General features: G+C 69.9%; 56 protein-coding genes and 8 pseudogenes (1 of these 64 running past the window's edge). 26 read left to right on the forward strand and 38 right to left on the reverse strand.

The genetic code is table 11. From position 1 onward, the window contains the following. The 6 genes from ACFY1L_RS49320 to ACFY1L_RS49345 form a co-directional block, all read left to right on the forward strand. Positions 1-1,378, forward strand: partial view of a CoA-acylating methylmalonate-semialdehyde dehydrogenase gene (locus tag ACFY1L_RS49320; RefSeq protein ID WP_388841238.1) — the 3' portion only. Its footprint begins 119 nt before the window's first position; only the last 1,378 of its 1,497 coding nucleotides appear in the window; the start codon falls outside the window, past its left edge; the stop codon is at positions 1,376-1,378. Positions 1,379-1,408: 30 nt separating this feature from the next. Then, positions 1,409-2,392, forward strand: coding sequence for a TIM barrel protein (locus ACFY1L_RS49325; RefSeq protein ID WP_388841241.1), 984 nt, complete (start codon positions 1,409-1,411; stop codon positions 2,390-2,392). A gap of 225 nt (positions 2,393-2,617) precedes the next feature. Next, positions 2,618-3,400, forward strand: a complete 783-nt coding sequence (locus ACFY1L_RS49330; protein WP_388841243.1) for a TIM barrel protein — start codon at positions 2,618-2,620, stop codon at positions 3,398-3,400. 96 nt (positions 3,401-3,496) lie between these two features. Beyond that, a complete protein-coding gene (locus ACFY1L_RS49335; RefSeq protein ID WP_388841246.1) occupies positions 3,497-4,540 on the forward strand; it encodes a Gfo/Idh/MocA family oxidoreductase in 1,044 nt (347 codons plus the stop codon). Positions 4,541-4,713: 173 nt separating this feature from the next. Next, complete coding sequence (locus ACFY1L_RS49340) at positions 4,714-5,754, forward strand: LacI family DNA-binding transcriptional regulator (protein WP_388841249.1); 1,041 nt, start codon at positions 4,714-4,716, stop codon at positions 5,752-5,754. Positions 5,755-5,813: 59 nt separating this feature from the next. After that, positions 5,814-6,185: a helix-turn-helix domain-containing protein gene (locus ACFY1L_RS49345; RefSeq protein WP_388841252.1), complete on the forward strand. Its 372-nt coding sequence runs from the start codon at positions 5,814-5,816 to the stop codon at positions 6,183-6,185. A gap of 183 nt (positions 6,186-6,368) precedes the next feature. On the opposite strand, the pseudogene ACFY1L_RS49350 reads toward ACFY1L_RS49345, so the two are convergent. Next, positions 6,369-6,989 (reverse strand): annotated as a pseudogene (locus ACFY1L_RS49350) (transposase). 144 nt (positions 6,990-7,133) lie between these two features. Here ACFY1L_RS49350 and ACFY1L_RS49355 point away from each other — a divergent pair. Continuing rightward, complete coding sequence (locus ACFY1L_RS49355; RefSeq protein WP_388841432.1) at positions 7,134-7,673, forward strand: DUF1707 domain-containing protein; 540 nt, start codon at positions 7,134-7,136, stop codon at positions 7,671-7,673. A gap of 646 nt (positions 7,674-8,319) precedes the next feature. On the opposite strand, the gene ACFY1L_RS49360 is transcribed toward ACFY1L_RS49355, so the two are convergent. From ACFY1L_RS49360 to ACFY1L_RS49375, 4 genes are read right to left on the reverse strand one after another with little or no spacing between them, the layout of a single operon-like run. Continuing rightward, on the reverse strand, positions 8,320-9,219 hold the full coding sequence (locus ACFY1L_RS49360) for a PfkB family carbohydrate kinase (RefSeq protein WP_388841255.1): 900 nt from the start codon (positions 9,217-9,219) through the stop codon (positions 8,320-8,322). Positions 9,220-9,279: 60 nt separating this feature from the next. Next, complete coding sequence (locus ACFY1L_RS49365) at positions 9,280-9,723, reverse strand: SRPBCC domain-containing protein (RefSeq protein WP_388841258.1); 444 nt, start codon at positions 9,721-9,723, stop codon at positions 9,280-9,282. Positions 9,724-9,725: 2 nt separating this feature from the next. After that, entirely contained in the window at positions 9,726-10,130 is a 405-nt protein-coding gene (locus ACFY1L_RS49370) for an ArsR/SmtB family transcription factor (protein ID WP_388841261.1), read from the reverse strand. Continuing rightward, positions 10,127-10,585, reverse strand: a complete 459-nt coding sequence (locus tag ACFY1L_RS49375) for an SRPBCC domain-containing protein (protein ID WP_388841264.1) — start codon at positions 10,583-10,585, stop codon at positions 10,127-10,129. The genes ACFY1L_RS49370 and ACFY1L_RS49375 overlap by 4 nt, the downstream gene beginning before the upstream one ends. Positions 10,586-10,842: 257 nt before the next feature. Here ACFY1L_RS49375 and pepN point away from each other — a divergent pair, with 257 nt between their 5' ends. Together pepN and ACFY1L_RS49385 are read left to right on the forward strand one after the other, a co-directional pair. Beyond that, positions 10,843-13,278, forward strand: coding sequence for an aminopeptidase N (gene pepN, locus ACFY1L_RS49380; RefSeq protein ID WP_388841267.1), 2,436 nt, complete (start codon positions 10,843-10,845; stop codon positions 13,276-13,278). Positions 13,279-13,446: 168 nt separating this feature from the next. Beyond that, positions 13,447-13,722, forward strand: a complete 276-nt coding sequence (locus ACFY1L_RS49385; RefSeq protein WP_388841270.1) for a hypothetical protein — start codon at positions 13,447-13,449, stop codon at positions 13,720-13,722. Between the two features lie 151 nt (positions 13,723-13,873). Here the strand turns inward: ACFY1L_RS49385 and ACFY1L_RS49390 are convergent, their stop codons facing one another. After that, on the reverse strand, positions 13,874-14,518 hold the full coding sequence (locus ACFY1L_RS49390) for a DUF6629 family protein (protein ID WP_388841273.1): 645 nt from the start codon (positions 14,516-14,518) through the stop codon (positions 13,874-13,876). Positions 14,519-14,718: 200 nt separating this feature from the next. Here ACFY1L_RS49390 and ACFY1L_RS49395 point away from each other — a divergent pair, with 200 nt between their 5' ends. Continuing rightward, a complete protein-coding gene (locus tag ACFY1L_RS49395) occupies positions 14,719-14,928 on the forward strand; it encodes a DUF4177 domain-containing protein (protein ID WP_361269270.1) in 210 nt (69 codons plus the stop codon). Positions 14,929-15,258: 330 nt separating this feature from the next. On the opposite strand, the gene ACFY1L_RS49400 is transcribed toward ACFY1L_RS49395, so the two are convergent. From ACFY1L_RS49400 to tnpA, 3 genes and pseudogenes are all read right to left on the reverse strand, one after another. Then, a complete protein-coding gene (locus ACFY1L_RS49400; protein WP_388841434.1) occupies positions 15,259-16,455 on the reverse strand; it encodes an amidohydrolase in 1,197 nt (398 codons plus the stop codon). Positions 16,456-16,735: 280 nt separating this feature from the next. Further along, positions 16,736-17,948 (reverse strand): annotated as a pseudogene (locus ACFY1L_RS49405) (RNA-guided endonuclease InsQ/TnpB family protein). Next, positions 17,932-18,345, reverse strand: coding sequence for an IS200/IS605 family transposase (gene tnpA, locus ACFY1L_RS49410; RefSeq protein WP_388841437.1), 414 nt, complete (start codon positions 18,343-18,345; stop codon positions 17,932-17,934). The pseudogene ACFY1L_RS49405 and the gene tnpA overlap by 17 nt, the downstream one beginning before the upstream one ends. 181 nt (positions 18,346-18,526) lie before the next feature. Between tnpA and ACFY1L_RS49415 the strand changes: the two are divergent. Beyond that, positions 18,527-18,634, forward strand: a pseudogene (locus ACFY1L_RS49415) (hemerythrin domain-containing protein); the annotation flags it as partial. A gap of 32 nt (positions 18,635-18,666) precedes the next feature. On the opposite strand, the gene ACFY1L_RS49420 reads toward ACFY1L_RS49415, so the two are convergent. Continuing rightward, positions 18,667-19,194, reverse strand: coding sequence for a hypothetical protein (locus ACFY1L_RS49420; RefSeq protein WP_388841278.1), 528 nt, complete (start codon positions 19,192-19,194; stop codon positions 18,667-18,669). Positions 19,195-19,364: 170 nt separating this feature from the next. On the opposite strand from ACFY1L_RS49420, the gene ACFY1L_RS49425 reads away from it, so the two are divergent. Continuing rightward, a complete protein-coding gene (locus tag ACFY1L_RS49425; RefSeq protein ID WP_388841282.1) occupies positions 19,365-19,898 on the forward strand; it encodes a DoxX family protein in 534 nt (177 codons plus the stop codon). Between the two features lie 5 nt (positions 19,899-19,903). Here ACFY1L_RS49425 and ACFY1L_RS49430 read toward each other — a convergent pair whose 3' ends face one another. From ACFY1L_RS49430 to ACFY1L_RS49445, 4 genes are all read right to left on the reverse strand, one after another. Beyond that, the gene (locus ACFY1L_RS49430; RefSeq protein WP_388841286.1) at positions 19,904-20,686 is read right to left on the reverse strand and encodes an alpha/beta fold hydrolase; all 783 of its coding nucleotides are present in this window, start codon (positions 20,684-20,686) and stop codon (positions 19,904-19,906) included. A gap of 153 nt (positions 20,687-20,839) precedes the next feature. Further along, positions 20,840-21,280, reverse strand: coding sequence for an Lrp/AsnC family transcriptional regulator (locus ACFY1L_RS49435; RefSeq protein WP_388841289.1), 441 nt, complete (start codon positions 21,278-21,280; stop codon positions 20,840-20,842). A 50-nt stretch (positions 21,281-21,330) separates the two neighbouring features. Next, positions 21,331-22,680: a transaminase gene (locus tag ACFY1L_RS49440; protein WP_388841292.1), complete on the reverse strand. Its 1,350-nt coding sequence runs from the start codon at positions 22,678-22,680 to the stop codon at positions 21,331-21,333. 102 nt (positions 22,681-22,782) lie between these two features. After that, complete coding sequence (locus ACFY1L_RS49445; RefSeq protein ID WP_388841295.1) at positions 22,783-22,983, reverse strand: hypothetical protein; 201 nt, start codon at positions 22,981-22,983, stop codon at positions 22,783-22,785. A 174-nt stretch (positions 22,984-23,157) separates the two neighbouring features. Here ACFY1L_RS49445 and ACFY1L_RS49450 point away from each other — a divergent pair, with 174 nt between their 5' ends. Next, positions 23,158-24,390, forward strand: coding sequence for a cytochrome P450 (locus ACFY1L_RS49450; RefSeq protein WP_388841299.1), 1,233 nt, complete (start codon positions 23,158-23,160; stop codon positions 24,388-24,390). Positions 24,391-24,510: 120 nt separating this feature from the next. Here ACFY1L_RS49450 and ACFY1L_RS49455 read toward each other — a convergent pair whose 3' ends face one another. The 5 genes and pseudogenes from ACFY1L_RS49455 to ACFY1L_RS49475 all read right to left on the reverse strand — a co-directional run. Next, complete coding sequence (locus ACFY1L_RS49455) at positions 24,511-26,043, reverse strand: helix-turn-helix domain-containing protein (RefSeq protein WP_388841302.1); 1,533 nt, start codon at positions 26,041-26,043, stop codon at positions 24,511-24,513. A 222-nt stretch (positions 26,044-26,265) separates the two neighbouring features. Then, positions 26,266-27,183: a hypothetical protein gene (locus ACFY1L_RS49460; RefSeq protein WP_388841305.1), complete on the reverse strand. Its 918-nt coding sequence runs from the start codon at positions 27,181-27,183 to the stop codon at positions 26,266-26,268. Beyond that, positions 27,180-27,818 carry a hypothetical protein gene (locus ACFY1L_RS49465; protein WP_388841308.1) on the reverse strand — a complete coding sequence of 213 codons (639 nt, stop codon included), beginning with the start codon at positions 27,816-27,818 and terminating at the stop codon, positions 27,180-27,182. Before ACFY1L_RS49465 ends, ACFY1L_RS49460 begins: the two co-directional genes overlap by 4 nt. Continuing rightward, positions 27,815-28,882 (reverse strand): tryptophan dimethylallyltransferase family protein, encoded by a 1,068-nt coding sequence (locus ACFY1L_RS49470; protein WP_388841311.1) that lies wholly within the window; start codon positions 28,880-28,882, stop codon positions 27,815-27,817. The genes ACFY1L_RS49465 and ACFY1L_RS49470 overlap by 4 nt, the downstream gene beginning before the upstream one ends. 418 nt (positions 28,883-29,300) lie before the next feature. Next, positions 29,301-29,525 (reverse strand): annotated as a pseudogene (locus tag ACFY1L_RS49475) (transposase); the annotation flags it as partial. On the opposite strand from ACFY1L_RS49475, the pseudogene ACFY1L_RS49480 reads away from it, so the two are divergent. The 4 genes and pseudogenes from ACFY1L_RS49480 to ACFY1L_RS49495 all read left to right on the forward strand — a co-directional run. Beyond that, a pseudogene (locus ACFY1L_RS49480) lies at positions 29,523-29,969 on the forward strand (MFS transporter); the annotation flags it as partial. The pseudogenes ACFY1L_RS49475 and ACFY1L_RS49480 sit on opposite strands and share 3 nt — an antisense overlap. A gap of 47 nt (positions 29,970-30,016) precedes the next feature. Continuing rightward, the gene (locus ACFY1L_RS49485; protein ID WP_388841440.1) at positions 30,017-30,127 is read left to right on the forward strand and encodes a hypothetical protein; all 111 of its coding nucleotides are present in this window, start codon (positions 30,017-30,019) and stop codon (positions 30,125-30,127) included. A gap of 93 nt (positions 30,128-30,220) precedes the next feature. After that, a complete protein-coding gene (locus ACFY1L_RS49490) occupies positions 30,221-31,012 on the forward strand; it encodes a class I SAM-dependent methyltransferase (protein WP_388841314.1) in 792 nt (263 codons plus the stop codon). A 150-nt stretch (positions 31,013-31,162) separates the two neighbouring features. Continuing rightward, positions 31,163-31,435: a hypothetical protein gene (locus ACFY1L_RS49495; protein WP_388841317.1), complete on the forward strand. Its 273-nt coding sequence runs from the start codon at positions 31,163-31,165 to the stop codon at positions 31,433-31,435. A 103-nt stretch (positions 31,436-31,538) separates the two neighbouring features. Here the strand turns inward: ACFY1L_RS49495 and ACFY1L_RS49500 are convergent, their stop codons facing one another. Further along, positions 31,539-32,321, reverse strand: coding sequence for a sulfite exporter TauE/SafE family protein (locus ACFY1L_RS49500; protein ID WP_388841320.1), 783 nt, complete (start codon positions 32,319-32,321; stop codon positions 31,539-31,541). Between the two features lie 250 nt (positions 32,322-32,571). Between ACFY1L_RS49500 and ACFY1L_RS49505 the strand changes: the two are divergent. Continuing rightward, positions 32,572-32,706: pseudogene (locus ACFY1L_RS49505) on the forward strand (MerR family DNA-binding protein); the annotation flags it as partial. Between the two features lie 130 nt (positions 32,707-32,836). Here the strand turns inward: ACFY1L_RS49505 and ACFY1L_RS49510 are convergent. Further along, entirely contained in the window at positions 32,837-33,256 is a 420-nt protein-coding gene (locus ACFY1L_RS49510) for a plastocyanin/azurin family copper-binding protein (protein ID WP_388841322.1), read from the reverse strand. Between the two features lie 86 nt (positions 33,257-33,342). On the opposite strand from ACFY1L_RS49510, the gene ACFY1L_RS49515 reads away from it, so the two are divergent. Next, positions 33,343-33,729: a metal-sensitive transcriptional regulator gene (locus ACFY1L_RS49515; RefSeq protein WP_388841325.1), complete on the forward strand. Its 387-nt coding sequence runs from the start codon at positions 33,343-33,345 to the stop codon at positions 33,727-33,729. Positions 33,730-33,835: 106 nt separating this feature from the next. Here the strand turns inward: ACFY1L_RS49515 and ACFY1L_RS49520 are convergent, their stop codons facing one another. The 4 genes from ACFY1L_RS49520 to ACFY1L_RS49535 all read right to left on the reverse strand — a co-directional run bounded on the left by ACFY1L_RS49520 (position 33,836) and on the right by ACFY1L_RS49535 (position 38,911). After that, positions 33,836-36,118: a heavy metal translocating P-type ATPase gene (locus ACFY1L_RS49520; protein WP_388841328.1), complete on the reverse strand. Its 2,283-nt coding sequence runs from the start codon at positions 36,116-36,118 to the stop codon at positions 33,836-33,838. Between the two features lie 110 nt (positions 36,119-36,228). Further along, positions 36,229-36,522 (reverse strand): heavy-metal-associated domain-containing protein, encoded by a 294-nt coding sequence (locus ACFY1L_RS49525; protein ID WP_388841331.1) that lies wholly within the window; start codon positions 36,520-36,522, stop codon positions 36,229-36,231. A gap of 218 nt (positions 36,523-36,740) precedes the next feature. Then, positions 36,741-37,610, reverse strand: a complete 870-nt coding sequence (locus tag ACFY1L_RS49530; RefSeq protein ID WP_388841334.1) for a DUF5134 domain-containing protein — start codon at positions 37,608-37,610, stop codon at positions 36,741-36,743. 89 nt (positions 37,611-37,699) lie between these two features. Further along, complete coding sequence (locus ACFY1L_RS49535) at positions 37,700-38,911, reverse strand: Ig-like domain-containing protein (RefSeq protein WP_388841337.1); 1,212 nt, start codon at positions 38,909-38,911, stop codon at positions 37,700-37,702. 211 nt (positions 38,912-39,122) lie between these two features. Here ACFY1L_RS49535 and ACFY1L_RS49540 point away from each other — a divergent pair, with 211 nt between their 5' ends. From ACFY1L_RS49540 to ACFY1L_RS49555, 4 genes are all read left to right on the forward strand, one after another. Further along, on the forward strand, positions 39,123-39,530 hold the full coding sequence (locus tag ACFY1L_RS49540; protein WP_388841340.1) for a DUF6153 family protein: 408 nt from the start codon (positions 39,123-39,125) through the stop codon (positions 39,528-39,530). Positions 39,531-39,604: 74 nt separating this feature from the next. After that, on the forward strand, positions 39,605-41,227 hold the full coding sequence (locus ACFY1L_RS49545; protein WP_388841343.1) for a multicopper oxidase family protein: 1,623 nt from the start codon (positions 39,605-39,607) through the stop codon (positions 41,225-41,227). Between the two features lie 219 nt (positions 41,228-41,446). Continuing rightward, positions 41,447-42,082: a class I SAM-dependent methyltransferase gene (locus ACFY1L_RS49550; RefSeq protein WP_388841346.1), complete on the forward strand. Its 636-nt coding sequence runs from the start codon at positions 41,447-41,449 to the stop codon at positions 42,080-42,082. 28 nt (positions 42,083-42,110) lie between these two features. Next, complete coding sequence (locus ACFY1L_RS49555) at positions 42,111-42,797, forward strand: DUF2218 domain-containing protein (protein WP_388841349.1); 687 nt, start codon at positions 42,111-42,113, stop codon at positions 42,795-42,797. Here the strand turns inward: ACFY1L_RS49555 and ACFY1L_RS49560 are convergent. After that, positions 42,755-43,041, reverse strand: a pseudogene (locus tag ACFY1L_RS49560) (two-component sensor histidine kinase); the annotation flags it as partial. The gene ACFY1L_RS49555 and the pseudogene ACFY1L_RS49560 sit on opposite strands and share 43 nt — an antisense overlap. A 1-nt stretch (position 43,042) precedes the next feature. On the opposite strand from ACFY1L_RS49560, the gene ACFY1L_RS49565 reads away from it, so the two are divergent. Continuing rightward, positions 43,043-43,249, forward strand: a complete 207-nt coding sequence (locus tag ACFY1L_RS49565; RefSeq protein ID WP_388841352.1) for a DUF418 domain-containing protein — start codon at positions 43,043-43,045, stop codon at positions 43,247-43,249. An 18-nt stretch (positions 43,250-43,267) separates the two neighbouring features. Here ACFY1L_RS49565 and ACFY1L_RS49570 read toward each other — a convergent pair whose 3' ends face one another. The 9 genes and pseudogenes from ACFY1L_RS49570 to ACFY1L_RS49610 all read right to left on the reverse strand — a co-directional run bounded on the left by ACFY1L_RS49570 (position 43,268) and on the right by ACFY1L_RS49610 (position 49,646). After that, positions 43,268-44,389: a HoxN/HupN/NixA family nickel/cobalt transporter gene (locus tag ACFY1L_RS49570; protein ID WP_388841355.1), complete on the reverse strand. Its 1,122-nt coding sequence runs from the start codon at positions 44,387-44,389 to the stop codon at positions 43,268-43,270. Between the two features lie 141 nt (positions 44,390-44,530). Then, a complete protein-coding gene (locus ACFY1L_RS49575; protein ID WP_388841358.1) occupies positions 44,531-45,190 on the reverse strand; it encodes a TetR/AcrR family transcriptional regulator in 660 nt (219 codons plus the stop codon). Positions 45,191-45,294: 104 nt separating this feature from the next. Beyond that, positions 45,295-45,513 (reverse strand): hypothetical protein, encoded by a 219-nt coding sequence (locus ACFY1L_RS49580; protein WP_388841360.1) that lies wholly within the window; start codon positions 45,511-45,513, stop codon positions 45,295-45,297. Further along, positions 45,514-45,573, reverse strand: a pseudogene (locus ACFY1L_RS49585) (hypothetical protein); the annotation flags it as partial. Positions 45,574-45,971: 398 nt separating this feature from the next. After that, positions 45,972-46,844 carry a F510_1955 family glycosylhydrolase gene (locus ACFY1L_RS49590; protein ID WP_388841363.1) on the reverse strand — a complete coding sequence of 291 codons (873 nt, stop codon included), beginning with the start codon at positions 46,842-46,844 and terminating at the stop codon, positions 45,972-45,974. Between the two features lie 32 nt (positions 46,845-46,876). Further along, the gene (locus ACFY1L_RS49595) at positions 46,877-47,902 is read right to left on the reverse strand and encodes an NlpC/P60 family protein (protein ID WP_388841366.1); all 1,026 of its coding nucleotides are present in this window, start codon (positions 47,900-47,902) and stop codon (positions 46,877-46,879) included. 156 nt (positions 47,903-48,058) lie between these two features. Beyond that, the gene (locus tag ACFY1L_RS49600; RefSeq protein ID WP_388841369.1) at positions 48,059-48,964 is read right to left on the reverse strand and encodes a M56 family metallopeptidase; all 906 of its coding nucleotides are present in this window, start codon (positions 48,962-48,964) and stop codon (positions 48,059-48,061) included. Next, positions 48,961-49,329: a BlaI/MecI/CopY family transcriptional regulator gene (locus ACFY1L_RS49605; protein ID WP_388841372.1), complete on the reverse strand. Its 369-nt coding sequence runs from the start codon at positions 49,327-49,329 to the stop codon at positions 48,961-48,963. Before ACFY1L_RS49605 ends, ACFY1L_RS49600 begins: the two co-directional genes overlap by 4 nt. Before the next feature lie 95 nt (positions 49,330-49,424). Continuing rightward, positions 49,425-49,646: a heavy-metal-associated domain-containing protein gene (locus ACFY1L_RS49610; RefSeq protein ID WP_388841375.1), complete on the reverse strand. Its 222-nt coding sequence runs from the start codon at positions 49,644-49,646 to the stop codon at positions 49,425-49,427. 109 nt (positions 49,647-49,755) lie between these two features. Here ACFY1L_RS49610 and ACFY1L_RS49615 point away from each other — a divergent pair, with 109 nt between their 5' ends. Further along, positions 49,756-50,169, forward strand: a complete 414-nt coding sequence (locus tag ACFY1L_RS49615) for a DUF6153 family protein (RefSeq protein WP_388841378.1) — start codon at positions 49,756-49,758, stop codon at positions 50,167-50,169. An 88-nt stretch (positions 50,170-50,257) separates the two neighbouring features. Then, positions 50,258-50,908: a DUF305 domain-containing protein gene (locus tag ACFY1L_RS49620; protein ID WP_388841381.1), complete on the forward strand. Its 651-nt coding sequence runs from the start codon at positions 50,258-50,260 to the stop codon at positions 50,906-50,908. A 63-nt stretch (positions 50,909-50,971) separates the two neighbouring features. Here the strand turns inward: ACFY1L_RS49620 and ACFY1L_RS49625 are convergent, their stop codons facing one another. From ACFY1L_RS49625 to ACFY1L_RS49635, 3 genes are all read right to left on the reverse strand, one after another. Then, entirely contained in the window at positions 50,972-52,225 is a 1,254-nt protein-coding gene (locus ACFY1L_RS49625) for an MFS transporter (protein ID WP_388841384.1), read from the reverse strand. Continuing rightward, positions 52,222-53,367: a PLP-dependent cysteine synthase family protein gene (locus ACFY1L_RS49630; protein WP_388841387.1), complete on the reverse strand. Its 1,146-nt coding sequence runs from the start codon at positions 53,365-53,367 to the stop codon at positions 52,222-52,224. Before ACFY1L_RS49630 ends, ACFY1L_RS49625 begins: the two co-directional genes overlap by 4 nt. 117 nt (positions 53,368-53,484) lie before the next feature. Beyond that, complete coding sequence (locus ACFY1L_RS49635; protein ID WP_388841390.1) at positions 53,485-53,889, reverse strand: hypothetical protein; 405 nt, start codon at positions 53,887-53,889, stop codon at positions 53,485-53,487. Positions 53,890-54,033 lie beyond the last annotated feature (144 nt).

The following is a 54,033-nucleotide window of genomic DNA, read 5'->3' on the forward strand; positions in this document are numbered from 1 at the left end:
GGCCGACGTGGACGCCGCCGTCCAGGCTGCCTCTGCCGCCTTCGAGACCTGGTCGGAATCGTCGCTCACCCAGCGCACGCAGGTGATGTTCGCCTTCCGCCAGCTGCTCCTCGAGCACGAGGAGGAGCTGGGCCGGATCATCTCCGCCGAGCACGGCAAGACCGTCGACGACGCCCGCGGCGAGATCACCCGCGGCCGCGAGGTCGTCGAGTTCGCCTGCGGCCTCGGCGACATCCTCAAGGGCTCCTTCTCCGACCAGGTCTCCCGTGGCGTGGATGTGCACAACTTCCGCCAGCCCCTCGGCGTCGTCGCCGGCATCACCCCGTTCAACTTCCCCGCGATGGTGCCGCTGTGGATGCACCCCATGGCCATCGCCACCGGCAACACCTTCATCCTGAAGCCGAGTGAGCGCGACCCGTCGGCCGCGAACTTCGTCGCCGAGCTGTACAAGAAGGCCGGACTGCCCGACGGTGTCTTCAACGTGGTGCACGGTGGCAAGGACGCGGTCGACGCGATCCTCACCCACCCCGGCATCGAGGCCGTCTCCTTCGTCGGGTCGACTCCGATCGCCAAGTACGTGCACGAACAGGCCACCACGCACGGCAAGCGCGTCCAGGCCCTCGGCGGCGCCAAGAACCACGCCGTCGTCCTGCCCGACGCCGACCTCGAATTCGCCGCCAACCACATCACCGCCGGCGCCTACGGCTCCGCCGGCGAACGCTGCATGGCCGTCTCCGTCGCCGTCGCCGTCGGCGACGCCGCCGACGGACTCGTCGAGGTCCTGGAGCGCAAGGCCCGCGAAATCACGGTCGGCCCCGGCGACGCCCCCGGCACCGACATGGGGCCCCTGGTCACCAAGGCCGCCCAGGAACGCATCGAGAACGCCGTCGGTACCGCCGCCATGCAGGGTGCCACCGTCGTCGTCGACGGCCGCGGGCTGAAGGTCGACGGGCATGAGGAGGGCTTCTTCACCGGACCGTCTCTGCTGGACCACGTGACGGCCGAGATGGACGCCTACAAGGAAGAACTCTTCGGCCCCGTCCTCGCCATCGTCCGCGCCGAATCCCTGGACGCCGCGATAGCGCTGATCAACGCCAACCCCTACGGCAACGGCACCGCCCTGTTCACCGCCTCCGGTGAAGCCGCCCGCCGCTTCCAGCGCCACATCAAGGTAGGCATGATCGGCATCAACGTGCCGGTGCCCGTGCCGATGTCCTACTACTCCTTCGGCGGCTGGAAGGACTCCCTCATCGGCGACTCCCCCATCCACGGCCCCGAAGGCATCCGCTTCTACACCCGCCCCAAGGTCGTCACCACTCGCTGGCCCCAGCCCAAGCAGCAGGTCAGCGCGGGCTTCAACTTCCCCACCTCCAACTGAGTTTCCGTGCCGCTCTCCGAAGGACACACCATGGCAACGGCGCCACCTCCCTTCCGCACCACTGCGGGCAACCTCTGCCTGGGCTCGGCCCCCGACTCGTGGGGCGTCTGGTTCCCCGAGGACGAGCAGCAGGTGTCCTACACCCGCTTCCTCGACGAACTCGCCCAGGCCGGCTACGAGTGGCTGGAGCTCGGCCCCTACGGCTACCTCCCCACCGACCCGCAGCGCCTCAAGGACGAACTGGACGCCCGCGGCCTGCAGGTCTCCGGCGGCACCGTCTTCGGCGCCCTGCACCGCCCCGAGGCCTGGGACGACATGCTCGCCCACGTCCGGCAGATCGCCGGCCTGACCGCCGCCGCCGACGCCCACCACCTCGTCTTCATCCCGCCCATGTACCGCGACGAGAAGACGGGCGCGTTCACCGAGTCGCCCGAGCTGACCGCCGAACAGTGGGCGGGCTTCGGCAGGGCCGCCGACCGGCTCGGCAAGCTGCTGCTCGACGAGTACGACGTACGCCTCGTCATCCATCCGCACGCCGACAGCCACATCCAGACCCAGCCCGAGATCGAACGCCTCCTCAACGAGTCCGACCCCCGCTACACCAACCTCTGCCTGGACACCGGCCACGTCGCCTACGGCGGCGGCGACAACCTCGACCTCATCCACCGCTTCGGCGAACGCGTCGGCTACGTCCACATCAAACAGATGGACCCCACCGTCCTGGCCCAGGTCGCCGCCGAAAACCTCTCCTTCGGCGAGACCGTCAAGCGCGGGGTGTGCGTCTCCCCGCCCGCCGGCGTGCCCAACCCCGCCGACATCGTCACCGCACTCGCCAAACTCGACGCCGAGTTGTTCGTCATCGTCGAACAAGACCTCTACCCCTGCGCACCCAAGGTACCGCTGCCCATCGCCGTCAGCACGCGCGAGCACCTGGCCACCTGCGGCCTGACCGGCACCCGACGCCCGAGGCTGACGCTCCCTGCCGACGAGCAGCCGAGCAGAGCCCCCAAGTAACCAAGCCACCGGCTCGCGCGGTGGCCGGCGCATGGAGACCCCCGGCGCAGTTGACGCGCCGTGGCGGGCTCCTATGCGGTGCTGACGGCTTCCGCGCGAGACTTCTAGAACGTTACAGGCTTCATGGCCGCCGGACACTTGACAGCGGCTCATGGTGACTGGCGTACTGGTCAGAGAATATAGAACGTTCTAGTTCCCGGTCGTCCGGAGATGAGGAGAACCACGATGTACGCACTGGCGGTCTGTGCGGAGATGGTCTTCCGCGACCTTCCGATCGAGGAGCGGGCGCGGCGTATCCACGAGGCCGGCTTCCAGGTCGAGATCTGGGACTGGACGAGGCACGATCTCGATGCCCTTGCCCGCTCGTCCGCCAAGATCGTCTCGATGACGGGGTACGTGAGCGGATGCCTCACCGATGACGACGGCGCCGCCGAACTGTTGCGCACGGCCGAGGAGTCACTCAAGGCGGCCGAGCACCTGGGCTGCACTCGCCTGAACCTCCACGGAACCGGTCTGGACGGCCAGGGGCTGCCCGTGGTGCCGGTACCCGGGGAGCCCACCGGCGCGATGTGGATGGCCGCGCACCGCACACTCACCCGGATTGCCGAGCTCGGCGAGAACGCCGGGGTCACCTTCACCCTGGAGAATCTCAACACCGCCGTCGATCACCCCGGGGTGCCCTTCGCGAAGGCTGCCGACACCCTGACGCTGGTTGCCGCAGTGAACCGGCCCGGTCTGCGCATGAACCTGGACCTGTACCACGCCCAGATCGGCGAGGGGAATCTGATCGAGCTGGTGCGCCGCGCCCACGGCGCGGGACTCATCGGTGAGATCCAGGTGGCGGACGTGCCGGGCCGCTGCGAACCCGGCACGGGAGAGATCAACTACCCGGCCATCGCCCGCACCCTCGCAGACATCGGCTACGACGGCACCATCGCCATGGAGGCATGGGCCTCCAGCGACAGCGAGGCCGCTCTGGAACGCTTCCGGGCCGCCTTCACCGTCTGACAGGAGCGGCCGCGGGATATCTGCCCCGCCCTCGCGTCCGCGCACCACGGCAGCCGCCACCACCGAAGCCACGACGTAGATCACGGAGTATGTGCCATGACCTCCCCCCAGTCCCTCGCGGTCGGCCTCATCGGCGCCGGACGCATGGGCTCCTTCCACGCCGAGACCCTGGCCCGCCGCCTCCCCGGTGTACGGCTGGCCGCCATTGCCGATCCCGCACCCGTTGCCGCGAAGGCTCTGGCCGATCGTCTCGGCTGCCCCAAGATGTACACGGAGATCGGTGACCTGCTCGATGACCCCGAGATCGAGGCGGTCGTGATCGTCACGCCCGCCCGCACCCACGCCGGACTCATCGAGGCCGCAGCACGCGCCGGCAAGTCGGTCTTCTGCGAGAAGCCGATGGCCATCACCCTCGACGAAGCCGACCGCGCCATCACCGCCGCACATGAGGCGGGCGTGGCGCTCCAGGTGGGCTTCAACCGCCGCTTCGACGTCGGCTTCCGCGCCGCCCACGAGAAGATCACCGCCGGTGACATCGGCGCCCCGCAGCTGCTGCGTTCCCTCACCCGGGACCCCAAACTGCACGACCCGTCGCGCATCCCGCCATGGACGATCTTCCTGGAGACGCTCATCCACGACTTCGACGTCCTGCGCTACCTCAACCCCGGCTCAGAGCCCGTCGAGGTCTTCGCCATGGCCGACGCCCTGATCCGGCCCGACTTCAAAGACCACGGACTGCTCGACACGGCCGTGGTGACGATCCGCTTCGACAACGGCGCCATCGCCACGGCGGAGGCCAACTTCCAGGCGGTGTACGGCTATGACGTCCGCGGTGAGGTCAAGGGCTCGACCGGCATGCTCACCCTGGGTGACCTGCGCAGCAGCCACCTCACGTCCTACGGTGCGGCTGGCGCTGCCGCCGAGTGCGTCAGCTACGACCAGGATCTCTTCCACGCGGCCTACGTTGCCGAACTGGCCGAGTTCACTGACAGCGTCCGGGACAAGCGTGCTCCGTCGGTGACCGGCGAGGACGCTCGGGCCGCGCTGGGCATCGCCCTCGCCGCGATCGGTTCGATCGCCACAGGCGGTGCGGTCAGCGTGGGTGACGTCAGGGAGAGCCCGGTGACAGTGCGGCCGTAGCACCGAGCACACGCACGCCGCCTCGGCGGCGCCTTCTCCAGCCCAAGCGGCCGCCGCCAGGGTCGTACCTCTCACGTCACCGTGCCGTTGCCGAGCCCCCTCCTGAAGCAACGCCCAAATGGAACGTTCTACAATCGGTCCCCAGCAGACGAGACCGACCAGGAGAGGACAGGATGCCTGCGACCCCGGCGGTCCCGGACGGGAAGCGGCCGACGCTCGCCGACCTGGCGGCGCGGGCGGGTGTGTCCACCGCGCTGGCCTCCATCGTGATGCGCGGGGCGAAGGGGGCCAGCGCCGCCACCCGCGAGCGTGTCCTGGAGGCCGCGCGGGAGATCGGCTACCGCCCGGACGCCCGGGCGAGACTGCTGCGCAGCCACCGCTCCCACCTGCTCGGCGTGCAGTTCGGCCTCCAGCATCCGTTCCACGCCGACCTGGTGGAGGGCATCTACGCCACCGCCGAACCAGCCGGGTACCAGATCGCGCTGAGCGCCGTGACCGCCGGACGGGGTGAGCAGCGGGCCGTCGAAACCCTGCTCGACGACCGCTGCGAGGCGCTGATCCTGCTAGGCCCACAGGCCCCCGCCTCACGGCTGACGGAGCTCGCCGGGCAATTGCCGGTCGTCTCTGTGGCCCGCCACCTGCGGCCACCCGTCCCCGGCCTGGAGGTCGTACGGACCGCCGACGACAAGGGCGCCCGCCAGGCGGTCGACCACCTCGTGGCGCTGGGCCACCGCGCCATCGCCCACATCGACGGCGGCAGGGCACCCGGCGCAGCCGACCGGCGGCGCGGCTACCGCACCGCCATGAGCCGCCACGGTCTCACCGAGCACATCCGCGTCGTGCCCGGGGGCCTCACCGAGGCAGAGGGCGCCGAGGCCGCCCAGGTTCTCGCCGCTTCCCACCCGCGCCCCACTGCGGTCCTCGCCTTCAACGACCGCTGCGCGACCGGTGTCCTCGATGTCTTCCTCCGCGGCGGCATTCCCGTCCCCGGCGCCATCTCCGTCGTCGGCTTCGACGACAGCCATCTGGCCCGCCTGGCCCATATCGACCTCACCACCGTCGGGCAGGACATCCCCCGCCTCGCCCACCTCGCCGTGGACCGGGCCATCGCGCGCCTGGACGGTCGCGACACCGGTACCGGGGAACAGGTGGTCGCTCCACACCTCGTGGTCCGGGGGACGACGGCCCCGCCCTCTACCGCACCGGCCACCTGAGCGTCGTCTGGGCCAACCTCGCACCGCACACAGTCCCACGCGCCTCCAATACCTGAGGAATGGGGCACAACGGCGAACTCGGCGACTTTCTCCGCTCCCGTCGCGCCCTCCTCACCCCAGACACCGCCGGACTGCCTCCGGGCGCGGGGCGCGCCGGGTGCCCAAGCCCTGAGGAGGTCGCGCCCCTGGCGGGTGTCACCACCGACTACACCCGCCTGGAGCAGGGCCGCCACCCGCACCTCTCCGAAGCCGTCCTGGCCTCCGTCCCCCACGCCCTGCGTCTCGACGACGAATGCGGCTACCTCTTCGCCCTCACCCGCCCCGCGTCCCACCGCCCCGTAGCGCCGGCGCCCCGAGCGGAGCGGACCCGGTCCGCGGCCCGCGGCCCGCCAGAGGCTGGAGTTCACCGGGCTTCGAGGCATTCCCGGTGACCAGGTGCGTGCTCGGCGGACGCGGCACGGAGCAAGAGGTGCCCGACACAGTCATCACTTCCTTTTGCTAGGTTTGCCGAGGCGTGACAAAACGGCCTGCCGGACATGTCCACTGTCACCTCGCAGGCACTCCCCACGTCGCCTTCCGGCTGGCCCAGTCGCACCTAGGGACTTTCGTTTGGATCACCGTGCGGACCAAAGAAAGATGCCTGCGATGTGGAGTCCGGCCAGGTAGATGGTGGCTGTCTTCTCGTAGCGAGTGGCGATGCCGCGCCACTGCTTGAGGCGGTTGATGCACCGCTCGACAGTGTTGCGGTTCTTGGAGGTCTCGCGGTCGAAGGCGGGCGGCCTGCCGCCCCGGCTGCCCCGTCGAAGGCGGTGTGCCTGCTGATCGGCCGGGACAGGGATGACCGCACGAATTCCGCGCTTGCGCAGGTGCTTGCGGATGGCACGGGAGGAGTACGCCTAATGGGACCCGAAGGTCGGTACTGAGCCCCGTTCTTGGGCGATGGCCTCGCCGTCCTTCGGGGCGTCCACCTCACCCCGCTTCGCGGCTTCCGTGATCAGGCCCTCCAGCAGGGCCTCGAAGACGCCGGCGTCACGCCACTGCCGGAAGCGGTTGTGGACGGTCGACCAGGCGCCGAGCTCCGTCGGCATCTCCCGCCACTGCCCGCCCGTCTTGAACCGCCAGATCACGCCCTCGAACTGCCGCCGCAGTCGCTCGGGGTACCGGCCGTGCTCGCCGATCGGCAGGTACGGCTCGATGAACTCCCAATCCGGATCGGTCAGTTGCACTCGAGTCACGTAAGACCGTCTATCGGACGGGACCGTGCCACGAAGGCACATCCCGCCAGTCATTGATGGCGGCGATATGCACGGTGGCCTTGCAGCGGGCAGCGAGTTTGTCGTGCCTGGCGGCCGCCGCGCGGTGTCGCTAACGTGGCCGGCATGTCGAATGACTTACCCGGCCTGCGGGCATCGCACGAGGATCGCGACCGCGTCGTGGATGTGCTGCGGGTCGCCGCCGGTGACGGCCGGCTCGACGCCGAGGAACTCGACATGCGGCTGGAGAGCGCGCTTTCGGCCCGGACGCTCGGCGAGTTGGCCGAGTTGACCGCCGACCTGCCGATCGCGCCCGCGGCCAAAGGCAAAGACGTACTTGTGGTCGAGCAACACGGCGGCAAGTACGTACGGGAGGGGCGCTGGTTGGTACCCGCGCGCATCGAACTTCGCACGCAACTGTGCCGAGTCACCTTCGACTTCAGCCACGCGGTGATCACCTCGGATGTCCTGCGCATCGAGACGGACATGGTGCACGGCAAGCTGTTTTTCGCCGGCTCGCCGGACATCGTGATCGACACCGACGGGCTCAACCTCACCTACTCCAAGCTCAAGCTCCGCTCCAAGAACTCCGCTGCCGATCCCCGTCTGCGCATCGAACTCGTCGGAAAGCTCCTGCACGCGAAGGTCATCGAACGGCGGCCGTGAGGTGAGCCCGCGGTGCCTTGGACGGTTCGTCAGCTTCCGCACGGCTCCACTAGGTCCGTCCTCAGGGATCATCAGGTGGTGGATCATGACGGCCGTGACGTGTCGGCATGAACTCACTGACGAGGAGCAGGAGTTGCTCGCTCCGCTGATACCGCGGGCTGCCACGGCCGGCCTCGCGTGGAGGACCGGCAGGTCATCAAGGTGCCGATTCGGGACGGCGGGCTGACGGCTCGGGCTGTGACCTCGCGGAGGATGCGAGAGTTGAGCCAGCGACAGAGCGCATGCAGCGTGTCTGCCGACAGCGGTCGGACGGCCTTGCGGTGGGACGATCGAAACAGGACCGGACGCAGGCTCAAACATGAGCGCCATCAACGACCTCGCGTCGTTTCTGAACGACCGGTGGGACGACGAGGAAGATGCCGCAGCACGCCTTCACGAGCTTGACTGCCCCTCCCGAAGCATCCCGATGGCGTCAGCTGCTGCGCTCGGTGCAATCAGCCGCGCGGTGAACGTGGAGGCATCGAAGCCGTGTTCAGTAGTGGCGATCCGATGCTCCACTCCCTCTCCCCCGGCCTGCGCGTTGGAGGCGGCGCCCATTGCCGTAGGGCCGTACGAGATACGTATGCGCGTGCGCACCGGGCTGGGGTCACCTCTCGTCCATCCACGCCCGCGTGCCGAACGACCCGCACGCCCGCGACGCCACCACGGCCGCGGCACGCAGCGCTTCGGCGAAGGTCTCCGATGTGAGGCGGCCCGCCACCGCGAGTTGGTGGGCCAGGGCCCCGTGCAGGACGTCGCCCGCACCCAGCGTGTCCGCCACGCGCACCGGCGGCACTTCCACCGTGCCGCCGCCGTCGGGGCCGGCCCACACGATGGGCTCCCCTCCTCGGCTGACCGCCCGCCACTGCACCCCGTGCTCCCCCAGGAACCGCAGGGTCTCCATCGGCGTGTTCGTGCCGGGCGGATGGAAGTCGGCCGAGCACACGGCCACGTCGATGAAGGGCAGCAGGCTGCGCGTGCCGTCCTTCCAGCTGCCCCCGTCGAAGACGGTCGGACGGCCGACGGCGTGCGCCAACTCGGCGGCAGCCAGGGCGAGTTCCATGTGGTGGCCGTCGAACTCGACGATGTCGCACTCGGCGACCAGTTTCTCCAGATCGCCGGGCGGGGTGAGCCGGTACGCGGTCGCGTTGGTCGAGGCGACGGCACGTTCACCGGTGGACGCGGTGACCGCGATGGACGACACGGCGGGCGGCTCGGCCGAGTCGGCCGCCAGGTCCGACACGGTCACGCCGAGCCGGTTCAGGTCCGCCGTGGCCGCAAGTCCCAACGGATGGTTGCCGATTGCGGTGAGCAGCCGGGCCGCGCCGCCCAGGTGACTGAAGGCCACGGCCGCGTTCGCCGCCGGACCGCCCGCGGCGACGACCTGCTGGCGAGCCGTCAGTTTCTCGTTGGAGCGGGGAGCGTGGTCCACGAGCTGGATGACGTCCAGTGTGCACAGGCCGACGAACAGGCCTTCGGGGCGTCGCCTGTCGCCGGCTCGATCCACCAGCGCCTCCTTCTGCCAGGACCTGCGGTCAGTGTACGAATCGACGAAGAGCGGACAGGCCTAGTGCCAGTCGCTGATCCGCACGTCGTCGGGTGCGGGCCTGCCGTGTCCGGTCTCCACGAACTCCTTCAGGCTCATCAGGAAGGTCGCCCACTTCGTGCTGCAGTGGTGCATGAACTCGACCGGCTCGCGCCAGCCCTCGTGCTTGAACAGGATGATCGTGTAGTCGTCGTGCCGGCTGAGGTTCCAGTCGATCTCGGTCCCGATCCACTCCGCGGGGCCGTCCGTGACGCGCCAGCGCACCCGCCCCGCCGGGTCGAGCTCCAGGATCTCCATGTCGAAGCCGCCGACGTCGCCGAACCGGAAGGCCAGCTCACCGCCGACCTCGCTCTTGCCGGATGTGTCGGTCGTCCACCAGCCGGCGGCGCCCTCGGGTGTGGCGATCGCCCGGTAGACGTCGTCCAGCGGCGCGACGATGCCGATGCGATGCAGGATGTCGACCATCTTCATGCTCCTTCGTCTTGTTCGTGGTTGTGTGCAGGGTCCTCATGTGCGGTGCTGCTGTGTTCGCTCTTGCTGTTGCGGCTTCGTTCGATCGCTTCCGCGATGCGTTTGATACGGCGGAGTCGGGCGTCCCAGGCCGTGCCGACCGCGGCCAGTTGCGCTGCCGCGCGGGCGAGTTGGGCCTCGTCGACTTGGTAGCGCCGCTCCCGGCCGGCAGGCTCCGCGCGGACCAGTCCGACCCGGTCGAGGACGGCGAGGTGCTTCGACACGGCCTGCCGGGTCAGGGGCAGGTCCGCGCTGAGCGAGGTGGCCGTCCCGGGTCCGGTCGCCAGGAGCAGGTCGATCAGGGTGCGCCGGGTCGGGTCGCCTATCGCCGACCAGAGCTCGTCGTCGACCGGCGTGCTCATGGGGCCGACACCAGCCGTTCGACGTACGCACCGAGCCGGGGGATGTAGTGATCCCAGGCGGTCGCGTGCTCGCGGTACTGCTCCTCGAGGACGGCGACCTCCCAGCCCATCTCGCGGAACCCGGTCTCGGTCATGCGCACCCGGGTGCCCTGCTGCGTCGGCTCCAGGTCGAAGGTGACCAGCAGCGAGTCACCGCCGCGTTCGCCGTCGACGTAGCACCACCGGAACGAGAACCTCGACGGCGGGTCGACCTCGACGACGGTGAGCGCGACGGTCATGGTCTCGCCGGTCACGGCATCGCGCCAGAAGAGCTCACCCGGCGCCCCTTCGACGGGCTCGAAGCGGGCTTCGTCGGGCCACCACTCCTGCATGTGCTCCGGTCTGCTGATGACCTCGAAGACCACTTCGGGCGATGCGTCGACGTGGATGTCGCGCTCGATGCTGCCATGCTCCATGCCAATCCTTTCGCAACCTTTCGTTGCGTAACAGCCTACGACGGCAGTCACCAATGCGCAACCATTGGTTGCAGATGAGTGGCGACCGGCCTGAGGCACGAGGCGGCGCGGGGCCCGCCCAGGTCACGACCGCTCCCACGCTGACGTCCACGACAACTACGCGGCGCCACACGGCCGTTTGGCGCGCGGAAAAACCCCTGCGTCGATCACCGTCCTCCGTCATACGCTGACGTCCGCTGTCTGCCGAGGGAGGACGCATGGGGATCCGAAGCCTGACCCGCACCGAAGCCGAGCGCCGGGGCGCGCTCTTGACCGTCGAGCGGTACGACGTGGACATCGACCTGACCGCTCTGCCCGACGGGCCGGAGGTCCGGTGCGTCTCCACCGTGGCCTTCACCTGTCACGAGCCGGGCGCGGAGACCTTCGTGGACTGCGCGGCAGAGGTACTCGGCGCCACGCTCAACGGTGTGGCACTGACCCCCACGGGTGACGGCCGCATCCCCCTGCCCGGTCTGGCCGCGCACAACGTGCTGCGCGTGGAGAGCGTCCAGGCCGACACCACCACGGGCGAGGGCGTGCACAAGGCGGTCGACCCCGCCGACGGCGAGGTCTATGTGTGGATGAGCTTCGAACCGGACGAGGCCCGCTTCGTCTGGGCGTGCTTCGACCAGCCCGATCTCAAGGCCCCGCACGCGTTCACCGTCACGGCGCCGTCGGCGTGGACCGTGACCAGCAACTCCGGCGAAGCGCGCGTGGAGGATCTGGGGGCGGCCCGGCGCTGGGTCTTCCCGGACACCCCGCCCCTGTCGGTGTACAACACCGTCGTCAACGCGGGCCCCTTCCACGAGATCCGCCGCGAGGCCGACGGCCACGACCTCGGTCTGTACGCCCGCCGCTCCCTCGCCGAGATCCTCGACCGCGACGCCGACGAGATCTTCACCCTCACCCGCCAGGGCCTCGCCTTCTACGGCGAGGTCTTCGCTATGCCGTTCCCGCAGCGCAGGTACGACCAGGTGTTCATGCCCGAGTTCGGCGGGGCGATGGAGAACTACGGCTGCGTGACCTGGTCGGACGCCTTCCTGCGGCGGGCCACCCCGACGCCCGCCGAGAGCGAGCTGCTCGCCAAGGTGCTGCTGCACGAGATGGCGCACATGTGGTTCGGCAACATCGTCACCATGCGCTGGTGGGACGACCTGTGGCTGAACGAGGCGTTCGCGGAGTTCGCCTGCCACTGGGCGGCCGAGCGCGCCACCCGCCACACCGACGCATGGGCGAGCCATCTGGCGGACGAGAAGCTCCGGGCGTACCTCTCCGACCAGGGCCCCGTCTCCCACCCGATCCACCAGCCCATCCACGATGTCGCCCAGGCCGCGTCGATATTCGACAACATCACCTACCCCAAGGGCGCCTCGGTCCTGCAACAGCTCATGACGTACGTCGGCGAGGAGCGCTTCAGGGCCGGCATGAGCGCCTACTTCGCCCGCCACGCCTGGGGCAACACCACGCTCCAGGACCTGATCGACGCTCTCTCCGAGGCGAGCGGCCGCGACCTGGACGCGTGGCGTACGGCATGGCTCGCGACGGCGGGCACCGACCGCTTCTCCCTGGAGCGCGCCGGCGACGGCGTCACCCTGGTGGCCGCGGACACCCCGCGCCCGCAGGTGCTGGCGGTGGGCGCGTATGTCAGGGCCGGCGAGGCCCTCAAGCGCACGGCGCTGGTGCGTGTCGAGGTGACGCAGGCCCGCACCCCGGTCGCCGGGCTGCCGTCCTCGGCGGACGTCCTGCTGATCAACGACGACGACCTGACCTTCGCCACGACCCGCCCGGATGCCGCGTCCAGGGACACCCTTTTCCGTACGGCGGCGCAGCTGCCCACGGCCATCTCCCGGGGCGTGGCCGTGGCCACCGTGTGGGACATGCTGACGATGGACGAGGCCACGGCGGCGGAAGCCGGCCGGTGCGTCACCGAGGTCCTGGCGGCCGAGACGTCCGATGCCGTGATCGAGCCGTATCTGACCATGGCCGCGAACATCGCCGAACTGTGGGCGCCGCCGGGCGAACGCACCGGTCTGACGGCGGCGGTGGCTGCGGCCTGTCGTCGCCTCGCCGCGGACCCCGGCCGCCGTCAGGTCGCCCTGCGCGGCCTGGCCCGTACCGCGGCCGGGCCGGACGATCTGGCGTGGCTGCGCGAGCAGGCGGGCGACGACGTGGACCTGCACTGGCGCGCGCTGGTGCGTGAGGCGGAACTGGGCGGTGACGTGTCGTCCGAGACCGCCGCCCTGCTCGAGCGCGACCCGGACCCCGACGCCTGGGTCCGCGCTCTCACCGTACGGGCCGCGCTGCCCGACCCGGCCATCAAGGCGGAGGTGTGGCAGACGCTGGCCGTCGACCGCACGGTCCCGGTGCAGTCGGTCCGTCAGGTGGCGGCGGCCTTCTGGCGCTCCGGCCAGGACGAACTGCTGGCCCCGTACGCCGAACGCTACCTGGACTCGATCCCCCATCTGCACCAAGGCGGGATGATCCCGGCGATGACCTTCACCAGCCACCTCTTCCCGCCACACGCCATCGACGCCGCCTACGTCGAAAAGGCCCAACAGGCCTCCCAGGAGGCGGCCCCGGTGGTCCGCAACACCCTCCTGGAACGCTCGGACACGGTCAGCCGAATGCTCCGCTCCCGGAGCCGGGCGGCCTGATCCCGGCTCATACGACCCCAACTGTGCGCCCCCTGGGGGGAGTTGACCCTCGCACACCGGATCACACACGAGGGCATGCTCGCCCCGGGCGCACGTCCCGTGCCCGTGGCTCACCCAATCGGCTGCGCTCGAGGCGAAATTGGCCGCACCGCCGTGCAGGGTGATCGCATGAACACAGCACAGCTGAACCCCGCAAACGCCCCCCACTCCAAGAAGTCCGCAACCCGCCTTCCGCGAATAGTCGCGGTCAGCGCCGCACTGGGCCTTGCCTGTGCGGCCGGGATGGCAACCGCGGCGACCGCCGTGGCCGCGACGCCCGCCTCGAGCCTCACCGCGGCGAAGCCGGTCCACGGCGGCCATGACCACGGCGGCGACTTCCACGGCATCGGCGGCCATTTCGGCGGAGGCGACTGCGACGGTCTGATCGTCCTCCTCTGCAACTGACGGAAAACCGGCGGCAGTTCCTGCCCGTCGCCCCTTCGAGGCGGCAGCGGTCGGGCCGGACCGGAAACCGTCCGCCCCGGCCGCTGTCACACCGTCGACCTCCGCATCCGCAACGCCCTTGGCAGTAGGGCGCGTTGTGCGGGGACATGCTTCAAACGAATGTGGGAGATCCCGGAGTCCGCGGCCGCTCCCGCCGCCCGCTCACCCAGGCGAACAACACCACCGAGCACACCGCCGCGACCGCGCACCACGTCGAGATGAACTCCCATCGCCACAGCGCCCAGCAGACGAGTGCCCCGGCGCCGACCAGGACCCCCAGCGCGAGCAGCCCGCGATCGCCCGACAAGAGCAGCGAGCCGACCGTGGCCACGAGGTAGCCGGCCACGAGCAGCCGGCCGTGGGAGAGACCGAGTGCGTAGCCGACGGTGTGGCCGCGGATCTCGGCGGTCACCGGGCGCACCGCCAGTGCGTGCGCAAGCACCGCGGCGGTCACCGCTCCGACCGCCAGCGGCACCGCCAGCCGAGGGCGCGCCCGTGGTGGCGCGGCGCACAGCACGCCGACCGGTACCCACAGCGCCAGCAACGGCAAGGCGATGACGGCCCATGCCAGCGTGGCCGGCCCCGAGCCTCCGCCGGCGGCCCACACCGCCGACTCGACGATCTGATGGGCCCCCAGCAGCAACGGCAGCGCAGCCAGCAGCACATCACCCCGCCGGTGCGTCCGGGCCACACAGGCCACCCCGACGGCAGCGACGGACGCACCCGCCACGAGATCGGCCTTCGCGCTCCAGCACATCACTCCACCATGGGATTCGTCCTCGTACGCCTGCGCCGCCCACGCTACGTCCGCTGCCCGCCGGGCGCCGCCCAACAGGCGCGAACGCCAGAGCAGTCGGCGCGGCAGCGAGGAACTCCCGCCCTGCCGGTGCAGGTGGCCCGGCCGCGTGATTGGCTGGCTCCGCCATCGCAGCCCACGCCCAGGAGAAAGCCGCAGTCATGAGCTACAACTTCGAGTACAAGGTCGTCAGCTTCAGGGAGTCGCTGATCGGTGACGCGCTGGACAGCGACAAGCTGGAGAAGGTCCTCAACAAGCACGCCGGGGACGGCTGGGCGCTCAAGGCGATCACGTCCGCCGACGTCAAGGGCCGCATAGGCCCCGGAGCGGTCGAAGGCCTGCTCCTCACCTTCGAACGGCCCCGCTCCTAGGGCACGCCGCACATCGCACCCGGCGTCCGTGCGCCAGTGGCGGACGGCGGGTACCCGATGGTCGCCTTTCACGGTCTTCGCGGGAGGCCGCGGCCCGTCGGTATCGGGCCGTAGCGTCCCGGACCTGAGAAAAACCGGCAGCGATGGCACGGCACGAACCACACGCGGTTGCCGTTCGCCCCCGCGGACGGCGTCGCGCATCTCCCCCACGGCGGACATCCTCGCCGGTGAGACCCTGGACATCGTTCCGTTCCCCGGCAGTTGTCTGCCGGCCGAGGCGATCGACACAGCGTGCGCCGATCTCGCCGTCCACGTCCGCGCGGCTCGGCATCACTTCACCGCGACGGCTTCACGACTCCCGTGCTCGCGCCATGCCTGCTCGCGCAGTTCCGTGGACAGCAACAACTCCACCGCCGTGCAGGCCAGCGCCTCGGCCGCCGCCAACATCACCCGGCGGGCCCGGTCGGAGGCCGCCGCGGTGGCGAACTCGGGGGTGTGGTCGGAGCCGTCCTCGTCCATGATCGCGACGAAGGGGTGGATCGCGGGCACGCGTCCGCTGACGTTGCCGATGTCGGAAGAGCCCAGGTACACGCCGGGTTCGGGAGGTGTGAGCTCGGTGCCCGTGCGGGCCAGGTGCTCGGCGAACCGCGCGGACAGCACCGTACTGTCCCGGAAGTGCTCGTAGCGCGGCGTGGCGCGCCCGAACGTGACGGTCGTGCCCGTCGCCCGTGCCACACCTTGTGCGCAGGTCAGCAGCTCCCCCGCCAGGTCCTCCAGGGCGGCGGTCGTCGCCGCGCGCAGGCCGAACAGGCCCTCCGCGTACTCGGGGACAATGTTCGTGGCGAGACCGCCGTCCGTCACGATGCCCTGAACGTGCGAACCCTGCGGAAGCCGTCGTCCGACGACGGCAAAGGTGTTGAACAGCTGGATCAGGGCCGCGAGCGCGTCGATGCCCTCGGTGGGGTTGCCGGTGGGGTGCGCGGCCCGGCCGTGGAAACCGATGCGGTACTGCGTCTGGGCGGTCAGCGGCGCCCACTGCCAGCTGTGGACGCCCGGGTGGAACATCAGCGCGGCGTCGACGTCGTCGAACACGCCCGCCTCGGTCTCGGTGACTTTGCCGCCACCGCCCTCCTCTGCGGGCGTCCCCACCACGCACACTGCCCCCTCGCCCCGGCCCAGCACGGCCCGCGCCGCGAGCGCGGCTCCGAGGCCGGCGGCGGCGATCAGGTTGTGGCCGCAGGCATGCCCGAGGCCGGGCACGGCGTCGTACTCCAGCAGGAAGGCCACCGCGGGCCTGCGCACGCCTCCCGCCCGCGCGGCGAACGCGGTGGGCAGCCCGGCCAGCTCCCGCTCGACGGTGAACCCCGCGCGTTCGAGCTCGCCGCTCAGCAGGCGGGCCGCCCGGTGTTCCTCGAAGGCGTACTCGGGATCGGCGTGCAGGGACCGGGCGATCTCCCACAGCCGATCCGCCCGGGCAGCCACTTCCCCGAGCACCCGTCCGAGCACGTTGTCCACCGTGTCTGCCACGTCTGCCACACCGGCCTCCCGAGGACGGCCTTGTCCGGATGTGTCGTCGGTTGTGATGTGTCGTCGATCGTGCGAGTTCCAACAAAAACGCCTCCCACACCACGGTCGGACGGCCGGTGAGGGCCCCGCTGCAGCGGGGTGTTAGCGCCCCGGGGGCCGGGGCACTCGGGGGGCCGTGGCGGATCCGGACCGGGAGCCGCCGCTTCCTGGCTGGAGGTGAAGGGCGTGACTCCTCCCCCGGATAGATCTGGGGGCTTCTCCTGTCGGTGGCTAGGCCTGGCTAGGCCACGTCGGGAAGGACCAGCCCGGCCCTGATAGCGATGTTGAGTGCACCGACCTGGTCGGCGTTGGCGGTGTGTCCGCACTGGTTGCACTCGAACTTTGCCTGGGTGGTGCGGTTCTCGCCGGACACATGCCCGCAGGCGGGGCAGGTGCGGGAGGTGTTGCGGGGGTCCACGGGGATCACGATACGACCGGCGCTTTCAGCCTTGTGCGCGAGGATGCCCAGGAACACCCCCCAACCCGCATCGTGGATGCTCTTGTTCAGGCCGGCCTTGGCCGCCGCGCCGTTGGGCAGGAAGGCGCCGGGCGTCCGGGGAGCGGGCTTGGGCCTGGATGCGCGGACCATGTTCGCGATGCTCAGCCGCTCGTGCGCGATCACGTCGTAGGTGCGGACCATCGCACGTGCGGTCTTGTGCGCGTGGTCGGTGCGCCGGCGCCGGACCTTGCGGTGCAGCCCCGCCACCTTCTCCACCGCCCGGCGGTGCTTCGCGCTGCGGTCCTCCCGCTTGCCGTGCGGGAACGCCTTGAGCGCCCGCTGGGCGTCGGCGAGGGCTTCGGTGGTGCGCTGGCCGTGTCTGGGGTTGGGCAGGTGCTCGCCCTGGGATGTGGTGAGGAAGTGGGCCACGCCCATGTCGATGCCGGTCACGGCACCGGTGGCCGGGAGCGGTTCGGCGGGTACCTCGTCGCAGGCGAGGATGACGTACCACTGCCGCCCCTCGCGTTTGACGGAGACGGTCTTGACCCGGCCCTTGACGGGCCGGTGCTGGTGGACGCGGACGTGCCCCACGCCTTGCAGCCGGACGCGGGTGACGCGCTCGTGCGGGGTGGAATCCCAGCGGCAGCCGTCGCCGTCCTTGGGGAAGTCCACCGTGTCGAACCGGTTCACCCCACGAAAGCGCGGGTAGCCCGGCTGCTCTCCTGCCCTGACCCGGCGGAAGAACGCCTGCATCGCCCTGTCGAGACGGCGCAGCGTCGCCTGCTGGGAGGAGAAGGACCAGCGGCCCTGCCGCTCGGGGTCGAACGCCCGGATGTCCCTCAGCTGCGCGGACTGATGCCCGTAGCGGAGCGTCGTCTTCGAGACGTGCCGGTAGGCGTCCCGTCGTTCCTGCAAGGCCCCGTTGTAGAGCGAGCAGTGATCCCGCAGCATCTCGGCCGAGCGCGGCGACCTGGCGGACGGTGGGCCGCAGGAGGAACTTATACGCCCGACGCACAACCGTTGCCCTCCCTCTGCCTCTTCGTCCACGGACGTTCCCCCTGGGTGTCGATGTACTGCTGCACCGTGTCCGCGCTGACCGCGCCGACCGAGGCGACGAAGAACGACGACGACCACAGCGTGGGCATCCGCGACTTCAAGTGCGGGAACTCCTGGCGCAGCACCCGCGAGGTGAAGCCCTTGAACTGGTTGGCCATGTACGAGGCAGAAGCCTTCGGTTCGGGCCTGACGGACAGGTCCACATGATCGGGCATCACCTCAAGGGCGATGATCTCCCAGCCCTTCTCAGCGGCCTTGGCCTCGATCAACTCACGCAGCCGGACCGCGACCCGGCCACCAAGAATCCGGCGACGGTACTTCGGGCACCACACCACGTGCAGCCCCAAGTCGTCCATGCCGCCGCAGTACCGGCGAACCTTCCGCGTCACCGTCACGCCGTGACGATACACGCGGCACGTGTCTAACCGAGGTCAACAGTGCAGACCTGTAAGAACAGTTGAGGTCAGAGCAGCCAAGAGAAGCGATTCCCCCCACGCCTAAAGGCGCGGATCCCCTCGCTAGCTGGCTGATGGCACCCACCCGACCGCCCCGGACACACCTCCGGCCAACAAGCTGCTGGCCCCGGGCGCCGGGCTGGTCGACCGGCTGCGTGACGCGCTCAGCGGCCGCGGCAAGCTCGACTGAGAGGACACGGCCCCTACGACGTGGCCCGGCTCTCAGGCGATGAGCGCCTGACCCGGTTTGAGGAGCTGCAGCAGCTGCTCCCGGTGCAGGGCGCTCACGGGGGCGAGCAGATCGGGGTGGCGCAACAGCGCCGCCGCCCGCCGGTCGTTGTCGTCCGGGGCGAGCAGCCGCCTGAACTCGGCGGGCGTACCGGCCGTGTGACCGTCTTCGGCGATCGCGGCCACCGCGAGGCCGGCCAGTTCGGGGTCGGTCAGCAGACTGGCCGCCCAGCTCGCCACGACCTCGTCGACCCAGGTGCGCCAGGCACGGTCGTCGGCGTCCTGGCACGCGGTGTCGTCCGTGCCGGCGATCCAGTCGAGCCGGGCGGATCCCCCGGGGCCCGCCATGCCGACGAGTGCGGCGTCCATCGGCGTCGGGTAGCGCAGCCAGGCCGCGACGGTCACGGCCTGGCGGGCCTGTACCTCGCACAGGGCGGAGGCCAGTGCGCCGCCGCCCGAGGGGTAGGCGCGTATCAGCCACTGGGCGGTCGCGGCGATGATCGGGGAGAGGTCTGCGAGCACTGCGGGGCCGTCCGTACTGCGTGTGTGGGGACAGGAGACAGGCGAAAAACGGTAGCTCGCGGCTGCGGGCGGTGACACGCCCTCACCTCACCCGATGACGTGGCATCGACCACATCAGGGAGGGGAACCCGGTGGTTCTCTGCACCTACCCACACCTCTTGGAGAGGGTCATGAGTCTCCTGCGTACGGTCGGCCGCCCCATGCTCGCCTCCATGTTCATCAGCGGCGGCCTGAACACGCTGCGCGCTCCCGAGGAGGTCGCGCCGGTGGCCGAGCCGGTCGTCGAGCCCGTCACCGAGCGGGTCGACGCCCTGCCCGACCGCACCGAACAGGTCGTGCGGCTCAACGGGGCCGTACAGGTGGTGGCCGGTCTGCTGCTGGGCAGCGGGCGGCTGCCGCGACTGGCCGCGCTGGCCATCGCGGGCACCCTGGTGCCGACCACCCTCGCCGGTCACCGTTTCTGGGAGGCGGAGGACCCCGACGAGCGCGCCCAGCAGCGCATCCACTTCTTCAAGAACCTGTCGATGCTCGGCGGCCTGCTGATCGCGGCCGACGACACGGCGGGCGCCCCCTCGCTGGCCTGGCGCGGCCGCCATGCCGCCCATGACCTGCGGCGGGATGCACATCTGGTCAGCCGGTCGGTGCGTGCCACCGCGCGGCCGGCCGCGGCGGTCGGCGGCGCCCGGGCCAAGCTGGCGCACTGATCGCCTCACCCGCGGGCAGGCGCCAGGAACCGGTCGAGGGCCTCGGTCAGTTCGGCCGGCTTCTCCACCGGCAGTTCGTGCCCGGCGTCGATGATGCGGACGACCGCGTTCGGGTACGCCTTCGCCATGCGCAGCATCTGCTTCAACGGGAGCTGAATGTCGTGGAAGCCGTGGACGATGAGGGTGGGTGCCTCGATCTCGCCGACGCGGTCGAGGACGTCGAAGGCCCGCATGGCGCCGTAGTCGGTCATGACCACTTCCTTCGGCGTGGCGGCGGAGGCCTCGATGTACTTGCGCACCTCCTCGCGTGGGTAGCCGGGTGCGAAGGCCCGCTGGATGTTGGCGGCGACGAACGGCTTGAAGGGCACGAGGGTGGAGGCCGCCATCAGCAGGCCCCGGCCGCGGCTGTAGGTCATACGGCTGATGGAGTCCACGAGGACGAGGCGGTCGACGAGGTCGGGCCGGGCAAGAGCGATCGTCTGGGCGATCATGCCGCCCATGGAGTGGCCGACGAGGACGCAGCGGTCGACCTTCAGGTGGTCGAGGAGGGTGAGGACGTCCTGGGCGAGGTCGTCGACTGCCCCGACCCCCGCTCCGGTGCTGTCGCCGTGGCCGCGCAGGTCCAGCCGTATCACCCGGCGCTCGGCCGAGAAGTGCGCGCTCTGGTGGTCCCAGCGGTGGCGGTTGGCCGTCCACCCGTGGACGAATACCAGGGGCGGGCCCTGGCCGTCTCGGGGGCCTTCGTCGTCGTACGCCAACACCGCGCCCTCGACTTCGAGTTGCGCCATGTTCTGCCTCCAGGGTCCGGTCCGTTACCGACCAGTAGGCTAGTCGGCCGCGAGGTCGCCGTCACCGTCGAAGACACAACAGGGCCTGGGCGTGCGTCGAGGTGTGCGCGCAGGAGCCCCTTGCAGTCCGAGGACCCGTCCCACGCTGCGCTTTCAGCCGACGTCCCAGAGGAAGCGGTGCGTGTGGATGCCGAAGTACGGGAACGACCGGATCTCCCGGATCCCCTCGATGGGCCGTACGACGTCGTTGACGAAGTCCAGCAGCTCGCGCGGGCCCGCGGCGACGACCTCGACGAACAGGTCGAAGCCGCCTGAGGTGAGCACCGAGTAGACGACCTCGGAGCGGCGGGCCAGTTCGTCGGCGACCGCGCGCGGGTCGCCGTCCACGCCGATGCCGAGCAGGGCCATGGCCTGCCCGCCCATCGCCATCGGATCGGTGACCCCGACGACCTGTACGGCCTTGGAGTCCAGCAGCCGCTGCAGGCGCTGGCGGGCGGCCGACGCCGACAGGCCGACCCTGGGGCCTAGGTCGGCGTAGGCGATGCGCCCGTCGGTCTGCAGTTCGCGCAGGATGGCCCGGTCGATCTCGTCCACGGTCCTTGCTCTCCTTCTCCCACCGGCTGCGCCGAGCCTAACGGCCCTGCTCAGCCCGTCAGTTCGGCCAGGGCTTCGGCGAAGACCCCGGTGTGGGTGTCGACGTCCTGGTCGGTGGTGTCGGGGCACATCAGGGCCATGTTGTGGAACGGGGTCAGCAGGATGCCCCGGTTGGCCAGGTAGAGGTGCAGGAAGTCCTCGAGCTCGGGGTCGGCGGCCGCCGCGGACTCGGTGCCGGTGCGGGGTGCCGGGGAGGCGAAGCGGTACTCGGTGCGGGCGCCGAGCCGGCTCACCGACCAGGGCAGGGCGTGGGCTTCGATGCCCGCTCGTACGCCGGCCTCGAAACGCTCGGACAGCTTGGCCATCCGGGCGAACGCCTCGTCGGTCAGGACGTGTTCGAGGGTGGCGCGGGTGGCGGCGACGGACAGGGCGTTGCCGGCCAGGGTGCCGCCGACGCCTCCCATGTCGATCAGGTCGAGGTCGGCGCGGGCGAGGAGACGGTCGGCGAGCTCGGCTGACAGGCCGTAGGCGCCGGCCGGGATGCCGCCGCCGATCGCCTTGCCGATGGTCAGGAGGTCGGGCTCGAGGTCCCAGGCGGCGGTGCAGCCGCCCGGTCCTGCGCTGAAGGTGTGGGTCTCGTCGTTGATGAGCAGCGTGCCGTGGCGGCGGGTCAACTCCCGGACGCCTTCGAGGTATCCGGGCTCCGGCAGCACGATGCCGATGTTGGTGAGCGCGGGTTCCATGAGGACGGCGGCCACGTCGCCGTGGGCGAGTTCGCGCTCCAGCTGCTCCAGGTCGTTGAACTCCGCGACGCGGCTGGTCAGGGTGACGTCGCAGGGTGCTCCGACGTTTCCGGGGCGGGCCACTCCCCTGCCGTCCGGTCCGACGACGATGAGGGACTCGTCGACGCTGCCGTGGTAGCTGTAGCTGTTCACCAGGATCTTGGGGCGGTCGGTGACGGCCCGGGCGAGCCTGATCGCCCACCGGTTGGCGTCGGTCGCCGTCAGCGAGAAGCTCCAGCGGGCCAGGCCGAAGCGGCGGGTCAGCTCGGCGCCGACCCATTCGGCGTCCTCGGTCGGCAGCATCGCGGTGGCACCGCCCAGGTCGGCGAAGCGCCGCTGGACCGCCTCGGCGACGGCCGCCGGGGAGTGGCCGGCCATGGCCCCCGTGTCACCGAGGCAGAAGTCGATGTACTCCTGCCCGTCGATGTCGGTGACGCGCGCGCCGCGGGCGGTCGCCAGATAGCGGGGAAACGCGCCGGCCGTCTTGTTCATCCACGTCATCGGCACCCGCCCGAAGAGATGGTCGGCACGCGCGTAGGCGTCCTTCGAACGCCGGCCGCGATGCTCGGCCTGCTGCTTCTCCCGGGCCAGCAGGTACTGCAGACGAGCGCGATCCATGGAATCTCCGACCTCTGGGCACGACAGAACACTCGGAGACTACGGAGCAAAGCGCTGAGATTCCAGACCGTGACAGCAGAATCCGTTGCAGCGACGATCGAATCACGCGCCCGGGAGGTCGGCGAAGGAGGCCCACTGCACCTCCGGGTACGCCGGCACCGCCCGATGCTCGGCGCGCCACTCGGCTACGAGCTGGGCGTAGATCGGCGGACCCGCCTCGGGCCCGTGGGTCAGTTCGGCGTAGGGGGCGGAAGCGGATTCGTCGGCGAGGGGGCGGCGCGGCGCCAGGGCGGTTCGGTTCATGCCGGGGCAACGCGGGGGCGGCGTCCGCGGTACGGATCCGGGCGGGAGGTCACCGGGTCGAGTGAGCGCACCGCCCGCTCGCTGTCGCCGTTGATCCGACAAGCAGGATGCCGAGACGAGCGTGCGAATTGGCAAGGAAAGAAGGCGAGTTGACGGCGATGACAGTGTGTACTGGTGCCCATGACCGACCGCATCGCCCTCGACCCCTTCGGCGCCGACATCACCGCCGAGAGCGCCCGCCTGCGCGCCCTGGGCCCGATCGTGCCCGTGGAGTTGCCCGGCGGCATCCCCGCCTGGGCGCCCACCCGTTACGACACCCTCAAGGAGCTGATCCTCGATCCGCAGGTGAGCAAGGACCCGCGGCTGCACTGGAAGTTGTGGCCCGAGATCGGTGAACACCCCTCCTGGGGCTGGATATTGGGCTGGGTGGGCGTGGTCAACATGCTCTCCACGTACGGCGGTGACCATGCGCGGCTGCGCAAGCTGGTGGCGCCGAGCTTCACGCACCGGCGCACCGAGTCGATGCGGGCGCGGGTGGAGGCAATCACCGCGGAGTTGCTGGACGCGTTGGAGGCGGCCGGTGCCGGTGGGCAGGTGGTGGATGTCAGGGCGGGGCTCGCGCATCCGTTGCCGATGCAGGTGATCTGCGAACTGTTCGGTGTTCCGCAGGAGTTGCGGGAGGACACCGGGCGGATGGTCGCGGCCATCATGGACACCTCCGACCCGAGCCCGGAGCATGCCGCGTTCGTGCAGCAGCAGATCGGCACGGTGCTGCCGGCGCTGATCGCTCACCGCAGCGTGCATCCCGGGGACGATCTCACGACCGAGCTGATCCGGGTGCGGGACGAGGACGGCGACCGGCTCAGCGACGAGGAGCTGCTGTACACGCTGTTGCTGGTGATCGGCGCCGGGTTCGAGACGACGGTCAATCTCATCGGCAATGCGGTGGCGGCCCTGCTCCGGCATCCGAAGCAGCTGGCCGCCGTGCGGGCCGGGGAGATCGACTGGGACGCGGTCGTGGACGAGACGCTGCGGGTACAGCCGTCGATCGCCTCGCTGCCGCTGCGGTTCGCCGTGTCCGACCTCGAGGTCGGCGGCGTCACGATTGCGGCGGGCGACGCGATCATCACGACGTATGCGGCTGCCGGGCTGGATCCGGCACGCTACGGGCCGGACGCGGATGTCTTCGACGCGGCGCGCGGGGCCGACGACCATCTGGCGTTCGGGATCGGCGTCCACCGGTGCATCGGTGCTCCGCTCGCCCGGGTGGAGGCGCTGACCGCGCTGCCCGCCCTCTTCGAGCGCTTCCCCGAGCTGCAACTGGCCGTCGAGGAGGACGAGTTGCGGCAGGTGCCGTCGTTCATCGCATTCGGCTGGCAGGAGGTGCCGGTACGGCTGCAGGGATAACCGCAAAGGGGGGGCCCGACCGGTCCCCCGTTCCGGTCGTGCCCCCGCGGCCCGTCGAACTTACGTGCCGGGCGGATGCGTTGTGAATCGTGTCGGTGCCCGCTGCGGTGGCCGCGGGGCTCACCCGTGCACAGGTCGGTCCGGAAGGTCCCGGTTCGCCCGGCAGAGGGAGGGCTGTTCGAGGTCGCCGAGGGCCAGGTGGGCGAGGACGACCTCGTAGAGGTCGCTGCCAGCGGCCAGCAGTTGGCGTTCGAGGACGGGTTCCGCGCTGCGGACGTGCTCGCGCACGGTCTGTGCGTGCACGCCCAGGGTCTGTGCGGTGCGTTCGGCGTTGCCTCCGGCGGCGATCCAGGTGCGCAGGGTGCGGCGCAGGTCGCGGGCGTCCGCGTCGAGGCGGGCGAGCAGGTCGCCTGCCCAGGTGTGCAGGGCGGGGCCGGCCAGCAGGTCAGCGAGGCGGGGCTGGGCCGTGTCGGTGCCGGCGGTCGGGTGCGGTTGTTCGGCCAGGCCGATCTGGGCGTTGAGGGCCAGGTGGACGACGGCGCGGGCGGTGAGGTCGGAGAAGTCCGCGTGCAGCAGGGCCTCGACGCGTTCCATGCGGGCGCGGACGGTGTTGCGGCTGACGCCGAGGACCTTGGCGGCGTTCACGGCGGTGAACTCCAGGCCGAGCCGGGTGGTGGCCAGCAGTTCGGCGCGGGTGTGGTGCGCCAGGGTGTCAAGCGGGCGCAGGACATGGGCCGTCCAGCGGTGCAGCGCGGCGGGGTCCATCAGGCGTTCGGGGTGGGTGCGTTCGGCGTACACGGCCTGCTTGTCGGGCCGGAAGCGGGCGACGGCAAGGGCGCTGACGGCCTGTCCGTAGGCGGTGGCGGTGCGGGCGAGGGTGTGCGGGGCGCTGCCGCCGAGGATGGTGCCCGGGCGCCGTCCGACCAGGGAGCGCAGTTGGTCGGCGGCCGCGTCGCGGGGCGTGACGACGATGACGTGTGCGTCGACAGCCGGGCAGCGTACGACGAGAGCCTGTTCCTCGGTGGCGTCCAGGCAGTCCTCGGCGATGCGGTCGCGTTCCTCGGCGCAGCCCTCGAGGACGTACACGCACGCGGTGTCGGTGTCGAGCAGGCCGGGCCACAGGCCCGCGGCGACCCGGCGGGCGGAGACGGTGTCCTCGACCATCAGCAGTTGCAGGATGGCCAGGCGCAGATCGGACGTCGCGCGTTCGAGACGGCGTCCGGCCGCGGTCGACTCGCGTGCCCTGAGCAGGAGTTCGACCACCTGGGCGGTGTGGGTCACGATGTCGGCGGTGCGCCGGTCGAAGGGGGTCGCGCGGGAGACGGCCAGCACACCGGCCGCGGCGGACTGCGGCTGGGCCACCCTGACCAGGCGCAGATGGCGTCCGGTGTCGTCCCAGGCGGCGGAGGCGAGCCGGCCGGTGACGAGGTCCGCGACGAGGCTCTCGTCCAGCGGTGTGGGGGTGCCGGCGAGGAGGTGGCCGGTGTGGTCCTGCAGACAGGCCGTGCCCCGCACGGCGTCCGCGAGCCAGGCGACGACCCGGCGGACGTCGCGCCCGCTGGGCCGCAGGTGCTCGAGCAGTTCCTGCGCCCACGCAGAGCTGTCGGCGCCCGTCACCTGCGTGGGACGGTCGCCGTCCTTTCGGCCAGCCATCTCGGCCTTCTCCTCGTGCATCGCTTCGACCTCGGCACAACGCGGGGACGTTACCTCACATGTGCCCGATGTCGTGCCAGTGCCGCACGGCTGCGCCGGAATTCGGCGGAGTTGTGCGGGCGATGTTGCGAGGCGCAGCAAACCGGGCCCTCTGGCAGCGACCCGCAACGGTCGGATCGTGTTCGAGAGCCGGCTCACCAGTCCCGTCATGAAAGACCGGGATCACGGTGGAGTTGGTCCGGTGCCTGCTGTATGTCCAAGGCCCTGATCTGGCAGGTCGGCCTGTGGAGGCCGGTGTGCGGGGTGTGGGTCGGGCCGGTCCAGGAGTCGTGTCCGCCAGCGGGTGAGGCCTTGTGACAGGTCGCCGTCCGCGGGAGTCAGTCTGGGGAGGCTGCTGTCGATGTAGTGGAGGTACAGCGGAACGAGGCCGGTGTGGAGGAGTTCGGTGAGGTGCTCTGCCGAGTCCGGCTGTCCGTGGCGTGCGCGCGTCGCGGCCCGGACGAGGTCCGCTGCTACCGGTGAGGGCTGTGCCAGGTGGTGGCGGATGGCGTCGTCGGTGGATCCGGGATCCGCGTTGGCGGCGGTGTAGAGGAACCTGAGCGGGAGCAGGACCGCCTTGGTGAACCGTCTGACGTCGCTTGCCAGGCGCGCGGGAGCGTGGAACTCGGCCAGGACGGGGTCCGTCGCGAGTACCTCCAGCGCGAAGCGGACGCTGTCGGTCAGCAGCGCATCGTCCCCCGGTTGTGCCACGTCGCGGCGTACGTCCTCGCCCAGGAGCAGCATGCCGCTCTTCTTGAGGTCGAGCCGGTCGACGGCCGGGAATCTGCCGTCGTCCCGGTCCGTGCGCAGGGCCGGCAAGGAGCTCCAGAACACCGACAGGCGTTGGTGGGAGCCGTCCTTCTCCTGGAGGTCGCGGGTTGCACGGTGGATGGTCCGGTCGTCGTCGTGACGGCGGTCCGTCAGGACCAGTCCGAGGTCGATGTCGCTGACGGCGGGTGCGAACCCTCCGTGCGCGAGGCTTCCCAGGACGTAGGCCGCGACGAGGCGGTCGGCGAGGGCCTGCCGGAACAGCATCGCGCAGCCCTCGGCGATCCTGGTGGCAGAGCCAGGGTCGAGGGTCTCCAAGGGGAGCGTGCTCATGCTGGGGCGGCGGTGTCGCGGAGCGCCAGCTCGGCGATCCGGTCGGAGACCATCGTGATGATCTGCCAGGCGCGGTCGAGGAGTTCGGTGACATCGCCGAGCTGCCACTCCTGGCGCTCGGTGAGCAGGCGGTAGCCCATCTCGATGTGCTCCTCGTCCGCTTCGTCGTGCAGGGCGAAGTAGGCGTTGCCGGGGAACGCCAGGGAGCCGGCGTTGCTGAAGGTGAGGCTGCCGGCCTCCAGCACGAGGTGGGCCAGGACAACCCGGTGCAGTCCGGGGAGGGTGCGGAACTGGTCGACGAACCACGCGGCTCCGGCTTCGACGACAGGGTCCCAACCGGCGCTCCGGCCGGTGCGGTGGCTGTCCGCCAGGATCTCGTTGTGGCCGATCTCCTCCTGCTGGTGCTGGAGGGCGAGCTCCTTGAGCTGGGGGTCGGTCTCGAACGCGACCCGGACGCTGATCATCCGTTGGAACGCGTCCGACCACGGTGCCAGGTGTGCCAGTACGGCTTCCTTGGTGGCTGCCGGTGTCCTGGGGTCCTCCAGTAGGACGATCAGGCGGCTGGCGCGGTATTCGCGGACGTGCTGTTCGTTCCTGTCGGCGACTTCCCGTAGGGGCGCAGGCATGGTGGTCATAGGGATCCGTCCTCCTGGAGGGTGCTTCGGGATGGCTGTGGCGGCGGGCCGGGTTGGGCTGACTGCGGGAGGTAGAGCGGAAACCTGAAGTAGACGGACACGTCACCCTCGAGGCCGAGCGAGCGGTAGCTGACCAGCTCCTGAAGGCCCCGGCTCTGGCTCAGGGGCCGTGGCGCCACGGCGCGGAGGAGGGCGTGGTGACGTTGTGGGTCGAGGCCCACGTGCGCCATCAGCGCGCCGATCCTGGCCGCGGCTTCCTCGTCGGACGCAGTGAAACTCGACACCCGGAAGTAGGTGGTCGACTCGTCGGCGCAGGTGGCGTCCGGCCGGAAGGCCAAGCAGGTCAGCGGGGCTTGTCCGGCGGCTTCAGGGGCCGTGCCGAGCAGAGCCCGGAAAGCCGAGCGGGCCCTGTCCGGCTCATGGGTCCGGGCGAGCGAGGCCATCTGCTCCAGGGCCGCGACGCTGCTGGTGTGGTTGCGGTAGTAGACCTTGGCCCGGGCCCGCGCGCCGGCGTCCAGGTCAAGGGCGAAGAACTCCAGTTCGCGCTCGGCTCCGTCCGCCTGTGTCCCTCGGGTCACCCGTGCGGAGGTCTCGGCCCACGCGGTGCCCATCGCGAGGCGTTCCATCGCCTCGCTCACCAGGGCGTAACGTTCCTGCAGGGCCACGGCGTACAGCCCGAAATAGATCTTGAAGGCAGGAGGGCGCTCGGGCCGCCAGGCCAGGGAGTGCCACACGGGCACGGGCGCTGCCCCCTGGCCGGCGCCCGGCTCGAACACACCGGCCACCTTCCCGTAGCGGTCTAGGCCCACCAGCGGCTCCCCGGCCAACCGGTCCGTCAGCGCGGCCGCCGCGGTCCGGTTGGAAGCCGCCGTGATGGGCCTGGAGGCGCCCAGCACCTCGAACAAAATCCGCAGTTCCGGTCTACCCCGGGACCACTTCACCGACATTTCGGCGGGGAAGCCGTCGCCGGCGACGTACGAGGGGAACGGGCTCGCCTGCCCGACGGGCATGTCGGCCCATGGCCGGAGAAGATCGCGGACCTGGGCCGTCACAGGCCCGCTCATGGACTGCGGCAGACCAAGCCCGTCGCACATTTCAGTCCAGCGTTCGCGAAGGAACCCGCCGATGGAACGCCCTTCACCCGAGAAGATGCTGTCCACTCACCTGTCCGTTCTCCAAGCGTGCCGTCCCTTCCCCTACCGGCGATCGACCGCCCATCGCACGCGGGACGAAACCATCGGCCCTGAGGGGGATGTGCAGGAATTTCACGGGAGGCCTGCCGGTATCGACAGACCTCGCCGCGTCTGAGGCGAGCACCACTCTCCAGGCGATCAAGCACACGTTCCACCGTTTCGATGAGCATCGAAAGGCTTGCCTTGGGCGCGGAACGACAACGTGCCGCGGGCCTTCGCCGCAGCTCCTGATGGGAGGTGGAAGATCTTCTGGCCGCCAAGCCGTGGTGGGGAGTTGAGGGCAGAGCTCGTACGGCATGTGGTCGCGGATCACGACCCAGAGCACGTTGAGGCGACGGCGCATATTGCCGCGGACGCGGCCGGAATCGCGCGGTACCGGGGCCGGCCCGACGAAGCCGGCCAGCCGGTCCGGGGTGCCGAAGGCGTCCAGGGCGCCGCCGGTGGCGGCAAGGAACTCGGCGCCGAGGCCGTCCCATGCCGGCAGACTCTCGAACGCCAAAGTGATCTGTACGTGGCTCAGGAAACCGCTCATCCCGATCCGCATGGGCACGGGACGTCTGCTCATACTGAACACCCGCACCGCCGGCGGCTGTTGTACCTGCTCTGCCTCGCCCAATTCATGCTGATCGCGGACGTGACCATGATCAACGTCGCCCTGCCGACCATCGGCGAGGACCTCGGCCTCGATGGCTCGGGCCTCACCTGGGTCGTCACCGCGTACACACTCTTCTTCGGCAGCCTGCTGCTGCTCGGCGGACGCCTCGCGGACGCCATGGGCAAACTACACGCCTTTCCAGCCGGGTTGACGTCGTTCACGGCGGCGTCCATAGCCTCGGGGCTCGCGGTGGACGGTGGGATGCTCATCGCCGTCCGCTCGGCCCAGGGCGTCGGCGCGGCGCTGATGTCACCGGCGGCGATGGCTCTCGTTACGGCGCTCTTCCACGGGCCCGACCGCAACACCACACTGGGATCACCAATGCTGGCTCCGAAGGCACCAACCGGGTCATCAAGACCATCGCCGGCGACGCCTACGGCTTCGGCAACCCCGGCAACCAGCGCTTACGCACCCGCTGCACGACCATCCGTCGAGCCCGTGGACACCTCGATGCCCGCTAATTTCGTTGAGCCCGCACCCTGCAATCGTGTTGGCTAGCGGCACCGAACCGTCAGTACCGCAGGTGTCCGCCTGGCTGTAGCAGGGAGTTGAACGTGCAGGACATTGTTGTCGACCCCGCTGCCCACAATCGGGCAGCCTGGGACAAGTATGTCCAAGAGGGCAACGAGTGGTCGAGGCCGGTGAGTGCTGAGGATGTCGAGCGCGCCCGCATGGGCGACTGGTCGATTGTTCTCGTCGGGCGTGAGCCAGTCGACCGCTCCTGGCTGCCGACGGACCTGACCGGCAAGGACGTGTTGTGCCTGGCCTCCGGCGGTGGCCAGCAGGGTCCGATCCTCGCCGCCGCAGGGGCGCGCGTCACCGTATTCGACAACTCACCCCGCCAGCTCGGCCAGGACCAGATGGTGGCGGCGCGCGACGGACTCGAGCTGCGCACCGTCCTGGGCGACATGCGCGACCTCAGCGCCTTCGGCGACGCAACATTCGACGTCGTATTCCATCCGGTCTCCAACCTCTTCGTACCAGACCTGGCACCGGTGTGGCGTGAGTGCTTCCGCGTCCTGCGACCGGGCGGAACTCTGCTCGTGGGCTTCCTCAACCCTGATGCGTACTTGTTCGACCACGAGGCGCTCGACGAGCGCGGCGAGCTGATCGTCGTGCACAAGCTGCCCTACAGCGATGTCACGCAGTACTCCGCCGAGGAACGCGCCACGAAGTTCGGCGCGGATGCCCCTCTTGAATACAGCCACACCCTCACCGACCAGATCGGCGGGCAACTCGCCGCGGGGTTCGTCCTCACGGGCTTCGCGGAAGCGCCGCACCACTCCAACGCATCCGCTCAACACATGTCGTACTATTTTGCGACGCTGGCGGTCAAGCCGGGCTGACCCAGCCGTGGGGCCGGCCGAGACGGCCGTGTCTCCGAATGGCCAAGTGGAGCGCTGTGCCAGCCCGACCCCCACTGACTTCGCTGAGCCGGTTTCACGCTGCTGTCACTCGCCCTCGGTACGGCATTCGTGTGCGCCACCACCGCCGCCATGAACGGGCTGCCCCAACAGGACATGGGACTCGCCTCCGGCCTGGTGAGCACGTCGCACGAGCTGGGTGCGGCGCTCGGTGTAGCCGTGATCTCGACCATCGCCGGGGCGAGTCTGGAGGGTGGCCGCGCGGGTGTGGCGGCCGGAACCGGCGGTTTCGACAACGCCTTCGCGGCGTGTGCGATCGTCGCTGCCGTGATCTCCGCCGTCGGCGTGCTGTTGCTGCCGACAGGCCGCCCGGACCCGTCGCAGGGGCGGGTCATGGCCCGCTGACGGAGCCCCTCGTTTGTCGTACACGTCGTGACGACCACGCTCGTGCCCCCTGACTCCTCAGATGCGCTCGGTTGTTCTCCATCGGGTCGCCGCCCCGCGGTCGTCAGGGCAGTGACTGCACGGCGTAGAGCAAGCCAAGGGCAGCGGCCAGGGCGCCGAGCAGCAAGCGCAGGGCGGTCTCGGGCAGGCGGGATTGGAGGTGCGCGCCGAGGTAGCCGCCGATGAGTCCGCCGAGGCCGCAGGCCAGGCCGAGGTACCAGTCGGGAGCGATGTTCCCGGAGCCGGTCAGGGACAGCAGGGCAAAGGCCGCCGCGCCGGCGACGGACGTGGCGAACGTGGAGGCGAGGGCGGCCGGGGCGACCCGGGCGACGGGCATGCCCCGGCCGACCAGGAGCGGGCCGAGGATGGAGCCGCCGCCGATTCCGTAGATCCCGCCAACGATCCCGACCACCAGCGCCAGCCCAGTGATGGTCCGGACGGAGGGTTCCGCGGCCGGCGTGCGCGGGGCGGGCCGGAGCGTGCGGGCGATGAGCCACATGCCCAACGGCATCAGCAAGCCTGCGACCAGGAGGCGGAAGGCGGGGGCACCGGGGACGGCAACGACACGCACCACGGCGCCGATGACCACGCCGGGCAGCGTGCCGGCCACCAGGCGGCGGGTCAGCGAACTGTTCAGAAAGCCCTCACGGCGATAACGCAGCAAGGCGCCAGGCCCGGCCACCACGTTGAAGAGCAGGTTGGTGGGGGTGACCGACGGGCTGGGCACGCCGAGCACGCTGAGCTGCACGGGCAGCAGGAACACCGCACCCGAGACCCCCACCGGGGCGGTCACCACCGCGATCAACAGGCCGACGGCCAGGCCGACCGGCCCCGTGGACCAGGTCACCGCACCCCCCGGGTTCGAACGTTGGCCCAGTATCACCACCCCGCGCGCGTGCTGTCGCCACGGTCCGCTGACAGCCGAGGGGCACGGGGCCTTGTGACCGGCGGCACCCGAGGGCGACCCACGCGGCTTGCCCTAGGAGCACGGCCCAAGGCCTGGCGTCGAACCATGAACTGCTCCCGCCGCCGGGTGCCGCGTCTACGGGCCCCAGGCTGCCGACCGGCTCCGCTTCGAGGGCGTCCAGCACCTCGGCCCACCGCTACGGGACATCCGTGACCTGCTGACCGTGCGGGACACGAAGCTGTGGCCGTGCGAGCCGGCCGAGGAGATGCTCCGCCTTCGCATCGCAGAAGTCGACGCCGAAACCGCTCGCCTCTCCACACCGCGCAGCGGACTGGAACGAACGCTCGACCGCATCCCCGCACCCGCCTGCCCTCCCGGGGTGTGCAACTACGAGTGTTGCTCAGCCTTGTCGGCAGTCGCTCCCAGGGTGCCCATGAGGGGGTGGCCGACGCGGGTCAGCCGACTTCGATCCGCTGTTTCATGCCGAGCCCCTTGTGGTTGTCCACGGGACAGTACAGCTCGTAGCTGCCCTTCTTCAGGGTCACCGTCACTTCTGCCTTCTCGCCGCCCTGGATGGTCTTGGTCTTCGCCTCCGACGCACCGGGTCCCTCGATCTCCAGGGCGTGCGCGACCTTGCCGGTGTTGTCGGCCGTGAAGGTGTACGTGCCCGGCGAGAAGGACGTCTTGGACAGCTTCAGCGCGTACTCGGTCTCCGTGACCGTCACCTTGGTTCCTGGACCGGCTTTGCTGGTAGCCGCGCTTCCGGTGTCGTTCCCCTGACCGCCGCCGCCTCCGCTGGAGCAGGCTGCCACGAGAAGAGCGGTGGAGAACGCCAGCGCGGTCGTACGCAGTGCGACTCCTGTCGAGATCGCCATATGGCTCATCCCCTTCGGGGGTCCGCTCGCGAGCCGCCGGGCTTGTCCCCGTCTGTCACGAGAGGCCCTCTAGGAGAGATACGGGCATGCAGAGCGCCCCGTTCAGCGCGATCGACGCTGCGGGGCGCCGGCCGAGATGGATACTGTGCCGAGGTATGGAGCGGGTGGATCACACCGCGGTGCAACAGGCGCTGCCGGGCTATCACGATGACAAGGACGCCGTCCTCAAACGGCTCCGTCGCGTCGAGGGCCAGGTCCGAGGGCTGCAGCGCCTGGTGAAGGAAGACCAGTACTGCATTGACGTGCTCACCCAGGTCGCGGCCACCACCAAGGCCCTCCAAGCGGTGGCCGTGCAACTGCTGGAAGACCACCTGCAGCACTGCGTCCAGGAAGCCGTCATGGCGGGAGGGGACGAGGCGCGGGACAAAGTGGCCGAGGCGTCTCAGGCCGTCGCCCGCTTCCTGCGCACCTGACCTCAACTGCGTTGCCAGTCCGGCCCCGGAGGGGCCGAACACCCCCAACATCGAGGCGCCCGGCCGCTCCGGCCGGGCGCCTCGGTCAACGGTGTTGCCCGTCCGGTTACTTGAAGGACCGCAGCCGCAGGCTGTTGGTCACGACGAAGACCGACGAGAAGGCCATCGCGGCGCCCGCGATCATCGGGTTGAGCATGCCGAAGGCGGCCAGTGGCAGGGCCGCGACGTTGTAGCCGAAGGCCCAGAAGAGGTTTCCCTTGATGGTGGCGAGGGTCCGGCGGGAGAGGCGGATCGCGTCGGCGGCCACGCGCAGGTCGCCGCGCACGAGGGTCAGGTCGCCCGCCTCGATGGCGGCGTCCGTGCCGGTGCCCATCGCCAGGCCGAGGTCGGCGGTGGCGAGGGCGGCCGCGTCGTTGACGCCGTCGCCGACCATCGCGACGGTACGGCCCTCGCCCTGCAGCCGCTTGACGACGTCCACCTTGTCCTGCGGCAGGACCTCGGCGATCACCTCGTCGATGCCGACGGCCCTGGCCACGGATTCGGCGACCAGTTGGTTGTCGCCGGTCAGCAGGACCGGCTTCAGGCCCAGCCTGCGCAGTTCGGCCACCGCTTCGGCGCTGGTCTCCTTGACCGCGTCGGCGACGGTGAGGACACCGCGCGCTTCGCCGTCCCAGGCGACGGCGACTGCCGTACGTCCCTCGGCCTCCGCGGCGGCCTTGGCGTCGGCCAGCCCCTGAGGCAAGTCGATGGCCCACTCCGCCAGGAGCCTCTGTCGCCCGACGAGAACCGCGTGACCGTCGATAACACCCTGGACGCCAAGACCGGCGACGTTCTCGAAGTTCTCCGGCACGGGCAGGCTGCCGGCCCGCTCGACCGCACCGGCCGCGATGGCCTGCGCTATCGGGTGCTCCGAGGCGTGCTCCAACGCGCCCGCCAACCGCAGCAGTTCGTTCTCGTCCACACCGGGGGCGGTGAACACGTCCTGGAGTTGCATCCGGCCTGTGGTGACCGTGCCGGTCTTGTCGAGGACCACGGTGTCGACGCGGCGCGTGGACTCCAGGACCTCGGGGCCCTTGATGAGGATGCCCAGCTGAGCTCCCCGGCCCGTGCCGACCATCAGCGCGGTCGGCGTGGCGAGCCCCAGCGCGCACGGGCAGGCGATGATGAGGACCGCGACGGCCGCGGTGAACGCGGCGACGGTGTCGCCGGTCATTGCGAGCCACGCTCCGAACGTACCGGCTGCGATCAGCAGCACTACCGGCACGAAGATCCCGGAGATGCGGTCGGCGAGCCGCTGCACCTCGGCCTTGCCGTTCTGCGCGTCCTCCACAAGCCGTGCCATCCGCGCGAGCTGCGTGTCGGCGCCGACGCGGGTGGCCTCGACGACGAGCCGGCCCCCGGCGTTGACCGTGGCCCCGGTGACCGTGTCCCCCACCGTGACGTCCGCCGGTACCGATTCGCCGGTCAGCATGGACGCGTCCACCGCGGACGTGCCCTCGACGACGGTGCCGTCGGTCGCGATCTTCTCCCCGGGCCGTACGACAAAGTGGTCCCCGACGGCCAACTGTGCGACCGGGATGCGTACTTCCCTGCCGCCCCGCAGTACGGAGACGTCCTTCGCGCCCAGCTCCAGCAGTGCCCGCAGTGCCGCACCCGCCTTGCGCTTGGACTTCGCCTCCAGGTAGCGCCCGGCGAGGATGAACGTCGTCACGCCGGCCGCGGCCTCCAGATATATGGAGGAGGAGCCGCCGCCACGGGAGATGGTGAACTCGAAGCCGTGCCGCATGCCCGGCATCCCGGCGTCGCCCCAGAACAGCGCCCACACCGACCAGCCGAGCGCGGCGAGCGTGCCGATGGACACCAGGGTGTCCATGGTCGCGGCACCGTGCCGGGCGTTCGTCCAGGCGGCCTTGTGGAAGGGGAAGGCGCCCCAGACCACGACCGGTGCGGCCAGCGTCAGCGACAGCCACTGCCAGTTGTCGAACTGCAGGGACGGCACCATCGCCATCAGGACGACGGGCACCGTGAGCACGAGCGATATGTACAGACGCTGCCGCAGCGACAACAGCTCGCCGTCCGCCGCCGGGGCGGTCTGCGCTTCTCCCTCGGCCGCAGCCGCGGTGGTGGGCGGCGGCGGCTCTTCGGCGGTGTAGCCGGTCTTCTCGACGGTGGCGATGAGGTCGGTGACCTCGATGCCTTCCGCGTACGAGACCTTCGCCTTCTCGGTGGCGAAGTTGACGGTCGCGGTGACGCCGTCCAGGCGGTTGAGTTTCTTCTCGATGCGGGCGGCGCACGAGGCGCAGGTCATACCGCCGATGGAGAGCTCGATGTCGTGGGCGGGCGCGGGTGGCGCCTCGGGGACTGCTTTCTCGGGAGCCGTGCTGGTCATGGGCGTATCTCCTGGGTAGGCCGGGACGTACGGCGTCCGTATGAGCGGAGCGGCATGCCCCGGCGCGTGGAGGGTTCTCGCGTTGCCGGGGCCTGCCCCCGGCGGAGCCGTCAGGCCTGGCCGACGAGCTCGTAGCCGGCCTCGTCGACGGCTGCGCGGACGGCCTCTTCGTCGAGCGGGGCGGCGGAGTTGACGGTCACCTCGCCGGTCTTGGCGACGGCCGTGACCGCGGTGACGCCGTCGAGCGCGGAGATCTCCTGGGAGACCGCGCCCTCGCAGTGGCCGCAGGTCATCCCGGACACCTTGTAGACGGTGGTGACACCGACGCCCTGGACGTCGACCGTGGCGCCGGAGCCGCAGGAACCGGTGCCGCAGCAGGAGCCGGAGTTCGTCTCAGTAGTCATGGCTTTTCCCTCAGGGTGTGGATGCGTGGGTCGCTCTCCGGGAAGGGCGTCGTTCCCCGGCCCCTCCCAGCAACGAGAACACTATACCCCCTGGGGGTATTTCATCTGCCTGTGGCGCCGTTCATACGGACCTCTCCGCGACCGGGCGGCACGCGCGCGGACGTGAAGGCAATACGGGATCAAGTCCCGCCGCCGGGCCGGTCAACGACTCCCGGCGATCACACGGCCATCATCAACAGCATCGCGGACATGGTCCCGCCCATGCCGATGTGCGCCGCCAGCGCCGCGTCCGGCGCGGCCCCGAGTTTGCGGCGCCGACCGCGCTCGGACCGCTCCGCAGACCTTGCCCTGCCCCACACCGCGAGCGTCAATGACGCCAGGAAGACGAGCACCGTGTCCGGCATGGCCAGCAGCCACCGAACCCAGCCGAACCGCGAGTCGGCACCCCGCCGGCTCGGACCGGCACCCCTGGCCCTCGCCCACACCGACGCGCCGATCGACAGCAGGAAGTACACGGCGAGCCCCGCGATCACGAACCGCCACACGGAACCGGACCCCGCGGAGGAACCAGAGCCGGCGACGGTGTGTGCCATCCCCGACATGTCCATCCCCTGCATCGAGCCCATCCCCTCCATGGACTCCATGCCGGCCATCCCGTGCCCGCCGGCCGTACCCGCCATGTCGCCCATGCCCGGCATGTGCGCCATGGAGGAGCTGCCCAGAGCCAGCACCGGCCCCGACGACGTACTCGTCATAGCGAGCGTCATGATCACCATCCCGGCGCTGCCCACAATGAGGTGCACCCAGTGACGACCTTCTTTCCACCCGCACGCACGCGTGTGTTTGACCGCCATCACCACGCCCCCGAACCCGAGGACGCCGAACGCCACCGCCCACCACATGCCGTAACCCGCATACCAGCCCACTGTCGCCGGAAGGGCCATGGCGGCCATACACAGCCCCATCAGCAGGTCGCCGCCCGCCGCGAACCGGATCTCGCCACTGGTGGTCATCACCCGCACCGCACTGACGGCGGCCACCAGAACGGCGACCGCCGCCACGGTCCAACTGAGCGCCAGAGTTGCCATGTTCACCATCCTGAAGGACGTCGACTGCTAACGCCCTTAGTACGCCCCAGGGCCGGGCGATGTTCAGGAGACGGTGTTGAACCGGCGCGTCAGTCGAGGGCACTGCCCTTCTTCCAGGCCTCCCAGCCGACGTTCCAGTCGCCGTAGCCGTTGTTGACCGCCACGGTGTCGACGGAGTGGACCACGGTGACCGGGTCGCCGAGGTGGACCTGGCCGTAGAACCACTTGGCGTCCGACGTGCTCATGCCGATGCAGCCGTGGCTGCCGTTGACCACGCCGAACTTGCCCGCGTTCCACGGCGCCGCGTGAACGTAAGTGCCGGACGGGGTGAGCTGGACGTCCCACTTCACGGAACCGAGGTTGTACGCCTCAGAGCCGAAGATGCCGACCGTCCGGGAGTTCATGCGGATTGTCGGCACCTTGCTCAGTACGACCATCGTGCCGTTCCAGGTCTCGAAGCCCTTCTTGCCGCTGGAAACCTTCAGGGTCCGCAGCAACCGGCCGTTCTTCGACACCGTCATGGTCTTCTTGTTGACGTCGACGGTGCTGGTCACGGCGTCGCCGATGCGGAAGTTCACGACACGCTGCTGCGTGCCATACACGCCGCCGCCCGCGTTCACGCCCGCGAGATCCATGCGGAGGGTGACGTCGGTGCCCGGCTTCCAGTACTTCTCGGGACGGTAGTCGATGCGGTCCTTGCCGTTACGGTCCTTCATCCAGCTCCAGGCACCCTCGACCGCAGGGGAGGCAGTGACCTTCAGCTTCCGCTCGACGGCCGCTTTGTCCTGGATCGGCCTGTTGAACGTGATCGACACCGGCATTGCCACGCCGACCGTCGCGCCCTTGTCGGGGAAGTACTCGCCGACGACCGGGTTCTTCGGCGCCTCGGTGGTGAAGGACGCGGTCTTGGTGAGGTGCGATCCGCCGTTCGCCCTGCCGTCCGCCTTCACCGTGTAGGTGGCACCCGGGGCGAGCGGTGCCGTGGAGGTCCACACGGACTTGCCCTTCGACCAGGTGCCGGAAAGTGCGCCCGGACCGGGGGAGGTGACTTCGACGGACGACAAGGATCCGCCCTGGGCACGCACTGTCACCTTCTGGCCGACCGGCACCTTGGCGTTCGCGCCGCCGGGCTCCACGACTATCGCGGGCGGTTCGCTGTTCTTGTCGCCCCTCGCCTTGTCCGAGTCGCCGTCCGCCTTGCCTCCCCCGCTGCACCCGGCAAGGACAACGACGGCCGCTGAGGCGAGCGCGACCGGCTGCGCAATCCGGCGGACGAGCCGCGGTGTCGGCCGTTGTCGCATGAGGCTCCCCCTCGATCGACCTAAGACCTAAGTGCTTTAGTAGACGATCAGGAAGACTTCCCGGTTCCCCTTCGCGCTCGCCGCGGACACTCGGTTCCCGGGTACCCCCGGAGGCCGACAGCTGCCTCCGAATGGGGCAACGCGAGACGCCCGAGGTACCCCCTGGGGGTAAGATGCTGATCCGGCAATCCCAATCCATCAGGTGGAGCGCATGACGATTCGGTCGGCTCGCGGCGGCGGCATAGCCGTCCGCTGGGCGTATGGGGTCTTCCTCACCCTGTGCGTCGCGCTGGCCGTGCTCGTCCACCACGAGACGCCCGCGATGGACGTCTCCTCCATGCCGGACACGGCCCACGCCGTTCACGCCATGCCGGCCGGGACGGCACCGTCCGTCTCGGGCGCATCCGCGCACAGCGCCAATGACGGCACGTGCGCCATGCCGACCATGCAGCACTGCACCGCGGCGAGTGTCTCCTCCGTGCAGCTCGCCGCACCCGCCCAGGCCGAGGTCGGTCCACTGATGAACCTGCGGCACGTCACAGCCGGGCGCGCTCCCGGCGCCGCAGCTGTCGGCCGCGCCCCACCCGACCTCTCCGTCCTCTCTCAACTGCGCATATAGGCCGCGCCGGACGGCGCGCGATGTGCCGTCCCCCGCGACCACATCGGCAGTTTCGAGTCAGAGGACACAACCCCATGAACAGCATCAACCGTCGCTCCGTCCTGCTCGCCGGGCTGGGTGCCGCGGGCGTCGGCGCGCTCGCCGCCTGCACCAGCGGCTCCGGTTCCGGCAGCGACAAGGGTCTCGTCAACCCGTCCGGCTCGGCGGTCGCCGCCGCCGACAAGAAGCGGACCAGCACCGGACGACAGCACAAGCTCACCCTGACCTCGGCCCCCGCGATGATCGACCTGGGCGGCGGCGTCATGCCCAAGACCTGGGCCTTCGACGGGCGCACCCCGGGCAAGGAGGTCCGGCTGTCCGTCGGCGACACCCTGGTCGCCGAGCTGTCCAACCAGCTCCCGAACAAGACCACCACGTCGATCCACTGGCACGGCATCGCGCTGCGCAACGACATGGACGGCGTGCCGCCCGCCACCCAGACCGCCGTCCGGGCCGGCTCGACGTTCACGTACCGCTTCATCGCCGACGCCCCGGGCACGTACTTCTTCCACCCGCACATCGGCGTCCAGCTCGACCGCGGCCTGTACGCCCCGCTGATCGTCGAGGACCCCAAGGAGACCTTGGACTACGACGACGAATGGGTCGTCCTCCTCGACGACTGGGTCGACGGCGTCACCGGCACTCCCGACGAGGTCTTCGCCGAACTCAAGCACGGCATGGGCGGCATGGGCATGGGAGCAAGCCCCAGCTCCGGCGGCACGGACGGCCACGACATGGGAGACATGGGCGGGATGGACATGGGCGGCGACTCCGCGTCCCCCTCCCCCACGGCCTCGGCCTCCTCCGGCGGCATGTCGATGAAGTTCATGCTCATGGGCGCCGAGAGCGACCTGCTCGGCGGCGACGCCGGTGATGTGAAGTACCCGCACCACCTGATCAACGGCCGGGTGGCGACCGACCCGGACGTCTACACCGGCAAACCCGGCAAGAAGGTACGGCTGCGGATCATCAACGCGGGTTCGGACACTGCCTACCGCGTCGCCCTGGGCGGCCACAGGCTGACCATCACCCACACCGACGGCTTCCCGGTCCAGCACCAGGAGGTGGACGCCCTGCTGGTCGGCATGGGCGAACGCTACGACGTTCTCGTCACCCTCGACGACGGCGTCTTCCCCCTGGTCGCCCTGGCCGAGGGGAAGAACGCGAACGGCCTCGCCCTGGTGCGCACAGGCTCGGGGAGCAAGCCGTCCGCGACCGTCCGCCCCAAGGAGCTCGACGGCATGATCATGACGGCGTCCCAGCTGCGCGCCGCCGACGACGTACGCCTGAAGTCCGCCAAGACCGACGTCACGCATCAGATCAAGCTGACCGGCGGCATGACGAAGTACAACTGGGCCATCAACGGCACGCCGTTCGACATGAACGACCCCGAGGCGAGCCCGATCCTCATCGAGGAGGGCCAGCGCGTCCGGCTCGACTTCGTCAACGACAGCGACATGTGGCACCCGATGCACCTGCACGGCCACACGTATCAGCTAGGTGCCTCGGGACCGCGCAAGGACACCGTGATCGTGCTGCCCAAGAAGAAGCTGTCCGTCTTCTTCGACGCCGACAATCCGGGCCAGTGGATGCTGCACTGCCACAACGCGTACCACGGCGAGGCCGGGATGATGACGAACGTGGCCTACCAGGCCTGACCTTCGCTCTCGCCGTCCGGGCGGGTTCGTCGGCTGCCGACGGACCCGCCCGGATGCCGTATGGGCAGCTCCTCAGTCCTCCACCCTCATCCCTATACGCGACGTCGTGATCAAAACAGCATGGATTGACAGAGACACTGTGTCTCGATAAAGCTTGTGGTCGTCACGAGCAGCCGGACAAGAACCCGGGATGCCAGACGCAACGGGAAGGACACCGGCATGGCCGGCTCACTCCGTCACCCTCACCCGCACCACCACCCCGATTCCGCGGAACCGTCCGGGCCCGACGACCTGTACGCCAGCCCGCCGCCCTGGGATATCAGCCGGCCGCAACCGGCGTTCCTGGCACTCGCCAAGGCGGGCGCCATCCAGGGCCGGGTGCTGGACGTCGGCTGCGGAACCGGCGAGCACGTGCTCATGTGCGCAGGCCTCGGCCTGGACGCCACGGGTGTCGACCTCGCCTCCCGGGCCCTGCGCGCCGCCGAGAAGAAGGCGCGCGAGCGGGGCCGCACGGCGAGGTTCCTGCCCTGGGACGCCCTGCAGCTGGCCGGTCTCCGCGAAGACTTCGACACCGTGCTCGACTGCGGTCTCTTCCACATCTTCGGCGGCGCCGACCGCGCCACGTACGTCGACAGCCTGCGCGCGGTGATCCGACCGGGTGGCCGCTACTTCATGCTGTGCTTCAGCGACCGGCAGCCCGGCGAGTGGGGACGAGTGCACAAGCTCGCGCGGAACGAGATCGAGGCAGCGTTCGCCGAGGGATGGCGTATCGATTCCATCGAACCCAGCACGATCGACATCACCACCGACCCGGACGGTATCCGGGCCTGGCTCGTCGCCCTCACCAGGGCCTGATCCATTGAGAGACCCGGAGAGGAACACCATGCTGACCGCGGAAGCCCGAGTCGAAACCGAGCGCGCGAGCCGCTACCTCGTCCAACTCTGCCGCCACGCCCAACAGATGGGCCGACACTCCCGCTACAGGGCACGCCCCCACAGCGGCGGTGACGCGCACCGGCCCCCGGAAGTGCATCATGTCGAGTGGACGGACACCCACGGGACCGTGTGTGTGAACCTGGGCCAGTGGACCATGGAGGCCACCGCGGACGCGCTGACGCTGCGAGCCGACGCCGACACAGAGGAAGACCTGCAGCGGATCCAGGAGCTCGTCGCCGGACGCATCGAAAAGATCGGCAGGCGCGATCGCCTCACCGTCACCTGGCAGCGGCTTGGGACGACCGGCCTGCAGCCGGACGAACCCGACTCGGTAGCAGGGTCTCAGCCTCGGGAGGAGCAGCAGCACCCCATGGGAGCGCAACGGCGCTGGTCCTTCGGGGTGGTCGGCGGAGTCGTCGCCCTGATCATCGTCGCCCACCTGGTGCTCGGCGGGTCCGTGCTGGCGGCTTCGCGGTGGCTGGGCTGGGGCGCCGGTGCCGTTGTTCTCCTGGTCGTCCTCGCGAAGGTAATCGGCATCGGGACTCTGGCCACCCGCCACGGTCACCTTCACACCCGGAAGCGCAAGTCGGGTCACGACTCACCCCGGACAGGCAGTGCCAGGCGGAGTTCGTAACCGCCGTCGGCCGTGGGGCCGGAACTGACGGTGCCGCCGAGGAGTTCGGCCCGCTGGTGCAGGTCGACGATGCCGTGCTGGGCAGCGGGAGGGCGGGCCGGGTGGGGGCGGTGTTGGTGACAGGGGCGTGGACCGTGCCGTACTCGTACTGAATTGAGATGGCGGCGGTCGCGCCGGGGGCGTGCTTGCGGACGTTGGTCAACGCCTCCTGGACCGTGCGGTAGACGGCGCGTTGGACGGTAGGCATGGTCTCGCTGACCGCCTACGTCGTGCACGTCCTCGCTATCTGGGTCGTTGGCATGGAGGAGGAGACTCTCCCGGCTTTGATCGCGCTGCTCGCTTTCATCGCGACCGCCATGCTGCTGGCCACCGTCTGGACGCGATGGTTCCGGCGTGGCCCGCTGGAGTACGTGCTCTACGTCACGACCCACCTCAGCCGCCACCTCAAGTGACCACCCGGCATGCGCTGCTCAGTCCTCCGCCGGCGCGGGCGTCCACTTCTCCTCGAGCCGGCCGTAGCGCCAGATCAGCAGTGCGGCCGCCCAGGTGACGACGAAGAGAGCCACGACGGCGTATCCCACGCTGTTGAGGTCGATGCCGCCGACCCAGTCCCAGAAGGCGCCGTGGAGGGAGAGCTTCTCCCCGGCGATCGACAGGAGTTCGACCGTGCCGATGATGAGGGCGGCGGCGACCGACAGGCCGGTGATGGTGATGTTGTAGAAGACCTTGCGGACCGGGTTGGAGAACGCCCAGGAGTACGCGAAGTTCATGAACGAGCCGTCGATGGTGTCGAGCAGGCTCATGCCTGCCGCGAACAGCACCGGCAGGCACAGGATCGCGTACCAGGGGATGCCGGCCCCGGCGGCGCCGGCCGCGAGGAACAGCAGCGAGACCTCGGTGGCGGTGTCGAAGCCGAGGCCGAAGAGGAAGCCCAGCGGGTACATGTGCCAGGACTTGCCGACCGCCCGGGTCGCACGGCCCAGGATCCGGGTCATCACACCGCCCCCGGCGCCCAGTTGCGCCTCGAGGTCCGCCTCGGTGTGGCCGCCCGAACGCATCCGGCGGAAGACCTTGAGGATGCCGATCAGGGCGACGAGGTTGAAGGCCGCGATGACGTACAGGAAGACGCCGGAGACCGAGGTGCCGATGAAGCCGAGCGTCGAGTGCAGGCTGGAGCCGTCGTCCTGGACCGGCCCGGCGAGCGAGCGCACGCCGAGCGCGAAGAGCAGCGCCAGCAGGAAGACGACGCTCGAGTGGCCGAGGGAGAAGAAGAAGCCGACGGACAGCGGTCGCTGCCCGTCCGAGATCAGTTTCCGGGTCGTGTTGTCGATCGCGGCGATGTGGTCCGCGTCGAAGGCGTGCCGCATCCCCAGCACGTACGCCGTGACGCCGAGTCCGATGCCGAACGCTCCCTGTCCGCCGCCCAGTTCGAAGTGCTGGGGGACGACGATGAGGAGCAGCGTGCCCCAGCCGATGACATGCAGCGCGAGGATCGCGGCGGCCAGTCCGCTGGCCCGGGCCCATTCGCGCGGGGTGAGTGCTCCGCTGATACGCCGGAGGAGGCCCGGCCGGGGCTGGGGCGCAACGGTCATGACGGTGTCCTTGATTCCTGGTGGTGCTCGACGTCGTGGTCCATCCTGCATGGCATTCGATGCCCAGATGCAAAAGGATTGCAATAACTAGAGGAGGTCCGCTGCCAGACAGTGCGGAGCTGCGGAAACAGCCGGGGAAGCTCAGTGACCGGAGTGCTGTGCGCCGGGGCCGTGATGGCGGGGGTGTGCGCTTCGGCTTGCGGGCTTCGGATCGTCCGCTACGAGGTTCCCGGCGCGGAGCCCGGACAAAGTGACCGCGACGAGGCGGTCGGCGGCCGCATCGGAAGGCAAGGTGGCAGCTGCCGAGAGGGCGTGGAGGCAGTACGTCGCGAGCTCGTCCGGTGCGACATCGTCCCGGAAGTTGCCGGCCTGCACGCCTGCGGCCAGGAGGTCGCGGATCATGCCGTGGAGCTGCTGCTCGGCGTGCGCGACCTGCTCGTCCCGGTGCAGGAAGGCCGCGAATTCGGTGCCGTGCTGCCCGCGGGACTGGCGTGAGATGTGAGCGAACGCCCGGAGAACCGCTTCGAGTTGTTCGCCGACTCCGTCGACCTGGTCGCGGACCTCCGCGAGCTGTTCCAGGTGCTCAGCGATCTGGCGGTCGTGCCAGGCGAGCAGGATCGTCTCGACGTCGGGGAAGTACTTGTACAGCGTGGCCCGCCCGATGCCGACCTGCTCGGCGATCTGCGACATGGTCACCGACCGCACTCCGCGCTCGGCGGCCAGTTCCGCCGTGGTGTTCAGGATCGCGTCGCGCACCGTACGCCGGTGCTCTTCGATCGTCTCGGTCCACAGCTTCGGCACCCCGTCAGTGTACGCGGTGGCGCTGTCCATACACCCCGTTCAGCCCCGTACCGCTGTGTCTTGGAAACCATGCGCCCTCGCCGCCAATCGAGGGAACCCGCAGGTCAGCTCGTCATGGTGGATTTCTTGCCGGACGGGGTGACGGCATACCAGGCCTTGTCCTTGCCCTGGCCGTTCATCTGTCCGGCCTTCGTGTCGCCCATGTACCGGTACAGCGGCCAGCCGCCGAGAGTCAGCTGCTTCATGCCGTCCCGGTGGACCGTGCCGAGAAGGCTCTCCTCGACCCCCATGGTCTGTACGGAGTCCTGGACCATGACGGGCATCCACGTCTTCGTGCACTGACCCGCGCATGTCCATTTGGACGGAGTCGGCTGGTCCTTGTCGTAGCGGTAGAGAGAGGGTCATCCCCTTGTCGTCGGTCACCATGCTGCCCATGCCCTTGTCCGACTTGGCCATCAGCATGGTGGTCGTGGCCATGTGCCCGCTGCCGGAGTCACCGCTGCCGGCCGGTGCGGAGGTCGCTGATTCCGCGGCGGCCGTGGCGACCGGCGCGGTACTGCCGGGGCTCGTACCGGCGGCGGTCTGGTCCGACGAGCTGCCACACGCCCCCAGCAGAAGCGCCGCGGCGAGCCCTGCGGCCGAGAGGAGGACGATGCGTTGCTGGATCACGGAGTTTCCCTTCGCCGGACGTTCTACTTACTCCCTTAGTACGTCGGGCAACTCCCGCCCACTCAGCCACCGGTGCCACATGGTGAAGCCTTGACCGACTGCGGCGGAGAACTCAGGAAGCGAGCGGCGCCAGTTCGGTGAAGGTCCTGCCGCCGTCGCGCGACTCGTACACGCCTGCCATCGTCGCGGCGAGGAGGTGGCCGGCGTCCATGGCGGTCAGCGCCTGGGGCTGTCCGCCGGGCACGGTCGTGAGCTGTTTCCACGTCATGCCGCCGTCCGGGCTCGTGCTCAACTTTCCGGAGGTGTCGATGCCGAACAGGGCCTTCTGCGCGGGCCAGGACACGAACGCCTGGACCGGCCCGGCGCTCTTGCGGAAGGTGCGGCCGCCGTCGGTGCTCGTGGCCACGCCATCGGCCGTGGTCGCCAGCAGCTTGTCGCCCGAGGGGCTGACCGCGAGGTCCAGGGCCTCCAGCGTCGCCCGGTCGTCCCATTCCTTGAGGTCGGTGCTGCCCTGGATCCGGCCGCCCTCGTACCCGTAGAGCGTGCCCTTCGCGAAGTCCAGGGAGTGGAAGTCGGCCTCCCCCGACAGCGATCGGGACGTCCAGGCGCGGCCGGCGTTCCTGCTCTGGATCAGGCCGAGATTGCTGGGGCGGTCGCTGCCTTCGGCGCCGTGTCCGCTGGCGATGAAGGTGTTCTTGCCGGTCACCATGAAGCCCATGAAGTCGTCCCGGCGGTCGCCGACGAGCTTCGGCTTCCGCCCCTTGGCGATCGTGTACAGGCCGTCGTGGGTCGCGACGTACACGCGCCCGTCGGCGGGGTCGACGCCCAGGCCGTGCACGTGCGAGAGCGCCGACTCCGAGTGGGAGGCTGCCGATTCCTCGCCCGTGTCGGAGGATGCGCCGCCTCCGCAAGCTGCGAGAGCCAGAGAGGTGAGTGCGGTCACCGCGACCGTGAACGGGGTGCGGGCGGTCGGACGTGCAGGCACGGAAGTTCCTCAGGTGGTGCGGGTGTTGGTGCTCAGGGCCTGGTGGCGGCATAGAACGGCATGTAGCCGACCTGGGTGATCTCGATGTTCTTGCCCGTGCGCGGGGCGTGGATCGCCTTGCCGTCGCCGATGTAAATGCCGTTGTGCTGGCTGTCGTTGTACCAGTAGATGATGTCGCCGGGTTGCAGGTCCGACTGCGCCACCTTGCGGCCGGCGTCGTACATCTGCTTGACGGTGCGGGGCAGTGAGACACCGGCCGAGCGCCAGGCCGCGCCCACCAGGCCCGAGCAGTCGTAGGAGCTGGGGCCGGTCGAACCCCACTCGTAGGGCTTGCCGAGCTGGGCGTACGCGAACTCGATGGCCGTCTTCGCACGACCGCTGGCCGGACCGTTGTAGCTGGCGGGCGTGTCGCTGGTGCCGGCGGCGGCGTCCTCGCGGTCCTGGGCGGCGTCCATCCTGGCGCGCTGCTCGGCGGTCAGACTGTTCAGGAGCTTGCGGGCCTTGGTGAGCTTGCCCTGGACCTCGTCCTTCTTCTTCGCGGCCTCCGTGCGCGCTTCGTTCAGGTCCTTCAACTGCTGTGCGGCGTCCGCGCGTTCCTGTGCGAGTTCGCGCTGCTTGCTCCGCAGTGCCCGCAGTGCGGCGGCCTGCCGGTCTCCGGTACGGCCGAGCGCCTCGGCCTTGTCGAGGTAGTCGTCCGGGTCGCTGGACAGGAACAGCTGCACGCTCGGGTCGATGGCCCCACTGCGGTACTGCTCGGCGGCCAACGGCCCTATTTTCTCGCGGAGTTCGTTGAACTCCTGCTGCTTGCGGGCCAGGCGGTCCTGTGCGCCGTCCACCTCACGCTGCAGCTTCTGCTGCTTCTCGAGGATGCCGTTGTACTCCTCGGTGGGAGCCTCGGCCTCCTCGTAGAGCTTCTCGACCTGCTTGCGCACCTCGTCGACCGTGGGCTTCGGGGCCGCCTCGCTCTGCGTCGGGAGGAGGCTCACCGCGCCGGCTGCAACGCCGAGGGTGGCTATCCGGGCGCGACTGGGCGGCTTCGGCCGACGGTGCGTTCCCATCGTGAGGTGGCTCCTCTGCGCGTCTGTGTACCGAGGGACGGGATGCGGCCGTCGGGACGGTGCCGCGACGTCGGCGGCAAGTCCGTTAGAACTTAGTAGCTTAGTAGTTGGGATCGCAACCGGGTCGCGAGTGACAGCGGCCTCACTCGCTGTCGGTCAACCGAGTGGACAGGCCACCACCAGCGGCAGCAGAGGGACCGCTACGGTCGCCGCGGCCACACACCCCCACAGGGCAGGGTGAGTTGTTTGGCGCGGGCCGAGGATCCGCTTCATGCGGATCAGGACGGTGTGCCCACCCGCCGCGAAGGCGCCCGCCGGCGTGCGGGCGACGGCCATCTCGTACATCGCCGTGGCCAGCGCCTCGCTGGAGTGACGCCGCAAGGCCCGGTCGTCGGCAACCATCTCCAGCAGAAGTGCCGTCTGCTCCCGGGCGTGATGGGCAAGGGGCAGCCGGCGGAACACCGAGTGGAATGCCTCCGCGACGGCCAGGGCCAGGTGGTGGCGCCCTGCGATGTGGCCCTGCTCATGTTCCAGTACGGCGCCGATCTGCTCTGGCGTGAGTTCCCGTACGGCCGCGTCACTGATCACGATGCGGGCGTGGCGGCCGGGCAGGCAGTAGGCGGCGGGGATGCCGTACGGCAGGACGGTGGCGGACAGGCCGGCGGAGTGGCGGCCCACCAGGTCCACGGCCTCGCGGTGCCGTGCCCGCGCCCGGCGGGCTCGTACGACGTGGAGGGCGAAGCTCGAGAGCAGGGCGATGCCGATGACGGCGGGCAGGGCGACAGCGAGCCGATGCGCTGTGCCGAGGTCGAGTTCGCCCGCACTGACGTGCATTCCGCAGGTGTGCAGCAGGCCCATGAGCCCCGCGTGCAGGTGCTCGGTGGGCATGGCCAGGTTGTACGCGGCGAGCGCGGCGCCGATGGCGAAGGAGGCCATCAGGGTGTGCCACACGGCCGCCGCGAGAGCGGGGGCCCGGTACGGCCAGCCCGCGCGGAGGAGCAGGCGCGGCGCGAGGAAACCCACGACCGCCGTGTAACCGAGCAGCACGGGCGCCGCGTTCACGGCTTCGCCTGTCGTCCCACGTTCCGCAGGGCCTTGCGCAGGGCGGCCACCTCTTCTTCGGACATCCTCTCGACGAAGTGGACCAGCGCGGCGGGACGGTCCTTGCTCTCCCCCAGGCCGTCCTCCATCAGTGCGGCCGCGTACGCCTCGCGGCTGCGGACCGGGGAGTACAGCCAGGCGCGGCCGTGCTTGCCTCGCAGCAGCCAGCCCTTGTTGTAGAGGATGTTGGTCACGGTCATCACCGTGGTGTAGGCGACGGGACGGGTCTTGTTGATGTCGTCGACAACCTCGCGCACCGTCGCCGGACGGTTCCACGTCCAGAAGCGGTCCATGATCTCCGCCTCGAGGTCCCCCAGCCGCCGCATGGCCCCGACTTCCTTTCGCCACCGAATGCGCAAGCGAGTACGCAGGGCCATAGTAGACGGCTGATCTGCGCGGCCTTCGGGGCGCAACGGCGGGGTCACAGCCGCCCGGTGAGTTCGTAACCCGCTTCGTCGATCGCCTCGCGCACCTGGGTGTCGTCGAGCGGGGTGGCGGATGTCACGGTGAGGCGGCCGGTTGGAATGTCGACCCGCACGTCAACGACGGATTCGAGTGCGGAGACCTCCTGTTTCACGGCGTTCTCGCAGTGGCTGCACGTCATGCCGGACACGCTGTATTCGGTCGTCAGTACGCCGGACACGGTCCCTCCCGTCAGAGCCTGCTATACCCTGGGTGGGTATAGCAATCCGTGTCTACTCCGATGACGCCCGGGACGCAAGGGGCAGATGATCCGCGCCTACGACGGGGCCGTGACAGGCCCCGGACAGCTCGCTCGACCGCAGTTGGCGCTGCGGTCCTGCGTACTGCTCGTGTGCACGCTTCTGCTGGGACTGCTCGGCATGCACGGTCTCGGGCCGGTCCCCGGCGACGCAGCTGACACCGGACACCACCAGATGGCGGCGGCTGCGCACACGGATGTCAGGGCCTCGATGCCGGGCGAATGCGATCACGGTGACGGCGGCTGCAGTGGCCACGTCAACCACGCGGACGCGACGTGTGCCTCCGCATCCGTCGCCGGGACTCCCGTGGTGGTTCCGGTGCTGCTGCCCGACGTGGCGTCGTGCGCCGAGCAGCCGTCTGCGGGCGCCTCTCCTTTCGGCGGCGGCCCTGACGGCGGCCGCGCCCCGCCCTCACTCTCCGAACTCCAACTCCTGCGGATCTAGAACGGCCCGCACAACGCCGCCCGCCCTTGCGGACGCGGCGCCGTGCTCCGGCATGCCCTTCACCAGATCCGAACGCAGGAGCTCAACCATGACTGCACACCGCAGCCTCATCCGTCGTACCGCCCTCGCCGTCACCGCCGGTGTGGCCGCCCTTGTGCTCGCCGCCTGTGGCAGCGACAACGACAGCGGCGGTCACGACATGGGGTCGATGAACTCCGACTCCAGCCCGTCCGCGCCCGCCGCGGCCAAGGCGGGCGCCCACAACGACGCGGACGTCTCCTTCACCAAGGAGATGATCCAGCACCACCGTCAGGCCGTCGACATGGCCGATCTGGCCACCGACCGCGCCTCCTCGCAGGAGGTCAAGGACCTCGCCGCGAAGATCAAGGGAGCGCAGGACCCGGAGATCAAGACGATGTCCGGCTGGCTCACCTCGTGGGGCGAGGAGGTTCCCGAGGACATGTCGTCCTCCATGCCCGGGATGGACCACGACATGTCGTCCTCCATGCCCGGCATGATGAGCAGTGCCGACATGGGCAAGCTGGACAAGGCCTCCGGCACGGAGTTCGACAAGATGTTCCTCGGGATGATGGTCGAGCACCACGAGGGCGCCGTCACGACGGCCAAGTCTGAGAAGTCCGACGGCAAGTACGGTCCCGCCACGAAGCTCGCGGACGACGTGATCACGGCCCAGACGGCTGAGATCGAGCAGATGAACAAGATGCTCGGCAAGAGCTGACGTATCGCCAGCGGAGGTGTGGCCCTCGTCGTACGGCGACGGCCACACCTCCCTCCTGCGGCGTCAGAGGGGAGCGAGCCGCTCCTTCTCCCGCGCGACCAGCCGTCCACTGCGCGCAAGCTCAGCAACGGAGGCCGCGCAGGCGAACCCTGTGGCGGCCAGGGCCCACCAGGGCAGCCAGAGGGCGTCGTGTCGTTCGGCGAAGTCCCACAGGGCGCCGATGGAAAGGTTGCCGAGGGTGATGCCGAGGCCGGAGACGGTGTTGTACAGGCCGTAGTGGGTGGCGACGAGACGATTGCCGGAGAGCGTGACGACCGTGTCCATCTCGAAGGGGTAGACGATCGCGCTGCCGGCCGCGAGCAGGGTCACCGCCACGACCAGGGCGGTGAGTACGGCGGTGGCGGTCTCCGGTGGGGTGAGGGCGAGGGGCAGGAAGGCCAGGCCCATCGCAGCCAGTCCGCGCACCAGGGCCTGGGCGGGGCTCCAGCGTTGCTTCGCCCAGCCAGTGAGCCGGAGTTGTCCGGCGACGGCGACCGCGGCCGAGACGACGAAGAGTCCGCTCGTCGCCCAAGTCCCCTTCGAACCCAGGGCCTTGGTGGCAGCCAGTGGCAGGGCCAGGTAGACCTGGAAGGTCAGGACGTACGAGCCGATCATCGCGGTGGCGAAGAGCAGGAAGGGCCGGTTTGCCGCGACCGTGCGCCACTGGGCCAGCACTTTGTCGGACGTCGACGCACGTGTCTCACCCCGCAGGGCGGGCAGCACACGCCCTTGCAGCACGGTCAGGACGGCGAAGATGGCGGCGGCGACGGTGCAGACGAGGCGGAAGTCGGCGGCCAGCAGGGCGAGTCCGACGAGCGGGCCCAGCAGCATGCCGGCCTGGTAGTAGACGTTGAAGGTGGCGAAAGCGTCCACGCGTCGCTCTCCCGCTTCAGCGGCCAGGTAGGCGCGGACGGCTGGGTTGAACAGGGCACCGGCGAAACCGGTGGCCGCCGAGGCGGCGATCAGGGCGGGCAGGTTGTCGACCCAGCCGAGCAGGCCGAAGCCGACGGTGCGCAGCAGGCAGCCGGCCATGATCGGGGCCTTGTAGCCGAAGCGGTCGGCGAGGGTGCCGCCGATGAGGAACATGCCCTGCTGGGAGAAGTTGCGCACGCCCAGGACGAGTCCGACCGCCCAGGCCGCGAGGCCGAGTCCGCCGGAGAGATGGGCGGCGAGGTACGGCATGAGCATGTAGAAGGCGAGGTTGATGGCGAACTGGTTGGCCATCAACAGCCGTGCGGCGGGCGGGAAGGAGCAGGTCTGCCGCCACAGGGCGCTCATCGGGCGCCTCCTGCGAGGACGTGCGTATCGGCGTCGGGTCGGCAAGCCGTGGCGAGGGGATCGCTGATGTGAGTGCACCGCGTCCAGCGGGTCACGGTCCGGTCGCCGGGGTGGACGATCTCGTCCGGGTCGTCGGCGGGCAGGTGGCCCAGGAGGTCGTGCTCTTGGCAGTAGGCGTCGTCAAAGATGGTGCCGACGTAACGTTGCGGGCCGTCGGGGAAGATGGCGACGATCCGGTTCTCGGCGGACAGAGTGCGGGCCAGCCAGCGGGCGACGAGCGCGACCGCGCCGACGCTCCAGCCGCCGGTGGCGTAGTGGTCCCGGGCCAGGCGGCGGGCAGCCCACACCGCTTCGGGGGCGGCGATCCAGTGGACCTCGTCGAAGAGGTCATAGGCGACGTTGCGGGGGTAGATGCTGCTGCCCAGGCCGCGCATCAGACGTGCGGTGGCGAGCTGACCGAAGATGGTTGATCCAGTGGTGTCCACACCCACCACGCGTAGGTGGGGGAAGTAACCGCGCAGCACGGAGCCGATGCCCGCGGAGTGCCCGCCGGTACCGACCGAGACGACCAGGGTGTCGATGCGGCCGAGCTGGGCGACCAATTCGTGGGCGAGCGGGGCGTATGCGGCCACGTTGTCGGGGTTGTTGTACTGATCCGGGCACCAGGTGTCGGGACGGATGGCGAGGAGTTCTTCGACGCGGTGGCTGCGGGCCTCCTGCCATCCCCCGGTGGGGTGCGGGGCGTCGACGACGTCGACCTCTGCACCGTACGCGGTGAGCAGACCGGTCATCAGGGGTTCCATGCCGAGGTCGGTGACGACGGTGACCGGATGGCCGTACGCGGCCCCGGCGAGGGCCAGGCCGAGGCCAAGAGTGCCGGAGCTGGACTCGACAATGCGGGCGCCGGGCCGAAGCTGCCCGCGCTCACGGGCGGCGCGGACCATGTGCAGCGCGGCGCGGTCCTTGATGCCGCCGGGGTTGAGGCCTTCGAGCTTGGCCCAGAAGCCGCGTTCGGCAGTGGTGAAGGGTGGGCCGATCCAGAGGACCGGGGTGTCGCCGACGAGTCCGGCCGGGGTGTGCGTCGGGCATTTGGCGCCGGCGAGCAACTGGGCGGGGGAGGTGGGCATGGTGGGGTGGTTCATGGCGTGCTTCTCCTGCGGCCGGTGCCGTGAACAGCGACCGGCCTTGCGTAGGGGGAAGATGCGGAGGTGATCGGCTGCCGCGCCGCGGCCTTGGGCGTGAGCGCAGCATGGGGCCGATCAGGTCCGCCACACGCCGAGTCGGGATCGTACGTGCCCGGCTGAGTCCGAGCCGGGGTCATGGGGCGATGTCTGAACTGGCGGCACTGCGGTCACCGGCTCGGTGCCGCGGTGCTCGGCGGTCAGGGCGTCGTGGAGTGCAGGTACAGCCAGAACCGCGTCCCGCGGGCGTTGAACCGTCGGCTCGTCCGTGCCGCAGCAGTGCACTTCGTCGTTTTCCGCCGCCCCGCTCTGTTCCAGGGACGGCTCGCGGTCGGCGGGTGCGGACGCCTGCCCGGTGGCTGCGGGGACGATTTGGATGGCGTCCGCGTGGCCCATTCCCGTACTGGCCGGACCGTGGGCGCATGCCAGCAGGTGCATCAGCGCGGCGAGCAGCAGCATGAGCGCCGCCCCGGTCCGTGACACGGGGCGGCTGCTGCCGGGAAGCACCAACCGAGCGACCATAAGCGCACAATGTAATCAGTCATGCGCAATTCGCCCGGCAAGGAACTGCTGCTCGGCCCGCCCGTCCAACGTCTCCTTGCAAGCCTGGAGGGCTGTGATGCCGCA

Origin of the sequence: Streptomyces sp. NPDC001663, assembly GCF_042893105.1 — a bacterium.
In the GTDB taxonomy this organism is placed as follows: Bacteria; Actinomycetota; Actinomycetes; order Streptomycetales; family Streptomycetaceae; genus Streptomyces.

Excerpts from the sequence above, each read along its gene's own strand:
- tnpA (WP_388841437.1), bottom strand. The coding sequence starts at position 18,345 with ATGGACGACTTGGGGCTGCACGTGGTGTGGTGCCCGAAGTACCGTCGC.
- ACFY1L_RS49325 (WP_388841241.1), top strand. The coding sequence starts at position 1,409 with ATGGCAACGGCGCCACCTCCCTTCCGCACCACTGCGGGCAACCTCTGC.
- ACFY1L_RS49465 (WP_388841308.1), bottom strand. The coding sequence starts at position 27,818 with ATGACCACCATGCCTGCGCCCCTACGGGAAGTCGCCGACAGGAACGAA.
- ACFY1L_RS49430 (WP_388841286.1), bottom strand. The coding sequence starts at position 20,686 with ATGGCGCAACTCGAAGTCGAGGGCGCGGTGTTGGCGTACGACGACGAA.
- ACFY1L_RS49550 (WP_388841346.1), top strand. The coding sequence starts at position 41,447 with ATGGCCGGCTCACTCCGTCACCCTCACCCGCACCACCACCCCGATTCC.
- ACFY1L_RS49495 (WP_388841317.1), top strand. The coding sequence starts at position 31,163 with ATGAACGGGCTGCCCCAACAGGACATGGGACTCGCCTCCGGCCTGGTG.
- ACFY1L_RS49375 (WP_388841264.1), bottom strand. The coding sequence starts at position 10,585 with ATGGAGCATGGCAGCATCGAGCGCGACATCCACGTCGACGCATCGCCC.
- ACFY1L_RS49390 (WP_388841273.1), bottom strand. The coding sequence starts at position 14,518 with ATGTGCTGGAGCGCGAAGGCCGATCTCGTGGCGGGTGCGTCCGTCGCT.
- ACFY1L_RS49595 (WP_388841366.1), bottom strand. The coding sequence starts at position 47,902 with ATGGGAACGCACCGTCGGCCGAAGCCGCCCAGTCGCGCCCGGATAGCC.
- ACFY1L_RS49515 (WP_388841325.1), top strand. The coding sequence starts at position 33,343 with ATGCAGAGCGCCCCGTTCAGCGCGATCGACGCTGCGGGGCGCCGGCCG.
- ACFY1L_RS49520 (WP_388841328.1), bottom strand. The coding sequence starts at position 36,118 with ATGACCAGCACGGCTCCCGAGAAAGCAGTCCCCGAGGCGCCACCCGCG.
- ACFY1L_RS49545 (WP_388841343.1), top strand. The coding sequence starts at position 39,605 with ATGAACAGCATCAACCGTCGCTCCGTCCTGCTCGCCGGGCTGGGTGCC.
- ACFY1L_RS49580 (WP_388841360.1), bottom strand. The coding sequence starts at position 45,513 with ATGCCCGTCATGGTCCAGGACTCCGTACAGACCATGGGGGTCGAGGAG.
- ACFY1L_RS49395 (WP_361269270.1), top strand. The coding sequence starts at position 14,719 with ATGAGCTACAACTTCGAGTACAAGGTCGTCAGCTTCAGGGAGTCGCTG.
- ACFY1L_RS49470 (WP_388841311.1), bottom strand. The coding sequence starts at position 28,882 with ATGAGCGGGCCTGTGACGGCCCAGGTCCGCGATCTTCTCCGGCCATGG.
- ACFY1L_RS49385 (WP_388841270.1), top strand. The coding sequence starts at position 13,447 with ATGAACACAGCACAGCTGAACCCCGCAAACGCCCCCCACTCCAAGAAG.
- ACFY1L_RS49455 (WP_388841302.1), bottom strand. The coding sequence starts at position 26,043 with ATGGCTGGCCGAAAGGACGGCGACCGTCCCACGCAGGTGACGGGCGCC.
- ACFY1L_RS49565 (WP_388841352.1), top strand. The coding sequence starts at position 43,043 with ATGGTCTCGCTGACCGCCTACGTCGTGCACGTCCTCGCTATCTGGGTC.
- ACFY1L_RS49335 (WP_388841246.1), top strand. The coding sequence starts at position 3,497 with ATGACCTCCCCCCAGTCCCTCGCGGTCGGCCTCATCGGCGCCGGACGC.
- pepN (WP_388841267.1), top strand. The coding sequence starts at position 10,843 with ATGGGGATCCGAAGCCTGACCCGCACCGAAGCCGAGCGCCGGGGCGCG.
- ACFY1L_RS49630 (WP_388841387.1), bottom strand. The coding sequence starts at position 53,367 with ATGAACCACCCCACCATGCCCACCTCCCCCGCCCAGTTGCTCGCCGGC.
- ACFY1L_RS49530 (WP_388841334.1), bottom strand. The coding sequence starts at position 37,610 with ATGGCAACTCTGGCGCTCAGTTGGACCGTGGCGGCGGTCGCCGTTCTG.
- ACFY1L_RS49525 (WP_388841331.1), bottom strand. The coding sequence starts at position 36,522 with ATGACTACTGAGACGAACTCCGGCTCCTGCTGCGGCACCGGTTCCTGC.
- ACFY1L_RS49510 (WP_388841322.1), bottom strand. The coding sequence starts at position 33,256 with ATGGCGATCTCGACAGGAGTCGCACTGCGTACGACCGCGCTGGCGTTC.
- ACFY1L_RS49605 (WP_388841372.1), bottom strand. The coding sequence starts at position 49,329 with ATGCGGCGGCTGGGGGACCTCGAGGCGGAGATCATGGACCGCTTCTGG.
- ACFY1L_RS49620 (WP_388841381.1), top strand. The coding sequence starts at position 50,258 with ATGACTGCACACCGCAGCCTCATCCGTCGTACCGCCCTCGCCGTCACC.
- ACFY1L_RS49625 (WP_388841384.1), bottom strand. The coding sequence starts at position 52,225 with ATGAGCGCCCTGTGGCGGCAGACCTGCTCCTTCCCGCCCGCCGCACGG.
- ACFY1L_RS49365 (WP_388841258.1), bottom strand. The coding sequence starts at position 9,723 with ATGGTCGACATCCTGCATCGCATCGGCATCGTCGCGCCGCTGGACGAC.
- ACFY1L_RS49555 (WP_388841349.1), top strand. The coding sequence starts at position 42,111 with ATGCTGACCGCGGAAGCCCGAGTCGAAACCGAGCGCGCGAGCCGCTAC.
- ACFY1L_RS49425 (WP_388841282.1), top strand. The coding sequence starts at position 19,365 with ATGAGTCTCCTGCGTACGGTCGGCCGCCCCATGCTCGCCTCCATGTTC.
- ACFY1L_RS49535 (WP_388841337.1), bottom strand. The coding sequence starts at position 38,911 with ATGCGACAACGGCCGACACCGCGGCTCGTCCGCCGGATTGCGCAGCCG.
- ACFY1L_RS49330 (WP_388841243.1), top strand. The coding sequence starts at position 2,618 with ATGTACGCACTGGCGGTCTGTGCGGAGATGGTCTTCCGCGACCTTCCG.
- ACFY1L_RS49460 (WP_388841305.1), bottom strand. The coding sequence starts at position 27,183 with ATGAGCACGCTCCCCTTGGAGACCCTCGACCCTGGCTCTGCCACCAGG.
- ACFY1L_RS49445 (WP_388841295.1), bottom strand. The coding sequence starts at position 22,983 with ATGAACCGAACCGCCCTGGCGCCGCGCCGCCCCCTCGCCGACGAATCC.
- ACFY1L_RS49540 (WP_388841340.1), top strand. The coding sequence starts at position 39,123 with ATGACGATTCGGTCGGCTCGCGGCGGCGGCATAGCCGTCCGCTGGGCG.
- ACFY1L_RS49340 (WP_388841249.1), top strand. The coding sequence starts at position 4,714 with ATGCCTGCGACCCCGGCGGTCCCGGACGGGAAGCGGCCGACGCTCGCC.
- ACFY1L_RS49440 (WP_388841292.1), bottom strand. The coding sequence starts at position 22,680 with ATGGATCGCGCTCGTCTGCAGTACCTGCTGGCCCGGGAGAAGCAGCAG.
- ACFY1L_RS49355 (WP_388841432.1), top strand. The coding sequence starts at position 7,134 with ATGTCGAATGACTTACCCGGCCTGCGGGCATCGCACGAGGATCGCGAC.
- ACFY1L_RS49345 (WP_388841252.1), top strand. The coding sequence starts at position 5,814 with ATGGGGCACAACGGCGAACTCGGCGACTTTCTCCGCTCCCGTCGCGCC.
- ACFY1L_RS49570 (WP_388841355.1), bottom strand. The coding sequence starts at position 44,389 with ATGACCGTTGCGCCCCAGCCCCGGCCGGGCCTCCTCCGGCGTATCAGC.
- ACFY1L_RS49370 (WP_388841261.1), bottom strand. The coding sequence starts at position 10,130 with ATGAGCACGCCGGTCGACGACGAGCTCTGGTCGGCGATAGGCGACCCG.